The sequence below is a fragment of the Streptomyces natalensis ATCC 27448 genome, from assembly GCF_000935125.1.
GTDB lineage: Bacteria > Actinomycetota > Actinomycetes > Streptomycetales > Streptomycetaceae > Streptomyces > Streptomyces natalensis.
In genome coordinates, this window is the sequence record NZ_JRKI01000063.1 from 225331 (window position 1) to 282567 (window position 57237).

At 72.5% G+C, this 57237-nt stretch carries 47 protein-coding genes and 3 pseudogenes (2 of these 50 cut by a window edge); 27 read left to right on the forward strand and 23 right to left on the reverse strand.

Translation table 11 applies throughout. The features are described from left to right. Positions 1-143 carry the end of a chaperonin GroEL gene (groL, locus tag SNA_RS37595; protein WP_030062855.1) on the forward strand. It extends 1480 nt beyond the left edge of the window, so the window shows 143 of its 1623 coding nt (coding positions 1481-1623); its start codon lies beyond the left edge, outside the window; its stop codon occupies positions 141-143. Positions 144-296: 153 nt separating this feature from the next. Here groL and SNA_RS37600 read toward each other — a convergent pair whose 3' ends face one another. Then, positions 297-989, reverse strand: a complete 693-nt coding sequence (locus SNA_RS37600; protein WP_030062854.1) for an ester cyclase — start codon at positions 987-989, stop codon at positions 297-299. Positions 990-1060: 71 nt separating this feature from the next. Next, the gene (locus SNA_RS37605) at positions 1061-2095 is read right to left on the reverse strand and encodes a hydroxyacid dehydrogenase (protein ID WP_044368816.1); all 1035 of its coding nucleotides are present in this window, start codon (positions 2093-2095) and stop codon (positions 1061-1063) included. 190 nt (positions 2096-2285) lie between these two features. Between SNA_RS37605 and SNA_RS37610 the strand changes: the two genes are divergently transcribed. Beyond that, positions 2286-4178, forward strand: a complete 1893-nt coding sequence (locus tag SNA_RS37610; RefSeq protein ID WP_078970477.1) for a DUF2264 domain-containing protein — start codon at positions 2286-2288, stop codon at positions 4176-4178. A 44-nt stretch (positions 4179-4222) separates the two neighbouring features. Here the strand turns inward: SNA_RS37610 and SNA_RS37615 are convergent, their stop codons facing one another. Together SNA_RS37615 and SNA_RS37620 are read right to left on the reverse strand one after the other, a co-directional pair. Next, positions 4223-4996, reverse strand: a complete 774-nt coding sequence (locus SNA_RS37615; protein ID WP_030062850.1) for an SDR family NAD(P)-dependent oxidoreductase — start codon at positions 4994-4996, stop codon at positions 4223-4225. 211 nt (positions 4997-5207) lie between these two features. Beyond that, positions 5208-5903: an MOSC domain-containing protein gene (locus SNA_RS37620; protein ID WP_044368819.1), complete on the reverse strand. Its 696-nt coding sequence runs from the start codon at positions 5901-5903 to the stop codon at positions 5208-5210. A 463-nt stretch (positions 5904-6366) separates the two neighbouring features. Here SNA_RS37620 and SNA_RS37625 point away from each other — a divergent pair, with 463 nt between their 5' ends. Then, positions 6367-7284, forward strand: a complete 918-nt coding sequence (locus SNA_RS37625; RefSeq protein WP_044368821.1) for a LysR family transcriptional regulator — start codon at positions 6367-6369, stop codon at positions 7282-7284. A gap of 277 nt (positions 7285-7561) precedes the next feature. Here the strand turns inward: SNA_RS37625 and SNA_RS37630 are convergent, their stop codons facing one another. Beyond that, a complete protein-coding gene (locus tag SNA_RS37630; protein ID WP_030062846.1) occupies positions 7562-7903 on the reverse strand; it encodes a WhiB family transcriptional regulator in 342 nt (113 codons plus the stop codon). A 379-nt stretch (positions 7904-8282) separates the two neighbouring features. On the opposite strand from SNA_RS37630, the gene SNA_RS37635 reads away from it, so the two are divergent. From SNA_RS37635 to SNA_RS37650, 4 genes are all read left to right on the forward strand, one after another. Then, positions 8283-8894, forward strand: coding sequence for a response regulator transcription factor (locus tag SNA_RS37635; RefSeq protein WP_003948568.1), 612 nt, complete (start codon positions 8283-8285; stop codon positions 8892-8894). A 449-nt stretch (positions 8895-9343) separates the two neighbouring features. After that, a complete protein-coding gene (locus SNA_RS37640; RefSeq protein ID WP_030062845.1) occupies positions 9344-9919 on the forward strand; it encodes a sigma-70 family RNA polymerase sigma factor in 576 nt (191 codons plus the stop codon). 137 nt (positions 9920-10056) lie between these two features. Further along, positions 10057-11559: an IMP dehydrogenase gene (guaB, locus tag SNA_RS37645; protein WP_030062844.1), complete on the forward strand. Its 1503-nt coding sequence runs from the start codon at positions 10057-10059 to the stop codon at positions 11557-11559. A gap of 93 nt (positions 11560-11652) precedes the next feature. Next, complete coding sequence (locus tag SNA_RS37650; RefSeq protein WP_044368824.1) at positions 11653-12777, forward strand: GuaB3 family IMP dehydrogenase-related protein; 1125 nt, start codon at positions 11653-11655, stop codon at positions 12775-12777. 99 nt (positions 12778-12876) lie between these two features. On the opposite strand, the gene SNA_RS37655 is transcribed toward SNA_RS37650, so the two are convergent. Further along, positions 12877-14124, reverse strand: a complete 1248-nt coding sequence (locus SNA_RS37655) for a nucleotide sugar dehydrogenase (protein ID WP_044368826.1) — start codon at positions 14122-14124, stop codon at positions 12877-12879. Positions 14125-14342: 218 nt separating this feature from the next. Here SNA_RS37655 and SNA_RS37660 point away from each other — a divergent pair, with 218 nt between their 5' ends. Next, positions 14343-16049: a glycerol-3-phosphate dehydrogenase/oxidase gene (locus SNA_RS37660; RefSeq protein WP_030062841.1), complete on the forward strand. Its 1707-nt coding sequence runs from the start codon at positions 14343-14345 to the stop codon at positions 16047-16049. Between the two features lie 35 nt (positions 16050-16084). On the opposite strand, the gene SNA_RS37665 is transcribed toward SNA_RS37660, so the two are convergent. Continuing rightward, entirely contained in the window at positions 16085-17317 is a 1233-nt protein-coding gene (locus tag SNA_RS37665; protein WP_078970478.1) for a serine hydrolase domain-containing protein, read from the reverse strand. 530 nt (positions 17318-17847) lie between these two features. Here SNA_RS37665 and SNA_RS37670 point away from each other — a divergent pair. From SNA_RS37670 to SNA_RS37680, 3 genes are all read left to right on the forward strand, one after another. Then, on the forward strand, positions 17848-20112 hold the full coding sequence (locus tag SNA_RS37670; protein ID WP_044368943.1) for a serine/threonine-protein kinase: 2265 nt from the start codon (positions 17848-17850) through the stop codon (positions 20110-20112). A gap of 177 nt (positions 20113-20289) precedes the next feature. Continuing rightward, on the forward strand, positions 20290-22980 hold the full coding sequence (locus SNA_RS37675) for a protein kinase (RefSeq protein ID WP_044368827.1): 2691 nt from the start codon (positions 20290-20292) through the stop codon (positions 22978-22980). Positions 22981-23059: 79 nt separating this feature from the next. Continuing rightward, a complete protein-coding gene (locus tag SNA_RS37680) occupies positions 23060-23650 on the forward strand; it encodes a MepB family protein (RefSeq protein WP_078970479.1) in 591 nt (196 codons plus the stop codon). A gap of 80 nt (positions 23651-23730) precedes the next feature. Here SNA_RS37680 and SNA_RS37685 read toward each other — a convergent pair whose 3' ends face one another. Both SNA_RS37685 and SNA_RS45405 read right to left on the reverse strand, forming a co-directional pair. Next, positions 23731-24918: a winged helix DNA-binding domain-containing protein gene (locus SNA_RS37685; RefSeq protein WP_044368828.1), complete on the reverse strand. Its 1188-nt coding sequence runs from the start codon at positions 24916-24918 to the stop codon at positions 23731-23733. Further along, positions 24915-25241 carry a hypothetical protein gene (locus SNA_RS45405; protein WP_030069528.1) on the reverse strand — a complete coding sequence of 109 codons (327 nt, stop codon included), beginning with the start codon at positions 25239-25241 and terminating at the stop codon, positions 24915-24917. The genes SNA_RS37685 and SNA_RS45405 overlap by 4 nt, the downstream gene beginning before the upstream one ends. Positions 25242-25717: 476 nt before the next feature. Between SNA_RS45405 and SNA_RS37695 the strand changes: the two genes are divergently transcribed. From SNA_RS37695 to SNA_RS37705, 3 genes are all read left to right on the forward strand, one after another. Next, positions 25718-26875 carry an acyl-CoA dehydrogenase family protein gene (locus tag SNA_RS37695; protein ID WP_044368829.1) on the forward strand — a complete coding sequence of 386 codons (1158 nt, stop codon included), beginning with the start codon at positions 25718-25720 and terminating at the stop codon, positions 26873-26875. A gap of 7 nt (positions 26876-26882) precedes the next feature. After that, on the forward strand, positions 26883-27929 hold the full coding sequence (locus SNA_RS37700; protein WP_030069534.1) for an acyl-CoA dehydrogenase family protein: 1047 nt from the start codon (positions 26883-26885) through the stop codon (positions 27927-27929). 464 nt (positions 27930-28393) lie between these two features. Continuing rightward, positions 28394-28870, forward strand: coding sequence for an ATP-binding protein (locus SNA_RS37705; RefSeq protein ID WP_044368830.1), 477 nt, complete (start codon positions 28394-28396; stop codon positions 28868-28870). 66 nt (positions 28871-28936) lie between these two features. Here SNA_RS37705 and SNA_RS45410 read toward each other — a convergent pair. Then, a pseudogene (locus SNA_RS45410) lies at positions 28937-29068 on the reverse strand (pentapeptide repeat-containing protein); the annotation flags it as partial. Positions 29069-29292: 224 nt separating this feature from the next. Next, positions 29293-30219 (reverse strand): cyclase family protein, encoded by a 927-nt coding sequence (locus SNA_RS37710; protein WP_030069536.1) that lies wholly within the window; start codon positions 30217-30219, stop codon positions 29293-29295. Positions 30220-30344: 125 nt separating this feature from the next. On the opposite strand from SNA_RS37710, the gene SNA_RS37715 reads away from it, so the two are divergent. The 4 genes and pseudogenes from SNA_RS37715 to SNA_RS44585 all read left to right on the forward strand — a co-directional run. Continuing rightward, a complete protein-coding gene (locus SNA_RS37715; protein ID WP_030069538.1) occupies positions 30345-31250 on the forward strand; it encodes an SDR family oxidoreductase in 906 nt (301 codons plus the stop codon). A 28-nt stretch (positions 31251-31278) separates the two neighbouring features. Then, the gene (locus SNA_RS37720) at positions 31279-32502 is read left to right on the forward strand and encodes an acyl-CoA dehydrogenase family protein (RefSeq protein WP_030069540.1); all 1224 of its coding nucleotides are present in this window, start codon (positions 31279-31281) and stop codon (positions 32500-32502) included. Beyond that, complete coding sequence (locus SNA_RS37725) at positions 32502-33572, forward strand: Zn-dependent alcohol dehydrogenase (protein ID WP_030069542.1); 1071 nt, start codon at positions 32502-32504, stop codon at positions 33570-33572. The genes SNA_RS37720 and SNA_RS37725 overlap by 1 nt, the downstream gene beginning before the upstream one ends. 128 nt (positions 33573-33700) lie before the next feature. Next, a pseudogene (locus SNA_RS44585) lies at positions 33701-33817 on the forward strand (RNA-guided endonuclease InsQ/TnpB family protein); the annotation flags it as partial. A 55-nt stretch (positions 33818-33872) separates the two neighbouring features. Here the strand turns inward: SNA_RS44585 and SNA_RS37730 are convergent. Then, on the reverse strand, positions 33873-34517 hold the full coding sequence (locus SNA_RS37730) for a flavin reductase family protein (RefSeq protein WP_030069544.1): 645 nt from the start codon (positions 34515-34517) through the stop codon (positions 33873-33875). Positions 34518-34735: 218 nt separating this feature from the next. Here SNA_RS37730 and SNA_RS37735 point away from each other — a divergent pair, with 218 nt between their 5' ends. After that, positions 34736-35323 carry an RNA polymerase sigma factor gene (locus SNA_RS37735; protein ID WP_078970482.1) on the forward strand — a complete coding sequence of 196 codons (588 nt, stop codon included), beginning with the start codon at positions 34736-34738 and terminating at the stop codon, positions 35321-35323. A gap of 8 nt (positions 35324-35331) precedes the next feature. Further along, positions 35332-36051 (forward strand): hypothetical protein, encoded by a 720-nt coding sequence (locus tag SNA_RS37740; protein WP_044368947.1) that lies wholly within the window; start codon positions 35332-35334, stop codon positions 36049-36051. 138 nt (positions 36052-36189) lie between these two features. Here SNA_RS37740 and SNA_RS37745 read toward each other — a convergent pair whose 3' ends face one another. Together SNA_RS37745 and SNA_RS37750 are read right to left on the reverse strand one after the other, a co-directional pair. Continuing rightward, positions 36190-37107 carry an enoyl-CoA hydratase/isomerase family protein gene (locus tag SNA_RS37745; RefSeq protein WP_078970483.1) on the reverse strand — a complete coding sequence of 306 codons (918 nt, stop codon included), beginning with the start codon at positions 37105-37107 and terminating at the stop codon, positions 36190-36192. A gap of 76 nt (positions 37108-37183) precedes the next feature. Further along, entirely contained in the window at positions 37184-39538 is a 2355-nt protein-coding gene (locus SNA_RS37750) for an acetate--CoA ligase family protein (protein WP_044368836.1), read from the reverse strand. A gap of 337 nt (positions 39539-39875) precedes the next feature. Here SNA_RS37750 and SNA_RS37755 point away from each other — a divergent pair, with 337 nt between their 5' ends. Next, positions 39876-40349 (forward strand): Zn-ribbon domain-containing OB-fold protein, encoded by a 474-nt coding sequence (locus tag SNA_RS37755; protein WP_044368839.1) that lies wholly within the window; start codon positions 39876-39878, stop codon positions 40347-40349. A 4-nt stretch (positions 40350-40353) separates the two neighbouring features. Here SNA_RS37755 and SNA_RS37760 read toward each other — a convergent pair whose 3' ends face one another. Further along, positions 40354-41148 carry a pyridoxine/pyridoxamine 5'-phosphate oxidase gene (locus SNA_RS37760; protein WP_078970484.1) on the reverse strand — a complete coding sequence of 265 codons (795 nt, stop codon included), beginning with the start codon at positions 41146-41148 and terminating at the stop codon, positions 40354-40356. Between the two features lie 115 nt (positions 41149-41263). Next, entirely contained in the window at positions 41264-42493 is a 1230-nt protein-coding gene (locus SNA_RS37765) for a thiolase C-terminal domain-containing protein (RefSeq protein ID WP_078970485.1), read from the reverse strand. A 187-nt stretch (positions 42494-42680) separates the two neighbouring features. Between SNA_RS37765 and SNA_RS37770 the strand changes: the two genes are divergently transcribed. Then, positions 42681-44009 carry an acyl-CoA dehydrogenase family protein gene (locus SNA_RS37770; RefSeq protein ID WP_044368845.1) on the forward strand — a complete coding sequence of 443 codons (1329 nt, stop codon included), beginning with the start codon at positions 42681-42683 and terminating at the stop codon, positions 44007-44009. Next, positions 44009-44479: a nitroreductase/quinone reductase family protein gene (locus SNA_RS37775; RefSeq protein ID WP_030069568.1), complete on the forward strand. Its 471-nt coding sequence runs from the start codon at positions 44009-44011 to the stop codon at positions 44477-44479. The genes SNA_RS37770 and SNA_RS37775 overlap by 1 nt, the downstream gene beginning before the upstream one ends. Positions 44480-44703: 224 nt before the next feature. On the opposite strand, the gene SNA_RS37780 is transcribed toward SNA_RS37775, so the two are convergent. Further along, positions 44704-45351: a TetR family transcriptional regulator gene (locus tag SNA_RS37780; RefSeq protein ID WP_030069569.1), complete on the reverse strand. Its 648-nt coding sequence runs from the start codon at positions 45349-45351 to the stop codon at positions 44704-44706. 340 nt (positions 45352-45691) lie between these two features. Here SNA_RS37780 and SNA_RS37785 point away from each other — a divergent pair, with 340 nt between their 5' ends. Further along, positions 45692-46456: a VOC family protein gene (locus SNA_RS37785; RefSeq protein WP_030069571.1), complete on the forward strand. Its 765-nt coding sequence runs from the start codon at positions 45692-45694 to the stop codon at positions 46454-46456. 693 nt (positions 46457-47149) lie between these two features. Then, positions 47150-49553 (forward strand): annotated as a pseudogene (gene afsK, locus SNA_RS45415) (protein serine/threonine kinase AfsK). A 39-nt stretch (positions 49554-49592) separates the two neighbouring features. Here afsK and SNA_RS37795 read toward each other — a convergent pair. Continuing rightward, on the reverse strand, positions 49593-50465 hold the full coding sequence (locus tag SNA_RS37795; RefSeq protein ID WP_338059857.1) for a hypothetical protein: 873 nt from the start codon (positions 50463-50465) through the stop codon (positions 49593-49595). 214 nt (positions 50466-50679) lie between these two features. Here SNA_RS37795 and SNA_RS37800 point away from each other — a divergent pair, with 214 nt between their 5' ends. Next, positions 50680-51240, forward strand: a complete 561-nt coding sequence (locus SNA_RS37800) for a hypothetical protein (RefSeq protein ID WP_241779998.1) — start codon at positions 50680-50682, stop codon at positions 51238-51240. 14 nt (positions 51241-51254) lie between these two features. Here SNA_RS37800 and SNA_RS37805 read toward each other — a convergent pair whose 3' ends face one another. The 3 genes from SNA_RS37805 to SNA_RS37815 form a co-directional block, all read right to left on the reverse strand. Beyond that, the gene (locus SNA_RS37805; protein WP_044368951.1) at positions 51255-51983 is read right to left on the reverse strand and encodes an enoyl-CoA hydratase/isomerase family protein; all 729 of its coding nucleotides are present in this window, start codon (positions 51981-51983) and stop codon (positions 51255-51257) included. 110 nt (positions 51984-52093) lie between these two features. Next, positions 52094-52576: a Zn-ribbon domain-containing OB-fold protein gene (locus tag SNA_RS37810; protein WP_044368850.1), complete on the reverse strand. Its 483-nt coding sequence runs from the start codon at positions 52574-52576 to the stop codon at positions 52094-52096. A gap of 48 nt (positions 52577-52624) precedes the next feature. After that, positions 52625-53776, reverse strand: a complete 1152-nt coding sequence (locus SNA_RS37815) for a lipid-transfer protein (protein ID WP_030069581.1) — start codon at positions 53774-53776, stop codon at positions 52625-52627. Between the two features lie 108 nt (positions 53777-53884). Here SNA_RS37815 and SNA_RS37820 point away from each other — a divergent pair, with 108 nt between their 5' ends. Beyond that, positions 53885-55531, forward strand: a complete 1647-nt coding sequence (locus tag SNA_RS37820) for a FadD3 family acyl-CoA ligase (RefSeq protein ID WP_030069582.1) — start codon at positions 53885-53887, stop codon at positions 55529-55531. Positions 55532-55582: 51 nt separating this feature from the next. Here the strand turns inward: SNA_RS37820 and SNA_RS37825 are convergent, their stop codons facing one another. Next, a complete protein-coding gene (locus tag SNA_RS37825; protein WP_044368853.1) occupies positions 55583-56188 on the reverse strand; it encodes a TIGR03086 family metal-binding protein in 606 nt (201 codons plus the stop codon). 198 nt (positions 56189-56386) lie between these two features. Continuing rightward, positions 56387-57237: the end of a class I adenylate-forming enzyme family protein gene (locus SNA_RS37830; RefSeq protein WP_078970487.1), read on the reverse strand. Its footprint extends 958 nt past the window's final position; only the last 851 of its 1809 coding nucleotides appear in the window; its start codon lies off the right edge, out of view; the stop codon is at positions 56387-56389.

A 57237-nucleotide genomic window follows, 5' to 3' on the forward strand; every position in this document is an offset into this window, starting at 1 on the left:
TCGACCCGGTCAAGGTCACCCGCTCCGCCCTGGAGAACGCCGCCTCCATCGCCTCCCTGCTCCTGACGACCGAGACCCTGGTCGTCGAGAAGAAGGAAGAGGAAGAGGGCGAGGCCGGTCACGGCCACGGTCACGCGCACTGACGCCTGGCTGTGCTGCCGGCCGACGGCCGGCAGCAGGCCCCTGTCCCCGCTCGTCAGCGGCGGGAACAGGGGCCTTTGCGCGGTCGGCGTGCATGCCCGGGGCAGAGGCTCGCCTGGCGGGCCAGGGTGAGGAGGCTCGCGCGGCGGGCCCGGTCAGATCACGCCCAGCTGCCGCATCAGGCCCATGGTGTCGTAGTGCCACCAGCCTTCCTGGATCTTTCCGTCGTGGAACCGGAAGGTCGTGGTCCCGGTCATGGTGCACTGCTTGCCGGTCGGCTGGACGCCCATGAACGCGCCCTTGTGCAGACCGGTCCAGGTCCACCGGGTGACGACATCGTCGCCCTGGGCGATCTGGTCGTCGAGGGTGAAGGTGAAGTCGAAGGCGGCGCGCCAGCGGGTGACGTCACCACGCATGACCTCGGAGCCGGTCACGGTGTCCTCTTCCTTCATGACGTCGTGGTCCCGGTAGTCGGGCGCGTACACCTGGTCGATGACGTCGAGATCGCCCGCGGCGCAGATCTCGTCGAAGACCCGGCGGGCGGTTGCGGCGTTCAACTGTTCATCCCGGACGACATCGAGATCGGTGAAGGACGGCATCCCGTCGCAGAGCGCCACCATCTCCTGGAAGAGCCGGTCGGTCTCCGGGAGGTGGGAGTTCTTCATCGCCTCCTCGTGCGAGGGGAATTCGACGATCTCGACGTAGTGCGACGCGTCGGTCCGGTCCTGCCCGACGACGCTGTGGGTGGCGGTCCGCTTGCCCTTGGTCTGCTCGACCCACTTGTCCATGAGGGTGTTCATGCCGTCGGGCCGCTCGGTCTTGTAGTCGATTATCTGTACGAATTTCATGGCGCCTCCCGGAGTGGGTGGGACACGTCCATTTTAGTGATGAACAGCCCTTTTCTATCGGTTTTTATTGATCAGGCCGAGCGATCCTGGGCCGTCGGATGCACCGGATCCGCGAACGGCAGACCGGCCGCGAACCGCGCCACCTCGTCCAGTGCCCAGTCGGCCAGGCGGTGAAGTTCGCCGCCCAGGGAGCCGGCGATATGCGGGGTGAGCAGGACGTTCGGGAGGTCGTACAACGGGGAGTCGGCAGGCGGGAGTTCGGGATCCGTGACATCAAGGACCGCGTGGAGACGCCCGGACAGCAGCTCAGGAAGCAGCGCCGTTTCATCGACCAGGGAGCCGCGGGCGGTATTGATCAACGTGGCACCGTCCGGCATCAAGGCCAGCTCACGCGCGCCGACCAGATGGTGGGTGGCGGGCAGCTGCGGAGCGTGCACGGTGACGATGGCGCTGTCGGCACAGAGGGTGTCGAGGGACACCGCCACCGCACCCAGCCGCTCGGCCTCGGCCGCGTCGACGTACGGATCGTGCAGCAGAACCCGCAGGTCGAACGGCCGCAGAAGCTCGATGAGACGCCGGCCGATGCGCGACGCGCCGACCACGCCGACGGTACGGCCGTAATTACCGACGCCGGCCATCTCCCGCTGCCAGTCGTACGGGGCGCGCGACGTGCGATAGCGGTGCGCGGCATACAGCACACGCTTGTTGGCGAACAGAATCGCGGCGAGGGCGTATTCGGCGACCGGCAGCGCATTGGCGGAAGCCGCCGACGCGACGGCGATACCGCGCTGCCAACAGGCGTCGGTGACGTGGTGTCTGACGGAACCGGCGGCGTGGACGACGGCCCGAAGCCGCGGCGCCGCGTCGAGCACGCCCTCGGTCAGGGGCGGCACACCCCAGCAGGTCAAAAGCACCTCGGCGTCGGCGAGCGCGACGGCGACCTCGGGGGTGGGGTGGGCGAGATCGTGCGCGACGAGACGGGGATCGGTACGGACGAGGGCCGTCAGGCGGGTGCGGTGACGGGTGGTCAGCAGCTGGTCGGCGATACCGGGGCCCATCGACAGCAGCAGTGTGGGCCGGGAGGGGATGTCGGTGGTCGGGTCCATGGCGCGAGTGTCGCCGTCGCTCGGGCTCGTGGGGAGGTAGCCCCGCCGACGTCCTTGCGCTGGGGAGCGGCCCGGCTCCCGCGTCGCTCCGAACCGGATGGCGCCTTGGCGGCCTGAACACCGCGGCGTTCGGTAGAAAGGGATGCGAAAGATACGACGGATGCAGCGGGTACACGTATATAGGTGGTAGATGGTGGTGGTGTGTCAGCCGGCCGTGCCGGCCCCCTTCCCCCTCCCGGCCGAGGACCGTCGCCGCAGCCCGTACACCGGCTGGACCCGCGCCCACTGGGAGACCACGGCCGACGCCCTGCTCCGTGCCGCTTTCCCGTACGCCTCCCCGCGGCACGCGCTGATCGTCCTCCCCGGCGCGCGCCCCAGCTGCTCCGGGACCCGCTCGGACGGCCTCGAAGGGTTCGCCCGCACGTTCCTCCTGGCCGCCCTCCGGATCGCCGGCAGCGACGGCCACGACCCGCACGGCTGTCTGCCCCGCTACGCCGAGGGTCTGACCGCGGGACCCCAAAACCCCACCGGTGAAGGGGAGTTGGGAGACAAGCGCCCCGACTCCTGGCCGTCCGTCCCCGCCATCCGCCAGGCCCGCGTGGAAGCCGCCTCGATCGCTCTGGGGCTCCGCCTCACCCGCCCCTGGCTCTGGGACACGCTCGACGAGCGGGCCCGTACCCGCCTGGCCGACTGGCTGCTGCCCGCGCTCACCCCGTCCCCCGTGGACAACAACTGGTGGCTCTTCGGCCTCACCGTCGCCGGCTTCCTCCAGGACGCGGACATCGAGCCGCTACGTGCCCAGGAGGCCATCGACCGCGCGCTGACCCGTATCGAGGACTGGTACCTGGGCGACGGCTGGTACTCCGACGGCGACAACCGCGCCTTCGACCACTACAACGCCTGGGCTCTGCACTTCTACCCCGTACTGCACGCCCACCTCGCCTCGGACGCGGGCCTGCTGGCCACGTACGGCGAGCGGCTGTGCGCCCATCTGGCCGACCACACCCGCCTCTTCGACGCCACCGGCGCGCCGCTGCCCTTCGGACGCTCCCTCACCTACCGTTTCGCCGCCACCGCCGCCCCCTGGCTGGGCGCCCTCACCGGCCACACCCCGCTCGCCCCGGGCGCCACCCGGCGCCTCGCCTCCGGGACGCTGCGCCATTTCCTCGACCGGGGCGCCATCGACGGCAACGGACTGCTGTCCCTGGGCTGGTACGGCCCCTACGCCCCCCTGCTCCAGAGCTACTCGGGCCCGGCGTCCCCCTACTGGGCGGCCAAGGGGTTCCTCGGCCTGCTCCTGCCCCCCGACCACCCGGCCTGGACGGACACCGAAGAACCCCTCCCCGCCGAAACGCAGGACACGGCCGAGCCCCTGGGCCCCACCGGCCTGCTCCTCCACTCCACCGCCTCCGACGGCCTGGTCCGCCTCCACAACCACGGCAGCAACTCGCCCCTCGCCGCCCACGATCCGTACTACTCCCGCTTCGCCTACTCCACCCGCACCGGCCCCACGGCCGATGACGCACCGGCCGACAACCACTTCGCCCTGCTCCTCGACGGCCGCCCCACCACCCGCGGCCCCGCCGCACCCCACGGCTCGGGCCCCGACTGGGCCGTCTCCGCGCAGACCCCCCACCGGGCCGACGGCACCGCGCTCCCCGGCATCCGGGTCCTGTCCGCCACCGCCGTCCACGGCCGCGCCGAAGTCCGCGCCCACCTGGTCACCGGCGCCCCACCCGGCACCCCCGTACGCCAGACCGGCTGGGCCACCACCCCCGACGGCCCCACCGCCCAGCTCCACCCCGCTCACGGCTACCGCGGACCGGCCGCTCAAACCCCCACCGGCAGCACCCCGTTCGGCCCCCGGACCCGAACGGCCGTCCTGGAGGGCTGCACCACACCAGACCCGCAGGGCACCCTCTTCGTCGCCCTGGCTTCCCTCACGGCCGACCCGGACCCCGCCCCCGTAAGCGAACTGGCCACCACGACCATCACGGGCACCACCCTCCACATCACCTGGCAGGACGGCACCAGCACCCACCTGCCCCTGAACCCCCCACCCACGGGAGGCGCCGGGCCGTAGCGGCGAAGCCGTGCGGGCCCGGCGCCGCGGCCCCGCGCGGCGCGCTAGCGCGGCCCGTACTTCCGCCCCGTCCGCGACGACAGCCCGCCCAGCACACCCCGGGGCGCCAGCTTCACCGCGCCCATCAGCGCCTTGTACCGCGGATCCGGAATCGACAGCGACTTCCCCCGCATCAGGTCCTTCATCGCCGCATCCACGAGCTTGTCCGCGTCCAGCCACATCCACCCGGGGATGTTGTCCGTCCCCATCCCGGCCCGCTGGTGGAACTCGGTCCGTACGAATCCCGGGCACAGCGCCATCAGCCGCACCCCGCTGCCCGCCAGATCCCGCGCCGCACCCTGGGTGAACTGCACCACCCACGCCTTGCTCGCCCCGTACGTACCCCGCGGCACGAACGCCGCCACCGACGCCACATTGACCACCGCGCCCCGCCGGCGCTCCCGCATCCCGCGCACCGCCGCCGAGGTCAGCCGCAGTACCGCCTCGCAGTGCACCTTGAGCATCTTCAGCTCGTCGGCCATCGGCACTTCCAGATACTCGCCCTTGTTGCCGAAGCCGGCGTTGTTCACCAGTACGTCCACCGGGTGCTTCGACTCCCCGAGCCGCGCCTCGATCGCGCCGATGCCCTCCTCGGTCGCCAGATCGGCGACCAGCACCTCCGCCTCGATGCCGTGCCGGTCGTGCAGTTCGGTGGCCTGCTCGCGCAGCCGCTTCTCATCGCGCGCCACCAGCACCACGTTGTGGCCGTCGCCCGCCAGCCGCCGGGCGAACGCCGCCCCGATGCCCGCCGTCGCTCCCGTGATCAATGCAGTCGTCATACGGGCACGCTATCGGCCCGGCTCGCCCGACCCCCACCCCGAACGGACCCGCAACTCCCCGCCCACCCCACCGGCTTCACCGATTGCCCCGCCCGGCCCCGCCCCGCCCCCTACGCGCGCTTCTCCACGGGCTTCGCCCCGTCCATCCGCCGCGTCCCGTTCGTCCGTGCCGCCTGCGTGTGCCCCGCCCGTGCCACCCGCGGCTGCGGCCCTATGCCCGCGCCGCCTGTGCCCCCTCCGGCCGCGCCCCCTCCGGCCGCGCCAGCTGCTTCTCCGCCTTGGCGCGCGCCTCCGGGTGCAGTGCCGCCCCCGCCTCCAGCAGCCGCGGCAGCAGCTCCGGCCGGGTCGTCAGGGCCTGGAACATCAGCGCGACGGTCACCCCGTGACCGGGCCGGTGCACCACCTCGACGGCGTCCCCGGTGCGGATCTCGCCCGCCTCCAGGACCCGCAGATACGCGCCGGGCGCCGCGGCCCGGGTGAACCGTTTGATCCAGCCGTGTTCGCCCAGCCACTCCTGGAACAGCCGGCACGGGATACGCGGCGAGGTCACCTCCAGCAGCAGCCGCGGTCCCACCCGCCAGCGCTCGCCGATCAGGGCGCCGCTGATCTCGACGCCCCGGGTGGTGAGGTTCTCGCCGAAGGTCCCGTTGGGCAGCTCGCGGCCCAGTTCCCGTTCCCAGCCGTCCAGATCCTCGCGGGCGTAGGCGTAGACGGCCTGGTCGTTCCCGCCGTGGTGGCGCGTGTCGAGCACCGCATCGCCCGCGAGCCCGCTCGCCCCGATGCCCTTCGGCCCCGGGGCGGTCACCGCCACCGGGCCGTCGGCCGGTCGTTTGTCGATCCCCGTACAGCCGGTTGACGTATGCGCGGCGGGCAAGGGGCGCCCCAGATTCACCGTGAGCAGCTGCATGTCGTGCTCCTTACGCCGCTGCATGCTCATCTTTGCCACGCTAAGCGCTGACGCTTCGGAAGGCTCCCGCGGTGCGCCATCCGAAGCCCCGATGGAAGCGCGAACCGAAGCACGGACCGAAGCGCCGGCGGTGGTGCGCGCCGGGGAGCCGTCGCACGCGCCGTGCCGATCGCCGCCGGAGCCGCCGCCCGATGCGCATGCGCCGCCCCCTTCGCAGCCCGCCTCGCCGGACCAACCACCGTCCGACCGGCCGGCCGTAGCGCCGTCCGAGCCGCCACCCCGTCCCCGCGCACCACCGCCCGCCAGCCGCCATCCCACGGACAGCGCCCCAAGTCCCAGCCGCGCACAGCCCAGACACCCGGAAGCCGCCCCCGTTCCCTTCACCGGGCCTTTCACCGGACTTCTCCTCAAAGACTGCGTCCAATTTCTCATCATCTATCCAAGATTCGCTTATGCTGGTCCCATGATCGAGGCCCGCCATCTCCGCGTCCTGCGCGCCGTGGCCCACACCGGCTCCTTCTCCGCCGCGGCCCGCGAGCTCGGCTGCACCCAGCCCGCCGTCAGCCAGCAGATGAAGGCCCTGGAGCAGGCCGCCGGCACCCCGCTCCTGATCCGTACGGGCCGCGAGACCCGGCTGACGCAGGCGGGCGAGGCCCTCGTACGGCACGCCGCCGGCATCCTGGCGGGGCTGACCGCCGCCGAGGAGGAGGTCGCGGCCATCGCGGGCCTGCGCGCGGGCCGGGTGCGGCTGGTGTCGTTCCCGTCCGGCAGTTCGACGCTGGTGCCGACCGCGCTCGCCAAGATGCGGGCCGCGCACCCCGGCACCAGGGTTTCGCTGGTCGAGGCCGAACCGCCCCGCTCGATCGAGATGCTGCGCAACGGCGACTGCGAGATCGCGCTGGCCTTCCGCTACCCGGAGGTGCGCGGCGCGGATCCGGCGGCCGGGGCGGAGTGGGACGACCTGGTGGTCCGGCCGATCCTCAAGGACCGGCTGACGGGGCTGGTCCCGGACGGCCACCGGCTGGCCGGTGCGGCGTCGGCGTGCTTCGCCGATCTGGCCGGCGAGCCGTGGATCGCGGGCTGTCCGCGCTGCCGCCGGCATCTGGTGGAGGTCTGCGAAAGCGCCGGCTTCACGCCCCGTATCGACTTTGCGACGGACGACTATCCCGCGGTGATCGGCCTGGTCGGCGCGGGCCTGGGCGTTGCGGCGCTGCCCGAGCTGACGCTGGCGTCGGTACGTCCCAAGGGGGCCACCACGCTGCGGATGGAGCCGGCCGTGCACCGGGAGATCGTCGCGCTCACCCTGCCGGATCTGGCACGGGTCCCGGCGGTCGCGGCGATGCTCGACCAGCTGGCGGACGCCGCGGGGCACGGGCGCTGACGGGAGCGGACGGGCGCCGTCGGGCCGGTGGGGGAGCGGCACGGCGGGGCGAGCGGGCGTCGGCAGCCGCGCCGTCCGGGAGCGCGCAGGCGCAAGAAAGAGTCCGGGCCGGGTCTCAGGCCCGGGTATCGGATCCGCCATGGGCTCGGCCGTCGGGTCCGGGCGTCACGCCCGGGACGTCATACCTGTGCGGGAATTCTCTCTGCGGGAGTGTCTCTGTTCTGCGGGAGCGTCTCTGTGCAGGAACGTTTCGTCGTCATGGGTGCGCCGCGGACGGTCAGCCGCCGTTCACGTCGCTCATACCGCCCGGGCCGGTCATGGAGGTCGCGGGGATCAGCCGGTGCCGGGCCCGGCCCATGAGCTCCTCGCGTTCGTCCTCGGTCAGTCCGCCCCAGACCCCGTAGGGCTCGCGGACCGCCAGGGCATGCGCCGCACATTCGGCCCGCACCGGGCAGCGCATGCACACCTCCTTCGCCGATGTCTCACGCGCGCTGCGGGCCGCTCCGCGCTCGCCTTCCGGGTGGAAGAAGAGCGAACTGTCCACGCCGCGGCAGGCGGCGAGGAGCTGCCAGTCCCAGAGGTCTGCGTTCGGGCCCGGGAGGCGGGAGAAATCTGCCATTGCTTGTCCCCTCGAAGCGATGCTGATTCGGGCTCGGTGCTCAGAACGTACATCTACCGTCTAAGTAGATGTAAATATGACTCATTGCGAATCTAGTCGCAGACTCCTCAAAAATGGAAGCAAGAGAGCCAAATAGGGCATAGGGTGCACGCGCGGATGCCGGTCGCCCCTGATGCCGTCTGCGTATCCGGCTCCTTACGGAGCGTGCTGAATACGGTCAGCGAAGCCGTAACTCTTTCGAGTGACCGTCGTTGAGTGTGCGGAGGCGATTGGCAGAGGTAGCCGTCGGGCAGATGTCCGAGGGCCGTCAATCGCACAGGTGACGATACGTACCAGCCTGGAGGCTCAAGGTGACGCGCATCAGCTGCGGAGGGCGGTCATGACATCCGTCCTCGTCTGCGACGACTCCCCGCTTGCCCGAGAGGCGCTCCGACGGGCGGTTGCGACCGTGCCCGGCGTCGAGCGTGTGACGACCGCGGCCAACGGCGAGGAAGTCCTCCGCCGCTGGGGCGCCGATCGCTCGGACCTGATTCTGATGGACGTACGGATGCCCGGACTCGGCGGTGTCGAGACCGTGCGCCGGCTGCTGTCCGCCGACCCCGGCGCCCGGATCATCATGCTCACGGTGGCCGAGGATCTCGACGGTGTCGCGCTCGCGGTCGCCGCCGGTGCCCGCGGCTATCTGCACAAGGACGCCTCGCGCGCCGAGCTGCGGGCGACGGTGACCCAGGCGCTGGCCGACCCCACCTGGCGGCTCGCCCCGCGCCGGCTGCGGTCCGCCGAGATGGGTGCCGCGCCCACGCTGACGGCGCGCGAGATCCAGGTCCTGGAAGGAATGAGCCACGGCCGCTCCAACGCCGAGATCGGCCGCGAGCTGTTCCTCTCGGAGGACACGGTCAAGACCCACGCCCGGCGCCTGTTCAAGAAGCTCGGCGCCTCGGACCGCGCCCATGCGGTGGCGCTGGGATTCCGCTGGGGACTGGTGCGCTGAACCCGCGGTCGCGCCGACACCGCGGCGGTGACGCGGCGGTGACGTAGTGAACGTGACGTACGGCTCTGCCGTACTGATCTGACGTAGTGATCTGCTGTGCAAACGGGGTTACGGCACTCACCCACTGACCGGGTGGCGACCGTCGTAACCCCGCCGCGTCGACGCCCGGCGCCGAAAGCTCACGGGATGCCGCATCCTTGAGGTGTGACTCCTCCCCGGCGGAGGCCGGGGCTTCTCACTCGGCCAGAAGAGACCTCATGACGGACAAGCCTTGCCCGGCGCCGTACGGCACGCAGCCAAGCTACCGGCGGGGGCTCGCGGTCGGTATGGGTACAACCCGAACGGGGGAGGCGTGGAACGTGAGTGCTAGCACGACGGCTCGTAACGGTTCGGGGCACAACGACGGGGGTGCTGCCACTGATCGTCCGGCCCCAAGGCACCATGGACCGATGCGCGATGACGGGAATCAGGGGATCGGCGATCTCGTCGCACGCGCCGTCGAGGGTGACCAGCGGGCCACCCACGACCTTCTCGCCCATGTGCATCCGCTCGCGCTGCGCTACTGCCGTACCCGGCTCTCGCGGCTGCCGGGGGACGCCCGGCACTTCGTCGAGGACCTCGCCCAGGAAGTCTGTGTCGCGGTTCTGTGCGCGCTGCCGCGCTACCGCGACACCGGAAAGCCCTTCGAGGCGTTCGTCTTCGCCATCGCCGCGCACAAGGTCGCCGATCTCCAGCGGGCCGCGATGCGGCATCCCGGCAGTACGGCCGTGCCCTCCGACGAGATGCCCGAGCAGCCCGACGATTCGCTGGGCCCCGAGGAGCGGGCGCTGCTGAGCAGCGATGCCGAGTGGGCCAAGAAACTGCTGGCCAACCTGCCGGAGAACCAGCGCGAGCTGGTCCTGCTGCGGGTCGCCGTCGGGCTCACCGCCGAGGAGACCGGGCAGATGCTGGGGATGTCGCCCGGTGCCGTACGCGTCGCCCAGCACCGCGCCCTGAGCCGGCTGCGGGCGCTGGCCGAGCAGTAACCCGGCCCCGGTCCTCGGCGCGATACCGCCGTAGAAATCCACAAGTGATGAGCCCCTCATCCACCGTGGAATCGGACACTCCTCCAGGCCGTTAGCATGGGAGTCCGCGCTGAGGCAAGAGCATTGGGGAAGGTGTCATGAGTGACAACGTCGAGGGTATGCCCGCCAAATTCGCCATGCTCGGGCTGACATACGACGATGTCCTGCTGCTGCCCGGCGCATCGGAGGTGCTGCCGAACGCGGTCAACACCGCCTCCCGGGTCTCGCGGAACGTCACGGTCAACATCCCGCTGCTGTCGGCGGCCATGGACAAGGTCACCGAGGCGCGGATGGCCATCGCCATGGCGCGGCAGGGCGGCGCGGGCGTCCTGCACCGCAACCTGTCCATCGAGGACCAGGCCAACCAGGTCGACCTGGTCAAGCGCTCCGAGTCCGGCATGGTCACCGACCCGATCACGGTCCGCCCCGACGCCACGCTCGCCGAGGCCGACGCGCTGTGCGCCAAGTTCCGCATCAGCGGCGTCCCGGTGACGGACGCGGCCGGCAAGCTGCTGGGCATCGTCACCAACCGCGATATGGCCTTCGAGATGGACCGCGGCCGTCAGGTCCGCGAGGTCATGACGCCGATGCCGCTGGTCACCGGCAAGGTCGGGATCTCCGGCGACGCCGCCATCGAGCTGCTGCGCCGCCACAAGATCGAGAAGCTGCCGCTGGTCGACGGCAACGGCGTGCTCAAGGGCCTGATCACCGTCAAGGACTTCGTCAAGGCCGAGAAGTACCCCCACGCCGCCAAGGACGCCGAGGGCCGGCTGGTCGTCGGCGCCGCGGTGGGCGTCGGCGATGCGGCGTACGACCGGGCGCAGGCGCTGGTCGAGGCCGGTGCGGACTTCCTCGTCATCGACAGCGCGCACGGCCACAGCCGCGGCATCCTCGACATGATCTCCAAGGTCAAGTCCAACATCACCGTCGATGTCGTCGGCGGCAACGTCGCCACCCGCGACGGCGCGCAGGCGCTGATCGACGCCGGTGTGGACGGCGTCAAGGTCGGCGTGGGCCCCGGCTCGATCTGCACCACCCGCGTGGTCGCCGGCATCGGCGTGCCGCAGGTGACGGCGATCTACGAGGCCGCGCAGGCGTGCGGCGACGCGGGCGTCCCGCTGATCGGCGACGGCGGCCTCCAGTTCTCCGGCGACATCGCCAAGGCCATCGCGGCCGGCGCGGACACCGTCATGCTGGGCTCGCTGCTGGCCGGCTGCGAGGAGTCGCCCGGCGAGATGGTCTTCATCAACGGCAAGCAGTTCAAGTCGTACCGCGGTATGGGCTCGCTGGGCGCGATGCAGTCCCGCGGCCAGGCGCGTTCCTTCTCCAAGGACCGCTACTTCCAGGACAACGTGCTGTCCGAGGACAAGCTCGTCCCCGAGGGCATCGAGGGCCAGGTGCCCTACCGCGGCCCGCTGGCCTCGGTCGCCCATCAGCTCGTCGGCGGCCTGCGCGCCTCCATGGGGTACGTCGGCTCGGCCGACATCCCGGAGCTGAAGGAGAAGGGCCGCTTCGTCCGCATCACCAGCGCGGGCCTCAAGGAGAGCCACCCGCACGACGTCCAGATGATCACCGAGGCGCCGAACTACGCCCGGGGCTGACACCGGGATTTTCCAGGACCCGCGACCGGACGGTCGCGGGTCCTGCCGCGTCAGGGATACTGGGGGCGTATTCCGTAGGAAGGGCCAAACACAGTGACTGAGATCGAGATCGGACGCGGCAAGCGCGGCCGCCGGGCATACGGCTTCGACGACATCGCCGTCGTACCGTCTCGCCGCACCCGCGACCCGAAGGAGGTCTCGATCGCCTGGCAGATCGATGCCTACCGCTTCGAGCTGCCGTTCCTGGCGGCTCCCATGGACTCGGTGGTCTCCCCGCAGACCGCCATCCGCATCGGTGAACTGGGCGGCCTGGGCGTCCTCAACCTTGAGGGCCTGTGGACCCGCTATGAGGACCCCGAGCCGCTGCTCGCGGAGATCGCGGAGCTGGACGGCGCGGCGGCCACCAAGCGGCTCCAGGAGATCTACGCCGCGCCGATCAAGGAAGAGCTGATCGGGCAGCGGATCAAGGAGGTGCGCGACTCCGGCGTCGTCACCGCCGCCGCGCTCTCCCCGCAGCGCACCGCCCAGTTCTCCAAGGCGGTCGTGGACGCGGGCGTCGACATCTTCGTGATCCGGGGTACGACGGTCTCCGCGGAGCACGTCTCCTCCGCCGCCGAGCCGCTGAACCTCAAGCAGTTCATCTACGAGCTGGACGTCCCGGTCATCGTCGGCGGCTGTGCCACCTACACCGCGGCCCTGCACCTGATGCGTACCGGCGCGGCCGGTGTGCTGGTCGGCTTCGGCGGCGGTGCCGCGCACACCACCCGTAACGTCCTGGGCATCCAGGTCCCGATGGCGACCGCCGTGGCCGATGTCGCGGCCGCGCGCCGCGACTACATGGACGAGTCCGGCGGCCGCTACGTCCACGTCATCGCCGACGGCGGCGTGGGCTGGTCCGGCGACCTGCCCAAGGCCATCGCGTGCGGCGCCGACGCGGTGATGATGGGCTCCCCGCTGGCCCGTGCGACGGACGCGCCGGGCCGCGGCCACCACTGGGGCATGGAGGCCGTCCACGAGGACGTCCCGCGTGGCAAGCGCATGGACCTCGGCGCGGTCGGCACCACCGAGGAGATCCTCTGCGGTCCCTCGACCACGCCCGACGGCTCGATGAACTTCTTCGGCGCCCTGCGCCGGGCGATGGCCACCACCGGCTACTCCGAACTGAAGGAGTTCCAGCGGGTGGAGGTCACGGTGGCGCCTTCGCAGCACAAGCGCTGAGGGCGGCTCCCGTAGGGGGCCGTTCGACGGGGAGAGCCCGGACCGCTCAGGCGGTCCGGGCTCTCGCCTTTGCCCGGCGGTCGGCCGAGGGCATCCGCGTCACAGCCGGTGCGCCGCCCCCGTAGGCGTGGCCCCCCGCGTGTCCAGCAGCAGTTGGGCCTTCACGGCCAGGCCCTGGAGGTCGTAGGTGCGGTGGGGCTGGAGGAGGACCGTCAGGTCGGCGGCGGCTGCGGCCTCGTAGAGGGAGTCGGCTCGGGGGACGGGGCGGTCGAGGAGCCGCCACTGGGGGACGTAGGGGTCGTGGTACGTGAGGTGGGCGCCCAGTTCTCGTAGGCGGGAGCCGATCTCGCGGGCCGGGGAGGCCGCCTGGTCGCCGATGTCGGGCTTGTAGGTGACGCCGAGGAGCAGGATGCGGGCGCCGCGGGCGGATTTGCCGTGTTCGTTCAGGAGGGTGGCGCAGCGTTGGATGACATAGCCCGGCATCCGGCCGTTGACCTCCTGGGCGAGTTCGACCATGCGCAGCGGATGGCCCGGTGAACGCCCCTTGTGGGAAAGGTGGTGGGGGTCGATCGGGGTGGCGTGCCCGCCGACGCCCGGTCCGGGGCGGAAGGTCTGGAAGCCGAACGGTTTGGTCTCGGCGCAGCGGATGACGTCCCACAGGTCGACGCCGATGTCATGGCAGAAGACCGCCATCTCGTTCATCAGGGCGATGTTGACGTGCCGGTAGTTGGTCTCCAGCAGTTTGGACGTCTCGGCCTCGCGGGGGCCGCGGGCCCGTACGACCTTGTCGGTGATCCGGCCGTAGAAGGCCGCGGCGGCCTCGGTGCAGGCGGGGGTGAGGCCGCCGATGACCTTGGGGGTGTTGCGGTAGCGGTGGATGCGGTTGCCGGGGTCGTGGCGGCTGGGGGAGCAGGCGAGGTGGAAGTCGCGGCCGGCGGTCAGGCCGGAGCCCTCTTCGAGGAGGGGGCGCAGGAAATCCTCGGTGGTGCCCGGGTAGGCGGCCGATTCCAGGATGACGGTGGTGTGCGGGCGCAGCCGCGCGGCGAGGGTGCGGGCCGCGTCCGCGATGCCCGTCAGGTCCAGCGCGCGGTCCGCGCCGAGCGGGGTGGCCGCGCAGATCACGGCCGTACGGACCTTGCCGAGGGCGGCGGGGTCGGCGGTGGTGCAAAAGCCGGCCGCGAGGAGCCGGCGGATCTCGGTGGCGGACAGGGGTCCGTCGGCGCCCGAGGGAGTGGCGGCGTGCGGATCGGGGTCGTAGCCGAGGGTGCTGATGCCGGCGGCGGTGGCGGCTTGGGCGAGGGGGAGGCCGAGGTGGCCGAGTCCGATGACGGCGAGGTCCGCGGGCATGTCTGCTGCCGTCCTTCCCGAGCGACTGCGAATAACGCATAAGTAGACTAAGCCGACATTTGACCCAGAATAGGGATTGGTGGATCAAGGGGGCGGGGTGTTGCCGTAACGGGCGGAGCGGGGATACCGGCAGGGAGCACCTGTCCACGCATCGCCGCCACGGCGAACGGCGGGCAGGGCACCGATCACGCAGGCACCGATCACAGCGGGAGGCACTGGTGAAGACAGCGACACTGGGACCGGCGCAGCGTGCCGAGGCGCTCGCTCGAATGGCGGAGCGGGAGCTGGACATCCTGGTCGTCGGCGCGGGGGTCGTCGGCGCGGGGACGGCACTGGACGCGGCGACCCGCGGCCTGGCCACCGGACTGGTCGAGGCGCGCGACTGGGCCTCGGGCACCTCCAGCCGCTCCAGCAAGCTCATCCACGGCGGCCTGCGCTATCTGGAGATGCTGGACTTCGCCCTCGTACGGGAGGCGCTCAAGGAACGGGGGCTGCTGCTCCAGCGGCTGGCGCCCCATCTGGTCAAGCCCGTGCCGTTTCTCTACCCGTTGCAGCACCGCGGCTGGGAGCGCTGGTACGCGGGCTCCGGCGTCGCCCTCTATGACGCCATGTCGGTCTCCTCCGGCCACGGCCGCGGGCTGCCCGTCCACCGTCATCTGTCCCACAAACGGGCCCTGCGCGTGGCGCCCTGCCTCAAGAGCGATGCGCTGGTGGGCGCGCTCCAGTACTACGACGCCCAGATGGACGACGCCCGCTATGTGGCGACGCTCGTGCGCACCGCCTCCGCGTACGGCGCGCACTGCGCCAACCGGGCGCGGGTGGTGGGCTTTCTGCGCGAGGGCGAACGGGTGGTCGGCGCGCGGGTGGAGGACGTCGAGACGGGCCGCACCTACGCCGTCCGGGCGCGGCAGATCGTCAACGCCACCGGGGTGTGGACCGATGACACCCAGGCGCTGATCGGTGAGCGCGGACAGTTCCACGTCCGCGCCTCGAAGGGAATTCACCTGGTCGTCCCCAAGGACCGGATCCACTCCACCACCGGACTGATCCTCCGTACGGAAAAGAGCGTCCTGTTCGTCATCCCCTGGGGACGGCACTGGATCATCGGGACGACGGACACCGACTGGGACCTCGACAAGGCGCATCCCGCGGCCTCCAGCGCCGATATCGACTATCTGCTGGAACACGTCAACTCCGTGCTGGCCATACCGCTGACCAGGGACGATGTGGAAGGCGTCTACGCCGGGCTGCGGCCGCTGCTGGCCGGGGAGTCGGACGCCACCAGCAAGCTGTCGCGCGAGCACACCGTGGCGCACCCGGTGCCGGGGCTGGTCGTGGTGGCGGGCGGCAAGTACACGACGTACCGGGTGATGGCCAAGGACGCCGTCGACGAGGCGGTGCACGGCCTCGACCAGCGGGTGGCGGAGTGCGTCACGGAGGACGTCCCGCTGGCGGGCGCGGAGGGCTACCGGGCGCTGTGGAACGCCCGCGCCCGGATCGCGGCCCGCACCGGCCTCCATGTCGCCCGGATCGAGCACCTCTTGAACCGCTACGGCGCGCTCGCCGAGGAGGTACTGGAACTGGTGGTGGCCGACCCCTCGCTGGGCGAACCGCTGGCCGCCGCGGACGACTACCTGCGCGCCGAGGCCGTCTACGCCTGCACCCATGAGGGCGCCCGGCATCTGGACGACGTCCTCACCCGCCGCACCCGCATCTCCATCGAGACCTTCGACCGCGGCACCCGCAGCGCCCGCGAGGTCGCCGAGCTGATGGCTCCCGCGCTGGGCTGGGACGGCGCCCAGATCGAGAAGGAGATCGCGCACTACGAGAAGCGGGTCGAGGCGGAGCGCGAATCGCAGCGGCAGCCGGACGATCTGACGGCGGATGCGGCGCGGCTGGGGGCGCCGGACATCGTGCCGTTGTGAGGGCGGGGCGCGGCGCGGTGCGACCCCGAAGCCCCCTAAGCGTCCGCCCGGCAGAACTCCGCCTCCAGCAGGGCCGTCCCGTGCGCCGGGCGGGCCAGGGAGTCGGTGTTGACGCGGTAGCTGACCAGATGGCGTCCGTCGGCGGTGCCCGCGGTTTCGGCGAAGGAGCCGTTGATGTCGCCGTTGTGGCCCCAGACGGTGACGCCGCAGGGGAGCCTGGTCGCGTACAGCCCGAGGCCGTAGGTGCCGCCGGTGCCCTGCTCGTCGCGCATCTCGGCCATCTGGCGCGGCGCCAGGAACTTGCCGCTGAGCAGGGCGGCGAAGAAGCGGTTCAGATCGTCGAGGGTGGTGACCATCTCGCCCGCCGCACCCGCCAGGCTCGGGTCGAGGAAGGTGCTGTCCACCTCCCGGCCGCCGATCCGCGAGTAGGCCCGGCCGTGCGGCCGCGGCAGCGCCGGGTCGTGGCCGGGGAAGGAGGTGCCGCTGAGCCCGGCGGGCAGGAGGATGCGCCGGCGGATTTCCGTGGCGTACGAGTGGCCGGTGACGCCCCGGATGATCAGCCCGAGCACCAGGTAGTTGGTGTTGGCGTACGAGTACCGGGCACCCGGTGCCGCCACCGGACGGTGCCGTAGTGCGAGGCGCAGCAGCTGGACGGGGGTGTGGGTGTCGTAGCGGTGGACGCCGAAGCCCGTGCCGCGCATCTGCCGGGCGAACCGCGGGTCTTGGGTGTAGTTGAACAAACCACTCGTATGGTCGAGCAGCTGGCGGATGGTCACCTTCCGCAGATCGCTGTGCCCGCCCGGTGCGCGGTGCGGGGTCCCGGGCGGCAGGTGGGCGCTCGCGGGGTCGTCCAGGGACAGTTTCCGCTCGGCGACGAGTTGCAGGACCACCGTCGCGACCAGAGTCTTGGTGAGACTGCCGGCCCGGAAGTGGTCGAAGCGGTCCATCGGGCGGCCGCTGCGCAGATCGGCGACGCCGGAGGTGGAGAACCGCGAGGCCCAGAACCGGCCGTCGCGGGTGATGAGGGAGGCGGCGCCCGGCGCCCCGTCGTGCACCAGGCCGCGCAGCGCAGGCACCGTCGTGGCGGGCGGCTGACGCACCGTCGCGGGCGGGGCGGAGCGGGCGTGCATCCGTCCGGCACACCCCGTCAGGAACGGCACCAGGACGGCCAGTGCGGCGATCCAGGCGAGCGCGGCGTACACGGGGGACGTGGTGGTCAGGGCGGTCGGTGCGGTCGGTGCGGCTCGGTGGGGCGAGCGCCTCGTCATGCGGGACTCCCGTTCGTCGGAGCCATCATGGCGCGTGCGCGTCGCCCCCCGGAAAAGGAACGGAACCCGAACCGTGAGCGATCGGTGAGCGATATGTGAGTGCTCCAAAGGCGCTGCGGAACGATCCGGATGCGCCATGGAATCGATCCGAAAACGCCTCGCGAGCAGGGCGAACACCGGACCGGGTGCCGGTTCCGGCGCCGGTCCGGACGGCGCTCACGACGCGCGCCCGGGAAACGGCCGGGGAACGGCCTGGGGGAGGCCGCGGGCAACGGGCCGGGCAATGCGTCGGTCAAGGTGTCGGGGACCAGCCGGGGGAACCGGCCGCGAAACCGGCCGGGGAACACGGCCGGGCACCCACCCGGGCCTTCCCCATGGCCGCGGATGAGGGAGAATGAAGGCTCCGCCAGGGTGGGTTGTCCGAGTTGGGGCAGTTTGACGATCGACGGAGGCCGGCGTGGCGCCGGATCCGGGTCGCGGTGTCAACTCGGCCGGATTGCAGAGGGGTTTCCGTGGGCGACGAGGTCGAGATGGACGGCAAGGAGGGCAGGCTGCTCGCCGGCCGGTACCGGCTCGCCGATGTTCTCGGCCGGGGCGGCATGGGCACCGTCTGGCGGGCCCGCGACGAGGTCCTCGGCCGTACGGTGGCGGTCAAGGAACTGCGCTTCCCCGGCGGGGTCGAGGAGGACGAGAAGCGCCGCCTGATCACCCGTACGCTGCGCGAGGCCAAGGCGATCGCCCGGATCCGCAACAACGGCGCGGTGACGGTCTATGACGTCGTCGACGAGGACGACCGGCCGTGGATCGTGATGGAGCTGGTCGAGGGCCGCTCCCTGGCCGAGCTCGTCCGCGACGACGGCCCGCTCGCCCCGCGCCGCGCCGCCGAGGTGGGCCTGGCGATCCTCGACGTGCTGCGCGCCGCGCACAGCGAGGGCATCCTGCACCGCGATGTGAAGCCGTCCAACGTCCTGATGTCCGACGACGGCCGCGTCGTCCTCACCGACTTCGGCATCGCCCAGGTCGAGGGCGACCCCTCCGTGACCTCCACCGGCATGCTCGTCGGCGCGCCCTCGTACATCTCCCCGGAGCGGGCCCGCGGCCACAAGCCCGGCCCGCCCGCCGACATGTGGTCGCTGGGCGGCCTGCTGTACGCCTGCGTCGAGGGCCATCCGCCGTACGACAAGGGCTCGGCGATCGCCACGCTGACGGCGGTGATGACCGAGCCGGTCGAGCCGCCCAAGAGCGCCGGTGCGCTGGAGGACGTCATCTACGGCCTGCTGGTCAAGGACCCGGCGGGACGGCTCGACGACGCGGCCGCGCGGGCGCTGCTGCTGGAGGTCGTGCACGGCCCCACGGAGACCGAGCCGCCGGCGGATGCGACGCGGGCGATGGCGCTGCCGACGGTCCCGGGGGAGCGGACGGCCAAGCCCAGGGCGACGAAGCCGAAGGCACCGGCCAAGCAGAGCGCCAAGACCGCGGCGAAGGCCGCGCCGAAGGCCAAGGAGACGCGCAAGCCGAAGGAGAAGCCCGGGGGAGGGGCTGGGGCTGCGGCCGGAACCGGGGTCGCCGGGAAGTCGGGTGCCGCCGCCAAGAAGGCTGCCGCGGGATCGGGCTCGGCTGCGGGGTCGCCTTCGACCTCCTCCCCGTCCTCTTCCCCGTCCTCTTCCCCGTCCTCTTCCTCGGCATCCGGTTCCGGCTCGGCCGCCTCGTCGGAGAAGTCCGCGGCCCGCCCCGGTAACAAGCCCGCGGACCGGACCGTCCCCCATGGCCACAAGGGCATGGGAGGTACTCCCACGCCCGCCGGACCCGGCAGTACGGACGCATCCGACACCGCGTCCGCCTCCGGCACCCGTACCGCGGCCGCCGACCGTAACGCGGCCCGCTCCGGTTTCGACGCCGATGCCGCCAAGGAGCGGGTGCGCGGCGCGCTCCGGTCCGTCCGCAACGCCGCCGCCGCGGCCCGCAGCGAGTCCAGACCCGGTGACGGGGGCCGACCCGTTCCGCGTGCCTCGGTGACCGACGTCGTACCGCGGCGCACGCTGATCATCGCGGCCGTGGTCGTCGCCCTGCTGATCCTCGGCACGATCCTGGCCCTCGCGCTCAGCGGAAGCGATACGGCCAACGGCGCCGACGCCACCAAGAACGGCAAGGCACGCCACACCGCCCGCCTGAAGGACGCCAAGGGCACGCCGGATGCCTCCACGGGCGATCCGGGGGACGAACAGTCCGGCCAGTCGGGAGGACAGTCGCCGGGCACCGGCGCGGGCGACGGCAAGGGCGGCGACCAGGGCGGTGCCGACGACGGCGGCAAGGACGGTGGCAAGAGCGGCAAGGCCCTGCCGGCCGGCTTCGCGCCCGTCTCCAACGGCCGTTTCCACTTCACCGCCGCGATGCCGAAGGGCTTCACACAGACCGGCACCGCGGGCGAGGGCTCCGGCGCCATATACAGCTCCGGCGGCGGATTCCCGCGCATCCAGATCGACTACAACGCCAAGCCGGGCGCTGATGCGGCGGCCTCATGGCGCGATCTGGAGCGGGCCGTGAGCCGCTCCACCCCCGGCTACCACCTCCTCGGCATCAAGACCGTCGAGTGGCGGGGCTATCCGACCGTCGCGGACTGGTCGTTCACCTACGAGAAGGACGGCCAGAAGCTGCGCGTGCTCGACCGCGGCTTCCGGGCGGACGACCAGCACGGCTACGCGATCATGATCACGTGCAGGGCCGACGCCTGGTCGGACAAGGAGTGCCGACAGCTGCGCGACACGGCGTTCCGGACCTTCGCGGTGAAGGACTGACGCACGCGGCGCGGGAGGCCGGGTGGTGTCCGTCGGCGCCGACCCGGTCAGGTGCCGATGTGTCATGTGCCGACACGGTGCGGGGCCGGTGTCAGTCCCGCCCCGTATCGTGAGACACACCAGAACGGTCCGTACGCATGAACGCCGTACGCCTGAGCGCGCTGTTGGGGAGGCGTCGTGGACGAGTACGCGGGAAGAGTGCTCGCCGAGCGCTACCGCCTGCCGCTGCGGCCCCCGGGTGAGGACGACGTCGCCGAGACCCGCGCCTTCGACACCTACAGCGGGCAGGAGGTGCTGCTGCGTCAGGTGCCGCTGCCGGAGGTCGTGGAGGCGGAGTTCCTCGGCGGCCCCGAGGCGTCCACCGGTGCCGGTGCGCCCAGGGGGACGGGCGGGGGCACGGGGACGGCCGACCGCAGCCCCCGCGATCCCGTCGTACGCCGCGCCCTCGACGCCGCGACCGCGGCCGCGCGGCTGCCCGACCACCCCCTCCTCGACCAGGTCTTCGACGTCTTCGCGCAGGACGGCGGCCTGTGGATCGTCGGCGAACTCATCCGCGCCCGCCCGCTGTCCGCGCTGCTCGCCGACCGACCGCTGAGCCCGCATCGCGCCGCGGAGATCGCCGCCGACGTCCTCACCGCCCTGCGCGCCCTGCACGCCCACGGCTGGCTGCACCGCAACATCACCGCCCGTACGGTCCTGGTCTGCGACGACGGGCGGGCCGTCCTGACGGGCCTGGCGGTGGGCGCGGCCCAGGAGGCGCTGTGCGGGTACGAGGTCATCCCGGGCGACGGTGCGCCTGACAGTGACACCCCCGAGGGCCCCGCCGCGGCGCGCCCCGAACCGGCCGATCTGCCCGCGCCGCGCCGGGCGCCGCACGCGGAGGGCGGCGTTGGTGCCGAGCCGGGGGGCGAGCCCGGGGACGGGCCCGTTGCCGAGGCCGGGGACGAGCGCGGTGGCGAGCCCGGCGTGCGGCTCACCAAGGCCGCGCCGACGGGGCTGGCCGCCGAGCGCGCGGGGCAGACGCGGCTCCAGATCGTCGGCCCGGTCACGGAACGGTGGGCACCGGAGCAGACGGGGTGGATCGACGGGCGGGCGGAACGGGTTGACGGGCGGGAGGAATGGGCCGGGGACGCGCATGACAGGGGTGGCTGGTCTGCGGGCGACTGGTCTGCGGGCGACTGGCGCGAGGGCGACTGGCGCGAGGCGGAGGAACCCGAGGCCGAGGAACCCGAGGCGGAGGAACCCGAGGCCGAGGAGCGGCTGACGGACGTCCCTCAGCCTCGCCTCCCGGGCTCCCACCTCCCGGGCGCCCGCCTTCCTGAATCCCATCTTCCTGACTCCCACTTCCCTGACTCCCGCCTCCCGGATCAGCAATCCCCGGACGCCTCCCCCTCGGGTCCCTACCCCTCGGGCCCTCAACTTGCCCACAAGCATGACCAGTTGGGGAGCATCGGCACCACCCCCGGCCCCGCCACCGACCTCTGGGCGGTCGGCGCCCTCCTCTTCCGCTCCGTGCAGGGCCGCGCCCCCTTCCCCGAGGAGAGTGCCGCCGAGCTGGCCCGGCTGGTCCGTTCGCGGCCCCCTGCCCCGGCCCCCGCCGACGTCTGCGGTGAGGACCTGCCGCTGCTGATCGCCGAGCTCCTCCGCCGGGACCCCGCCCGGCGCCCCGGTATCGAGGAGCTGCGCGACCGGCTGCGCGCGCTGATCCGTACGGCACCGGAGCCGGAGATCGGCCGCCGCCTGGTCACCGTTCCGGCTCTGGAGCGGGGCGGCGACCCGCGGCGGCTGCCGATCGTGCGGCGCCGCGGCGAGCTGGTCCGCCGGGGCCGGCGCAAGAAGGACCGTCCCCGCCAGGAGCAGCAGCAGCCGTGGCGTCCGCAGACGGGCCGGCCCGCCGCGCCGCCGCAGGCCGCCCCCGTACCCCGCCCGCGCCCGCCCCGTCCCCCGAAGCAGGAAAAGCCGTCGAAGCCGCCGCGCCGGCCGGCCATGGCCAAGCCGCCGCGATCTGCCCGGAGTTCGGGTCCGCCGTCGTTGCGGGGCGATCTTTACGAGGACCAGCAGTTGCTCGTCCAGGTGGGCATGGAGACGTCCGCCCGGCAGTCGCGTTCGGCCTGGGACGAGGACGACGCCCGGCCCCCGGGTGGCCGCGGTCCGCGCCATCTCGGCCGCCTGCTGCTCGCCCTGGTCCTGTTTCTGCTGGTGGGCGCCTTCGCCTATGCCATGGTCTTCCTCCCCAAGGCGGGCGAGGAGGCCAGGGGCGGGCCGGGCGGTTCGCAGAGTACGGGTGTCTCGGGCGCGGCATCCGGCGGCACCCGGGCCCCCACCGACGGTCAGGGCACCAGCCAGGGGCAGGACCAGGGCCAGGACGGCGGTCCGGGCGGCACCCAGGCCCCCCAGCCCACCCCGCCCCCGCCCGCCGCCCCGGGCTACACGCTCCGCAACGACCCCGAGGGCTTCCAGGTGGCGGTCCGCCAGGGCGCGCAGCGCCGTGCCAAGAACGCCCAGGGCCAGGTCCGTTACCTGGACGGCGACTACGAGCTGCTGATCGTGCCGGGCCGCGACACCACCGCCCACTTCGGCGCGGATCCCATGGCCTACCAGCTCGACAAGGAGGGCGAGCTGACCCCGTCCCGTGCCTCGGGCTGGTCCTCGTCCTCCGGTCTGCGCCGTGTCGACGTCGGCAAGACGGCCATGGCCGAGGGCACCTTCACCTGGAGCGACTCCAGCGGCCGCAAGGTCTACGTCCGCAACCTCGCCATGATCCACAACGGCCGCTACCACCTGGTCCTGGTCATCGGCCCCGACACCGACCGCCGCGAGGTGGACCGCCGCTACGAACAGGCGACGAGCACCTACGACCCGCGGTGATGTGCGCACCACGGATGGGCCCTCGCACCCCAGGTGTCCCGCCCGCCCCGAGCGACCCGTGGGGTGACACGATGCCCGTATGACGAGAGAAGCCGGGAACACCGCGCAGGACCGGGCCCAGGACCGGACCCGGACGGCCGCCGACTTCACCACCTGGCCGTCCGCGGCCCCGGTGCACGACGAACTGCTGGCGGCGAAGACCTCGGTGTACGACCCGGCCGGGTTGCGCTGTTCGCAGCCGGTGCCCGAGGCGGAGAGCGCCGAGTACGCGGCGCACTCCTTCACCGTGGACGGGCGGGAGGTCCGGTTCCGGGCGGCGAAGACCACGCCGACGAAGACCGGCCAGTTCGTCACGGTGTGGAAGCGCCGCGACGGCGGGCCGATCGAGCCGTACGGCATCGAGGACCCCGTCGACCTGTTCGTCATCAGCACGCGCGAGGGGGAGCACGTCGGGCAGTTCGTCTTCCCGTGCGAGGTGCTGGCGGCCCGGGACATCGTCTCGCGCAACGGTTCCGGCGGAAAGCGGGGCATTCGCGTCTACCCGCCGTGGGCGATGACCACCAGCCGCCAGGCCCGCGCCACGCAGAAGTGGCAGGTCGAGCACTTCCTGCCGGTCCCCGCCCCCGCCCCCGCCGACCCAGCCCACACGCGACGGCTCTACCGCGCCTAGGGGGCGCCGGGCCACGCCCAGCCCGAGAGACGCCCGGCCTGCGCCATCCCGTACCGCGCCCCCACGCCCCCACGGCAGGGCTACCGGCTCAACTCCCGCTCCAACGGCGTCCGGAAGCGGGGCGTGACCCGTACGTCCCGTACCCACCCCGCCAGCCGCGCCGCCTCGGTCTCCACCGCCGCCGCGGCTTCCCGTCCGCCCTCGTCCGACAGCAGCCGCCAGGCGATCTCGCCGTCCGGGCGCTGGGCCCAGCCGCCGATGATCCGGCCGTTCCACCACACCGTCGGGCCGATGTTGCCGCTGCGGTCGAAGAGGCGGGGCACATGACCGGGGTCGAGGTACCAGTCGCGGGACTTCCAGCCCATGGCCGTCGGGTCGAGTGCGGGCAGCAGGGCGGCCCAGGGGTCGGGCGCGGCGACGGGGGCGAGGTCGTCGGGGAGGGCCAGCCCGGGGCGGCCGTCCTCCAAGGTCACCTCGACGGCATCGGTGGCGGCCACCGCCCGCCGGGTGTCGGTCAGCGTCCAGCCCGTCCACCACTTGAGGTCCTCGACGGTCGCCGGCCCGTACGCGGCGAGCCAGCGGCGGGCGAGTGCGGCGCGGGCCTCGGCGGGGGGCGGGGCGGGCAGTTCGGCGAACGGAGTGCCGGGGATCCAGCGGAAGGAACTGCTGGTCCAGCCCCCGCGCGGCCGCCCCCGCCGGATCTTCCCCTCGGCCGCCAGCACCCGCAGGATCCGGCTGGAGACGGCGACCGTGGCCTCGTACGGCTTGCCGGGGGACTGCACGATGGTGTCGCGCAGATCGGGCACGTCGACGGCGAGATCCGCCGCGGCCGCCTGCCCCCGGGCGGCCAGGGCGGTAAGCGTCTTCGCCTCCACCTCCGCCAGCCGCCGCTCGTCCCAGCCGGGCAGGCCACCGATGACCCACCGCGTCATATCGCGCCGCTCCTTGGCGGCGATGGCCCCCGCCGTGGACGAGGCCACCACCGGCGCGAACGCGGCACCGACCGCGAAGAGCGTACGGCGCATGCACAGCAGACGCACCAGCGAGTGGTCGTCGTAGAGCGCCCGCTCGACCTCCGCGGGATCCGGCACGACCAGCCGCGCACAGGCCGCCAGATGCACGGTTGCCGCATCGGTCGCATGCAGCCCGACGACCGCCTCGGCAACGTCTTCGGCCCGGGCCGCTCGGCACCCGGGCGCCAACAAATGCCGCCGCCCTAGGCGCGCTCGGCGGCCGGCGGTGTCGATCTGGGGGCGGGAGGGGCTCATGGGACGACCGTACGGGGACGGTAGGACGGGCGCCGTCCTACACGCTGAGGCTGTCCGCACCGCCCCCGCACCGCTCCCGAACCGCCCCCGAACCGCCCCCGCAGCTCCCCCATCAGCACCTTGCCCGGCGTCGCCCCGCGCGGCAGCGCCTCCACCGCCTCCGGCCGTTCGGGCAGCTTGTGTGGCGCCGGCCCCTGGCCGCGCAGATACGCGGCGGCCTCGGGGAGGTTCAACTCCCGTGCTCCCGGCGGCTGTTCGGCGACCGCGCGGACCAGCTCGCCCCGCTCCCGGTGCGGCAGGCCGATGACGGCCGTGTCGGTCACGTCCGGGTGGCTGTGAAGGAGGGACTCCAGCGTCCCGCTCCGCCCTCCGCCGCAGCGCCCCGAAGGTGATCCGCCGCTCGTCCCGCGCGGACTCGGCGCCCTGGATGAGCGCGGGGGCGTCGGGAGTACGGGCGGCGCGCCGGGCGACCAGGTCCCGGAGGGTGGTGGTGTCGGGCATGGGGGGCCGGACCTCCTCGGCCGATGCAGGTGGAAGGGGCGCGAGGGGCGCGAGGGGCGCGAGGGGCGTAAGGGGCGGGCCGTGGCGTGAGTTGTCGGCCGCGGTAGCGGTCGGGGCGTCCGCCGGCTGGCCGACGGAGCCCGCTACCTGACGTGACGTCAGGTCTGAACGGGAGGTCAGAGGCCGCCGCCTTGCCGGTCCAGAGGGCCGAGGGCTAGCCTATTTCTGACGACCCATCAGATCCAGATGGTGTGGCTCCGTTCCCGCCGACACGGGGCACCAGGAGGGCGGTGCGGGTATGGACCTCACGTACACCGAGGAAGAGGAAGCCTTCCGGGCGCGGCTGCGCGCATGGCTCGCCAAGGTGCTGCCCACGCTCCCCGCCCGGCCCGCCGCGGCCGACTGGCCCGGTCGGCGGGCGTATGACGCGGCCTGGCAGCGGATGCTGTACGACGCCGGGTACGCGGGGCTGCACTGGCCCCGGGACGCCGGGGGGCAGGGTGCCACGCCCACCCAGCACCTGATCTTCCTGGAGGAGACGGAGCTGGCCGGCGCGCCCTACGTAGGGGCGAATTTTGTGGGGCTGCTGCACGCCGGCCCCACCATCGCCGTCGAGGGCAGCCCCGAGCAACGCGCCCGCTGGCTGCCGCCGATCCTGCGCGGCGACGAGATCTGGTGCCAGGGCTTCAGCGAACCGGACGCCGGGTCCGACCTGGCGGCGCTGCGGACGAGGGCGGTACGGGACGGGGATGCGTACGTCGTCACCGGTTCGAAGATCTGGACCTCGCACGCCGAGGTCGCCGACTGGTGCGAGCTGCTGGTCCGCACCGATCCGGGGGCGCCGCGGCACCGCGGGATCAGCTGGCTGGCGATGCCGATGGACGCGCCGGGGGTCACCGTGCGGCCGCTGCGCACCCTGGCCGGTTCGACGGAGTTCGCCGAGCTGTTCCTCGACGAGGTGCGGGTGCCGGTGGGCAACCGGGTCGGGGCGGAGAACGACGGCTGGCGGGTGACGATGGTGACCCTGTCCTTCGAGCGCGGCACCGCCTTCGTCGGCGAGGTGGTGGCCTGCCGCCGGGTGCTCGGCGCGCTGGCCCGTACGGCGCGGGCCAACGGCCGCTGGGACGATGCGGTGCTACGGCGCGGACTCGGGCGGCTGAGCGCGGAGTTCACGGCGCTGTGGCGGCTGACCCAGTGGAACGTGAGCGAGGCGCAGCAGTGCGGCGGCGGCGTGCCGGGGGCCGGCGGTTCGGTCTTCAAGCTGCGCTATTCGCACGCCCGGCAGGAGCTGTACGACGCGGCCGCGGAGGTGCTGGGCGCCGGAGCGCTGGACGCGGACCGGGAGTGGGTCGCCGGCCGGCTGTCGTCGCTCTCGTACACCATCGCCGCGGGCACCTCCCAGATCCAGCAGAACATCGTCGCCGAGCGCATCCTCGGCCTGCCGAAGGGGCGGTGAGCGACCGGTGGACTTCCAACTCGGCCCGGATCAGCGGGCGTTGCGCGACGGGATGCGGGAGCTGCTGGCCGGGCGGTTCGAGCGGGAGCGGCTGCGGGCGGCGGTCGAGGCGCCCGCGCTGGACCGGGTGCTGTGGCGCGAGCTGGCCGAGGCGGGGTTCTTCGCGCTGCGGCTGCCGGAGGCGGACGGCGGGGTGGGGCTGGGTCTGCCGGAGGCCGTCCTGCTCATGGAGGAGACCGGCCGGGCTCTGCTGCCGGGCCCCCTGGTCGCCTGCCAGCTCCTGGCCGGAGCGGTGGACGGGGTCGCGACGGGGGAGCGGATCGTGGCGCTGGCGGAGACGGCGGGCGGTCCGGAACCGGGGGCTGCGCCGGGCCCGCCGCCGGGCGCGGCGACCGGCCCGGAGCCCGGTCCGGACCCAGGCGCCCCCCTGTGGGAACACCCGGCCGACTGCGACGCGTTGATCATGCTGGGGGGTGCCAAGGGGGCGGATCCGGTGGACCAGGGGCGCGCGTCCGGGGCGTATCGAAGTGCGGCCGCCGATGTGCTCTGCGCTCCATTTGCTTCAGTTGACCCGCTGACCCCGCTCGCTCGCATAACGAACATAGCGCGCAAAACCCCACTGGCTCTCGATGTACCCCGACTGCACCGCGAGGCGGCTCTGCTCACCGCCGCACAGCAACTGGGCAGCGCGGCCCGTACGGTCGAGATGGCGGTCACGTATGCCCGCGAACGCGAGCAATTCGGCGCACCCATCGGCTCCTTCCAAGCGGTCAAGCATCTGTGCGCACAGATGCTCGTACGAGCCGAAATCGCCCGAAGTGCGGTGTATGCGGCATCGGTCACGGAGGGTGTTCTCGACGCGACGGCCGCCAAACTGCTCGCCGACGAGGCTGCGGTGCGTAACGCCCGGGAGTGCCTGCAGGTTCATGGCGGGATGGGGTTCACATGGGAGTCCGATGTGCATCTGCACCTCAAACGCGCCTGGCTGCGCGCCGCGCGCTGGGGTGGCGCCGCGGCGGCGGAGGAAGCGCTGGCGGCGGGCCTGATCGCCTGACGGGCGACGGGTCGGCGGGGTGTCCCGTGGGCGGCGATGCCGGAATCCGGCGCCCCCTGTGCGAAATGTCGGATACCGCACGCACTAGCGGTCACGGAGGGTCGATATCGGGTTGTGTCCTAGGCGTGACTCGTCACAGGCGGGAGTCGGCGTTCCGCTCGGGTACGCTCCGTTGGGTGCGAGTGGTTTGGTGGCGCAACGTTCGCGGAGCCGTCGGAATGACGGATCCGGGGTACGGACTGCGCGCCGCTCGCCTCGGGCGGGGGCCCGAGAAACCCCCTTGTTCGACTCCCCGCAAAGTGCGTCGCACAGTATGCAGCATGCATACTCCCTTGCGCTGGAATATGCCCGAAGCGCTTGTTGGGGTGACTGAACGTCAACCATGCTGTGCCTCACCGGGGTCACGCACCGTGATCCTGTGGAGGCGCGAGGCGATGTTTCCGCCGGTTCGGATGGTGTGAGCGGTGCAGGTGCTTCAGGTGCAGTTGGAGGTACGGCCCGACCCCGCAGAGGTGGGGCGAGCCAGGCGATGGGCCCGGTCGCGGCTGCTGGGGTCCGGCATAGGGGCCGACGAGCCGCTCGCGGAGACGCTGATCCTGCTGATCTCCGAACTCGTCACCAATGCCGTGGTGCACACCGGCACGGCCGCCAAGCTGCGGATGTGCTTCACGAGCTCGGGCGCGGTGGTGGGGACCGTGCGGGTCGAAGTGGTGGATGCCAGCGCCCGCCCGCCGCGCCAGCGGCACGCGGACGGCGACGACACCAACGGCCGCGGCCTGGAGCTGGTCGACGGCCTGGCGGACCGCTGGGGCTGGCAGCAGGAAGGCGCCGGCAAGCGGATCTGGTGCGAGGTGGACCGCGGTCAGTCGCTGCTGATGGCGACGGGGGGCGAGCTGGGGGCCTCGTACGAAACCCACTGCGCCCTGCCGCACAGAGCGTAGCCGTCGCCGGTCGGCGCACGCGGCACGGTGAGCCGTGCCCACGCGAATCGCGCCCCGAATGAACCGTGCCCCAGTGAGTCGTGCCCGAATGAACCGCGTCCACGTAAATCGCGCCCCAGTGAACCGCGCCCCCGCGAACCGAACCTCAGTAAACCGCGCATCAGTAAATCGGATCCGAGTAAATCGGGTGCAACACAATTAGTCCAGACCAGGTGTTGACGTGGCGTGCCGGGTTGATCACCCTTGGGTGGAGCGATTCGCCGCGAGGGGACGCCGAGGTCTTGGGGGGAGCCGGGCAGCCGGTCCGGGGTCTTGGCGAGTGCGGGTCGCGACTCGGAGTCGGGTGGCGGTCCGCGGTGCCGCGCTCGGGGCGCGCAGGGGCGCACCGCCACCTGGCCGGAGCCGTCGGGCCCGGTACGGCCTCAGAGGATCGCCACGGGTGCCACGGGAGCCCCGGAGGCGCCGACGAACGGCTCGGCCATCGCCGACAGCAGGAAGGTGAAGCGGTCCGCCGCGGCGCAGGATTCGCTCAGCTCCTCCAGATTCCAGTTCTGGCCTTGGAGCATGCCCATCTCCACCAGATCGAGGGCGTGCACGGGCAGCCAGAGGTTCTCGATCTCCGGCGGGAAGATCTCAAACGTGAGGGTGTCATTGGCGACGGCGGCCACATCGCGGGCATGGAACCACTCCGGGGTGCGGATCGACAGCCCGGGGGAGGGGAAGGCGTACGCCTCCCGGTCGCCCGCGAGGTAGTGCCGGATCTGGCCCGTACGGATCAGCACGATGTCGCCGGAGCGGACCGTGGTACGGGCCAACTCCTCGGCGGCGTCGAGGTCTTCGGGAGTGACGGCGTGCCCGCCCGGTAGCCGGTCGGTGCCATGGACGCGGGCGATGTCCAGGAGGACGCCGCGGGAGACGATCGGCGGGGCCTTTTCGAGGCCGAGCAGGGTGGCGCCGGCGTGCGCGGTGATGCTGTCGGCGGGACGGTCGTTGTAGAGCCGCCCGGAGTGCGAGACATGGGTCAGGCCGTCCCAGTGGGTGGCGGCCTGGAGGCCCATGGTGACCGCGTCGTCGGAGGTGGCGACCGTATGGGGGCCGAAGAGCTCCTGGTTGATCGCGGTCATGGTGTGCAGCGGGTTGACCCGGCCGGGGATCATGCCGGTCTGGACGCCGTCGTGCCGGAGGGGGAGGGCGAGGGGTATGCGGCGGCCGGTACGGATGCCGGCGGCGGCCGCCCGTACCACCTCGTCGGTGATCAGGTTGAGGGTGCCGATCTCGTCGTCGGCGCCCCAGCGGCCCCAGTTGTTGACGCGCCGGGCGAGGTCGTGGAACTCCTGCGGCAGGGGCATGACGGACTCCTCAAGGCGGCCGGTCCGGTGCGGGCCGGGACCGGCGTTCGTACGCGGGGTCTTGTGTTCGTACCGCGTCTGCTCAAAAATCTAACGGTCCGTCAGAAACTCGGAAGGGGCGCGGCATGGGGAACTTCTTGGCCGGCAAGGTGGTCGCCGTCACGGGCGCCGGGCGCGGTATCGGGCGGGCGGTGGCGCTGGCCTGCGCGGCGGAGGGCGCGAAGGTCGTCGTCAACGACTACGGGGTCGCCATCGACGGCGCCGCGCCGAGCAGCGAGGTCGCCGAGGCGGTGGTGAAGGAGATCGAGGCGGCGGGCGGGGTGGCCACGGCGGTCGCCGACGATGTCTCCACCATGGCCGGCGGGCAGCGGATCGTGGACACCGCGCTGGCGCAGTACGGGCGGATCGACGGCGTCGTCTGCGTGGCCGGAATTCTGCGCGAGCGGATGCTCTTCAATATGTCCGAAGAGGAATGGGACCCGGTTGTCGCGACCCATCTCAAGGGCACGTTCACCGTTTTCCGGGCGGCGGCCGCCGTGATGCGCCGCCAGGGGACGGGCACGCTGGTGGGGTTCACCAGCGGAAATCACCAGGGGTCGGTGGCGCAGGCGAATTATGCATCGGCGAAGGGCGGCATCATTTCGCTGGTCCGCAGTGCGGCGCTGGGGCTGCACAAATACGGGGTGACCGCCAATGCCGTGGCGCCGGTGGCGCGGACGCGGATGTCGGCGAATGTGCCGATGGAACTCAAGGAGATCGGCGAACCGGAGGATGTGGCGGCCTTCGTGGTGTATCTGCTGAGCGAACGGGCCCGGGACATCACCGGGCAGGTCTATACGGTCGCCGGGCCGAAGATCGCCGTATGGGCGCAGCCGCGGGAACTGCGGTCGGCCTATTTCGAGGGCGGCTGGACGCCGGAAAAGGCGGCGGAGGTGGTGTCGGGGACGGTGGGGAGCGATCCCATGCCCCTGCTGGCGCAGCTGTCGGCCATGGCCGAAGCGGCGCGGGACGGCGCGCGGCCCAATCGGTAGAAGCCCCGGGCGTGCCGAGGAGGTTGGCGTGGAGAGCGCAGCGGGCGAGGGAGACGCCGCATTCCGCGGCGGGGGAGACGACGCCGCATTCCGCGGTGAGGTGGGGGAGTGGCTGGCGCGTCATCTTGTGGGTGCGTATGCCGCATACGGCGGGACCGGCGGCCCCGGTAGCGAGCACGAAGGGGTTGCCGTCCGGCGGGCCTGGGAGCGGGAGCTCGGCGCCGGCGGATGGATCGGGATCGCATGGGACCGGACGCACGGCGGGTACGGAAACCGGGCCGCGACGCTGACCCAACAGGTGGTGTGGGCCGAGGAATACGCGCGGGCGCGGGCGCCGGGACGGATGGGCCACATCGGGGAGAATTTGCTGGCGCCCACGCTGATCGCCCACGGCGACGATGCGCAGCGGCGCCGGTTTCTGCCGCCCATTGCGCGCGGCGAGGAATTGTGGTGCCAGGGATACAGCGAGCCGGAAGCGGGATCGGATCTCGCCGGACTGCGTACGGTGGCCGTAAAGGGCCGGGACGGCTATCGCATCAGCGGGCAGAAGATCTGGACCTCGCTGGCCACAGAGGCCGATTGGTGCTTTGTGCTGGCGCGCACCGATATGCGGGAGACGCGGCACCGGGGGCTGTCCTTTCTTCTCGTCCCGATGGACCAGCCGGGGCGGATAGAGGTCCGGCCGATCCGGCAGATGTCGGGGACCGCGGAATTCAACGAGGTGTTCTTCGACGGGGCGCTGGCGCGGACCGGCCACGTGGTGGGCGGGGCGGGCAACGGCTGGCGGGTCGCCATGGGCCTGCTGGCCCGGGAACGCGGCGTCTCGACACTGGTCCAGCAGATCGGCTTCGCCGCGGAACTGACGGCGATGGTCGCCGACGCGGTGGCCTCCGGCGCCGTCCGCGACCCCGTCCTGCGGGATCAACTCGTACGGCAGTGGGCCGAGTTGAAGGTCATGCGGTGGAATGCGCTGCGAACCCTGGGGGCGGCCGGGGACGCGGGCGCCCCCAGCGTGGCCAAACTGCTGTGGGGCGGCTGGCATCAGCGGCTGGGAGAGCTGGCGATACGGGTACGGGGCGCCGCGGCGGCCGTGGGGCCCGCGGCGTGGTCGGCGGAGGCGCCGTATGCACTCGATGCGCTCCAGCGGTTGTTTCTGTTCACCCGGGCCGACACCATTTACGGCGGTTCGGATGAGATCCAGCGCAACATCATCGCCGAGCGCGTGCTCGGCCTGCCCAGAGCGGAGCGGTGATGAGAGGCGTCATTTTCGACGGCGAGCAGACCCGGGTCGTGGACGATCTGGAGGTCCGGGATCCGGGGCCCGGTGAGGTGCTGGTGGGGATCCGGGCCGCGGGGCTGTGCCACAGCGATCTGTCGGTGGTCGACGGGACCATTCCGTTTCCGGTGCCGGTGGTGCTGGGGCACGAAGGGGCGGGAGTGGTCGAGGCCGTAGGGGCCGGAGTGCAGCATGTGGCGCCCGGTGATCATGTGGCGCTGTCGACGCTGGCCAACTGTGGGGCCTGCGCGGAGTGCGACCGGGGACGGCCGACGATGTGCCGCAAGGCGATCGGCATGCCGGGCAGACCGTTCCGGCGCGGGGCCACGGAGCTTTTCAACTTCGCCTCGAACTCGGCGTTTGCGGAGCGTACGGTCGTCAAGGCGGTGCAGGCCGTGAAGATCCCCGAGGACATTCCGCTGACGTCTGCCGCACTGCTCGGATGCGGGGTGCTGACCGGTGTCGGGGCCGTGCTCAACCGGGCCAAGGTGGACCGCGGCGAGGCGGTCGTGGTGATCGGGGCCGGCGGGATCGGGCTCAATGTGCTGCAAGGGGCGCGGATCGCCGGGGCGTCGGTGATCGTCGCGGTGGACGCCAATCCGGCGAAGGAGGCGATGGCGCGGCAGTTCGGGGCCACGCACTTCATCGATGCGTCGGCGGTGGCGGACGGCGTCAAGGCCGTCAAGGAAATCCTGCCGACCGGGGCCGATCACGCCTTCGAGTGCGTGGGCAGTACGCGGCTGATCCGGCAGGCGATCGATCTGCTGGACCGGCACGGCCAGGCGGTGCTGCTCGGCGTGCCGCCGGCCGGTGCGGAGGCGTCGTTCCAGGTCTCGTCGCTGTATCTCGACAAGTCGATTCTCGGGTGCCGTTACGGGTCGTCGCGCCCGCAGCGGGATATCGCGCTCTACGCCCGGATGTACCGGGAGGGGCGGCTGCTGCTGGACGAGCTGGTGAGCGAGACCTATCCGGTCGAGGACTTCGCCAAGGCGGCGGACGATGCGCATCATGGGCGGGTGGCGCGGGGGGTGTTGACCTTCACCTAGGCACCGGAGCGGTGGCCCGATCCTGGTGAAGGCTGGCCCTTCGGCCACTCGTTCCGCCCTCAATGGCCCGTGGTAGGCCACAAGTTGATGCATGGGCATGTGAGCTATGGCCACTCACGTGTAGCGGGGACATCGTGTGGTCCCGGCGGCTGCCCGAAGGTGCGGAGCCGTCCACAGTGACGGTGTCCCAGGACGCGGCCGGCCGGTGGTTCGTGTCCCTCCTGTGCGAGGACCCCACCGTGAAATGATGGCGCTGGTCATCCGGCGACGGGGCGGGGGAGTCGCCCTGGAGGGAGCCGCCTAAAGGGAGGGACCGAGGCGCCCGAAGGTGCCCCGGTGGAAGAGCAGAGGGCCGGTTGCGGCGGCGGACGGGTCGGCGGCGAGGGCCTCCACCCGGCCGACCACGATCAGATGGTCGCCGCCGGTGTGCACGGCCTGGATCGTGCAGTCGATCCAGGCCGGGACGTCCGTCAGCCGCGGCGAACCGGTTGCCGGAGCCGCCGTGTACGCCACCCCCGCGAACTTGTCGGCGCCGCTGACCGCGAACCCGCGGCACAGCTCGCCCTGCCCGGCGCCCAGGATGTTGACGCAGAAGACCCCGGCGCGGGAGATCCGCGGCCAGGTGGTCGACGTACGCGCCACCATGAACGTGACCAGCGGCGGATCGAGCGAGAGCGAAGCGAACGACTGGCAGGCGAAACCGGCCGGGCCGTCGTCCCCCGGGGCCGTGATGATCGTGACCCCGCTGGCGAAGTGGCCCAGGACGGAGCGGAATTCGGCCGGGTCGAGCGGCGCCCGTTCGTCGTCGCGGACCGCGCGCAGCGCGGGGCGGGGTGCCGGGCGGTGGGCGGGGCGCGGTGACGGGACGCTTGTGGCGGTGGCGGTGGCGGTGGCGGTGGTCGGAGCGCCCACCGAGCGCAGATACCGCACCGCCGTGGCCGCCATTCCCGCATGTCCCATCATGCGTTCATTGAATCTGATGCAGCGTCAGAAAGGAAGCCTCCGGAGGGGCATCCACACCCAAGGGTGGTTTGCGGCAACGCACGGGTGACGTGGCGGGTATTCGGCCGAGTTCGTGTGGTGCGGCCTGATTGGCTACGGCCTGCACGGGTAGCTTCCACCACGGTCGCCGCCCGGAGCCCAGCACGGGGGAGTACCACCACATGGCCGATGCGACGCCGTCCTCACCCTCGTCCACCACATCACCCACCTTCGACGAGGTCTTCTGCGGGCTGTTGCCGCGGCTCTACCGTCGTGCGGTGATGCTGGCCGGATCGAGACATTCCGCGGAGGACGTGGTGCATGAGGCGTACCTCAAACTGGCCGCCCGCCCGCAGCGTTTCCTCGCGCATCCGGAGCCGTACGCCTATGCCTTCACCACGGTGCTCAACATCGCCCGCGACGCACACCGCAGGGACCGGCGTCAGGTGCCGGTCGATGCCATGGAGGGCGTCGAGGCGGCCGGGGCAGGCGGCGCCACGGCGGGCCTCGGCGGGGCGGCCGGGGCCGGGGCCTGGGACGGCGGGATGGAGCAACGGCATGCCGAACTCGAAGCGGTGCGCCTGCTGGGGCGGTTGTCGCACCGCCAGGCCGGGATCGTCATCCTCGTCGACCTCGACGGCTACACCATCGACCAGGCAGCACAGATCATGAAGGTGCACCGCGGTACGGCCGCCCGGCACCGCGCCCGTGCACTGGACCGACTGCGCGCCCACCTTGTGGACACGCGGCACGGACGGGGCGGGAGGTGAGCGGCACGATGAGCGACGGGGACGACGTCGAGGCGCTGCTGCGCGAGCGGCTGCACCGCGCGGACCAGCAGATCGAGGTACCGGCCGGGCTGTGGGCCCGCATCAAGGAGTCGGGCACGGTCCCGGCGCCGGCGGCTCCCGTGACGTCGACGAGTCGGGCGCCTCGCGTAACTCCCACGGCGTCCGTTACTCCCACGACTTCCGTAACACCCGCAACTCCCATGACAGCCGGGGCTCCTGTCCCAGCCGGTGGATCCGTTGCGCTCGGGTCGTCGCGTCGTCGGGCTTACGCCGTCGTGCTCAGCGTCGCGGCCACCGTGGCCGCGGTGGTGCTGGGCGCGTGGTGGCTGCTGCGGACGGCCGGCACCGGACCGCCTCCGGCCGCCGCCGTCCGCTCCGTACCGATAGCCGTCTACAACAGCGAGTCCGCCTGCCGCCACCTCCGCTCCCTGGAGTGCGCCCTGCGCCTGGCCAAGGACCCGTACGTCCCCTACTCCGAGCCGGGAAACTTCGTGGGCCGGGTCTGGCACGGCGATGTCCTGTCCGCGCACTGCGTGGTCACCGATGGCCGTCTGATCCGGGACGAGGCCGGGGTGACGTCGACCCGCTGGTATCTGGTGACGGCCAGGAAGGGCATGACGGGGTGGCTGCCGGGGGTGCGGACCCGCAATACCCAGGAGATTCCGGTGTGTTCGCCGGGAGAGAGGCGGCCGTCGGGTGGGACGTGATCCCGTGGGGCGTCATCGGCTGGGACGTGATCGGCCGGGACGTCATCCACCGGACCTCACCCACTGGGACCTCATCCACCGGGACGTCATCCACTGGGACCTCATCCGCAGCGCGTCATGTTGGCGCGGCTGTCTCCCCTACCTCCCCCGATACCTGGGGGTGCGACGTTCCACGAAGGACGCGACCCCTTCCCGGGCGTCGGCCGTCGTCATGTTGATTTCCTGGGCGGCGGCCTCGGCGGCGAAGGCCGCGGTCCGGTCGGCGTCGAGCGAGGCGTTGACCAGCTGTTTGGTCAGGGTCAGCGCGCGGGTCGGGCCGGCGGCCAGCCGTTCGGCCCACTCCCGCGCCGTCTTCGTCAACTCACCGTCCGTCACCACCCGGTTGACCAGCCCCAGCCGCTCGGCCTCCGCGGCCGGCACGGCGTCGCCGAAGAACATCAGCTCCTTGGCGCGCTGCGGACCGATCAGCCGCGGCAGCAGATAGGCGCCGCCGCCGTCCGGGACCAGTCCCCGCCGTACGAACACCTCCAGGAACCGGGCCGATTCGGCGGCCAGCACCAGGTCGCAGGCGAACGCGAGATGCGCCCCGATTCCTGCCGCGGTGCCGTTGACGGCGGCGATCACCGGCTTCTCGCAGTCCAGGACCGCGCCGATGAACCGCTGTGCCCCGCACCGGATCATCCGCGCGACATCACCCGCGACCCGCTCGCCCTCCGCCGACGGTGACCCTCGCAAATCTGCCCCGGCGCAGAATCCCTTGCCGGTCGCGGTGATCACCACCGCCCGTACCTCCGGGTCCGCCGATGCGTCCGCGAGCAGTTCCATGAGGTGTTCGCGCTGGTCCCAGGTGAGGGCGTTCATGGCCGCGGGCCGGTTGAGGGTGATCCATGAGACGCCGTTGTCAGTGGCGTGGAGTATCAAGGAATCACGCGGGTCGGAATCGCGCGGGCCGGAATCACGCGAGACGGGATCAGAGGCGTCAGAGGCGTCAGAGGCGTCAGAGGCGTCAGAGGAATCAGAGGAATCAGAGGCGAGGGAATCCGGGGAGGTTGCCATGGGGACGGCTCCAGGTGGGGGCTGCGGGTGTGGGTGTGGGTGTGGGTGTGGGTCCGGGGCCGGGTGTGGGGCTGGCTTACGATCCTCGGGCCGGGCTCTCGCCGTCGGTCCCGTGGCACACCGCGAGCGCATCCAGGGCCACGGCGCCCTGCCCCCGCGGGAGGACGACCAGTGGGTTGATGTCCAACTCGGCGAGTTCCGAGCCCAGTTCGAGCGCCATCCGCTGCGCCCGCAGGACGACCTCCACCAGTGCATCGATATCCGCGGGCGGCGCGCCCCGTACGCCGTCCAGCAGGGCATGGCCGCGCAGCTCGCCGAGCATGGCGCGCGCCCGGTCCTCCCCGAACGGCGGCACGCCCACCGCGACGTCCCGCAGCACCTCCACCAGCACTCCGCCCAGCCCCACCGTCACCGTGGGCCCGAAGAGGCTGTCATGGGTGACCCCGACGACCATCTCCACGCCCCGCTCGATCATCTGGCAGACCAGCATGCCGTCCAGCGGCACGTCCTCGTAACGGGCGATGTCCGTGAGCTCGCGATACGCGTCCCGCACCTGGCTGGCCGAGGTCAACCCGACCTTGACCAGACCGAGTTCGGTCTTGTGGGCCAGCTGCGGCCCGGACGCCTTCATGACGACGGGATAGCCGACCTGGCTCGCCGCCCGCACGGCCGCCGCCGCGCTGGTCACCAGCTGTTCGCGCGGTACGCGGATGCCGTAGGCGCGCAGCAGCTGCTTGGCCGCGTGCTCGCTGAGCTGCCGGCCCGGCCGCAGCAGGGCCTGAGCCTTGCGGGCGGAGGGGGAGAGCACCCGCGGGGCGTCGTCGAACGGCGAGCGGTAGCCCTCGACGAAGCGGTGGTGGTCGAGGTAGGCGCGTACGGCGGTGATGCAGTTGGCGAAGGTGCGGAAGGTCGCCACGCGCGAGGAGCCGAGGAGGGTGCGGCGGTAGGCGTCCTCGGTGCCGACCGGGGAGCCCCACACCACGCACACCAGCTTGTCCGTCCGCTCCGCCGCGTCCACCAGGTCCTGCGCGAGCGTGTCGCTCATCGGCGGGAACGGCCCGGTGATCGGGCAGATGAGCACGCCGATCGACGGGTCGGCGAGGATCGCGTCGATGATCTTGCGGCCGCGCCAGTCGCCGACCGGATGCCCGCCGTTGTCGATGGGATTGGCGACGCTCAGATAGTCCGGTATCCACCGGTGCAGCTCGTCCTGCTTGGCCCGGGGCAGGGCGGGCAGGTGGAGTCCCGCCGCGGTCGCCAGATCGGAGAAGTGGGCGCCGGTGCCGCCGGAGATCGAATAGACCGCCACTCCCTCGGCGAGGGGTTTCCTGGCGCGGGCCAGCAGCGCAGCGGTGTCCTGGAGCTCGTCGAGCCCGTCCACCCGGATCACGCCGAACTGCCGCATCGCGGCGTCCACGACCTCGTCCGCGCCGGTGAGCTTGCCGGTGTGCGAGGCGGCCATCCGGGCCCCGGTCTCGGTGCGGCCGACCTTCACGGCGACGACCGGCACCTTGTGACGGGCCGCGCGGTCGGCGGCGAGCAGAAAGCTGCGGCCGTCCTTGAGCCCCTCCACATACGCGGCGATGGCGCCGACCTCGGGACGGGAGGCGAAGTACGAGAGGAAGTCGGCGACCTCCAGATCGGCCTCGTTGCCGGTGGGGGCCCAGTGCGAGAGGCGGATGCCCAGCTCCTGGAGGGTGAAGACGGGGCGGCCCTGGTGACCGGACTGGGTGATGAGCGCGATGGCCGGGCCGTCGAGGTCCTCGCGGAAGGTCTCGAACGCGTTGAGGTTGGTGTTCGGGCCCAGCAGCCGCAGTCCGGCGCGGTCGACGGCCTCGGCGAGCCGGTCCTGCGCCGCCGCACCATCCGCGCCGGTCTCGGCGAAGCCGGAGGCGAAGGCCACCGCGAACGTCACCTTGGCGTCGCCCAGCTGCTCGATGACCGGGACGGGGTCGGCGACCAGGAGGACGGCGAGATCGATGGGTTCGGAGTGCCCAGTGGAGCCAGTGGAGCCAGTGGAGCCAGTGGAGCCAGTGCGGTCGGTGAGGTCGGCCAGGTCGGCCACGGAGGCATGGCAGGGCCGTCCGAAGACCTTCTCACGCCCCGGGTTGACGAGATGGAGCCGGGCGCCGACCCGTTCCGCCCAGGCGATCAGCTGCCGGGTGATACCGGTGTTCGGCCGTCCCTCGCCGTCCGAGGCGCCGATGACGGCCACGGCCCGGGGCCGGAAGAAACGGCCCAGGTCGGGCACCTCGGCGTACAGCGGCCGCCCGCTGACGTCCCGGTCGACCGCCGCGCCGTCCCGCTCCCCGCCGTCGCCCCCGCGCGGCTCGGGCACGCCGTGGACAGTGGGTGGTGGTTGCTCCCCACAGGCCACGACGCGGGCCGGCCGGGAGTGCGTGGTGAGGGTGCCGTGAGTCGATCCAAGCATCGCAGACGCCCGCTCCTGTGTGACGGCTCTCATGGCGCCGGGCAGGAGTGCATCCATTCCATACCTGACGCCTAGTCAGTTATGAGATTACCGAACTGACGGCCTGTCAGGAATGGGGCTGCACGGGGCTGCGCAGGGAAGCATGGGTGAGCGTGGGAAGTGTGGGGAAGCGCGGGGAAGTGCGGGGAAGTGCGAGGAAGGCTCTTGGGAGGGGTGGCCGAGGGGTGTGACCCCGGGGGTCTTGCGCGCGATCCCGTCATCCGTTGAACTGACGTAGCGTCAGCCAACTGTCGTGCGATCGTGGGGATGGTGCAGCGATGTCAGGGATGTTGCGGTGATGGCGGGGGCGCGGGCCGGAGCGGTGTCGCGCGGGGACGTGCCGGAGGTGGATGCCTTCACCCGGCCGTACTGGGACGCCGCCGCCGAGGGGCGGCTGCTGCTGCGCCGCTGCCGTACGGAAGGGGGCGGATGCGGGGTCGTGCACCACTATCCGCGCCAGTTCTGCCCGTACTGCTGGGGCGAGGACGTCGAGTGGATACCGGCCAGTGGCCGCGCCACCCTGTACACCTGGTCCGTGGTGCACCGCAATGACCTGCCGCCGTTCGGTGGCCGGGTGCCGTATGTCGCGGCCGTGGTCGAGCTTGCGGAGGGGCCCCGGATGATGACCGAGGTCGTGGGGTGCGGGGAGGGGGAGGATGCGTTGCGGATCGGGATGCCGCTGATGGTGGCATTCCGGCAGATGGCAACCCAGGGGAACGGGACCGGCGACGGCGGGTGTGCCGTCGCGGTCCCCGTCTTCCGGCCCGCGTGACTCGCTACGGCCAGAGCAGCTCTTTCTCCCAATGCCCGCCCTCATACCGGTAGTTGAGCCGTACGTGACGGCGTCGCGCATCCCCCTGGAAGAACTCGATCTCCTCGGCCCGCAGGACGTAGAGGGTCCAACTGGGGACGGGGGCGTCCGGTTCGCGTCGGGCGCGCTCCCAGGCGGCGTCCGAGGCGTGGGCCAGCTCCTCCAGGGAGCCGAGGACCTCGCTCTGGTGGCCGACCAGCGCCGCGGCCAGCGCGCCCGGTGAACGGCGGTGCAGATCGGCCGCGCTCTCCGCGGGGTCCGCCGCGGTCACCGTTCCCCGGATACGGATCTGGCGCCCGACCGCCGCCCAGTAGAAGCCCAGCGCGGCCCGCGGCCGGGCGGCCAGCTCGCGGCCCTTACGGCTGCCGCGGTGGGTGCCGAAATGCCAGCCGCGCTCGTCCGCGTCGTGCAGCATCAGGGTCCGTACGGACGGGGCGCCGGCCGCATCCGCCGTGGCCAGCGTCATGGTGTGCGGCTCGGGCACACCGGCCTCGGCGGCCTCCCGCAGCCACTGCCGGAAGAGGGGCAGCGGCTCGGCCGGGGCCTGTGCGGGGTCGAACGACGGGAGTTCGGTGTCCCAGACCCGCAGCCCACGCAGCAGTTCGCGGAACGCGAGGGAGGCGGCGGCGGGAGACGCGTCGTCGTCCAGGGAATCCGGGGAGTCCAGGGAATCCGAGGCGTCCGGGGACTCCGAGGCATCCGGGGAATCCGGGGAATCCGAGGCGGGCGGGGCGTCCTGGCGGGCGGTGGGATCGGCCATGCCAGGCAGCGTACGGGGTGGCGGGCAGGGACGAGCTGGTGGAGCGCGCCGTTGCTGCCGACGGTACGGCCGACCCGCTGAGGGGCACCCCCCGGCTGCCGTCCGCGCGCCCCCGCTACCCCCTACCCAGCACCACCGTCCCCGACGAGCAGAACCATCCCCCCGTGCCGGAGGCGACCGCGAGCTGGGGCGGGCGGCCGTCGGGCTTGCGGACCTGGCGGTCGGGGGCGTACTCGCCGCGGAGCTGGCGTACGGCCTCGACCAGCAGGAACAGGCCGCGCATGCCCGGGTGGCAGGCGGCCAGGCCGCCGCCGTCGGTGTTGACCGGCAGCGCGCCGTCCCGCAGCAGACGCCCCTTCCCGACGAACGCGCCGCCCTCGCCCTTGGCGCAGAAGCCCAGGTCCTCCAGCGTCACCAGGGTCATGTAGGTGAAGGCGTCGTAGATCTCGGCGAGGTCGATCTCGTCCGGGCGGACTCCGGCGCGCTCGAAGGCGAGGCGGCCGGAGACCGCGGCCGGGGAGACGGTGAAGTCGTCCCACTCCGACATGGTGGTGTGCGAGACCGCGGTCCCGCAGCCGAGCACCCAGACCGGGGGTGCGGCCAGGTCGGGGACGTGGTCCTCGGCGACGAGAAGGACCGCGCAGCCGCCGTCGGAGCGGATGCAGCAGTGCAGTTTGGTGAACGGGTCGGCGATCATCGGGCCGCCGAGGACGTCGTCGACGGTGATCGGCTCGCGGTACATCGCCTCCGGGTTGGCCGCGGCGTTGGCCCGGGCCTGGACGGCGATCTCGGCCAGCTGCTCCAGGGTGGTGCCGTACTGGTGCATATGGCGGCGGGCGGCCATGGCGTACTTGGCGATCAGCGTGTGCCCGTAGGGGACCTCGAACTGGAGCGGGCCGCGGGCGCCGAACGAGAGGTTCGCGGTGCGCCGGCCGGCCTTGAGGTCGGCGCGGGCGGTGGATCCGTAGACCAGGAGTACGGCGTCGGCGTGGCCGGCGGCGATCGCGTCGGCGGCGTGGGCGGCCATGACCTCCCAGGTGGCGCCGCCGACCGAGGTCGAGTCGACCCAGGTGGGGCGCAGGCCCAGGTACTCGGCGACCTCCACGGGCGCGAGGGTGCCCAGTCCGGCCGAGGCGAAGCCGTCGATCACCGACCGGTCCAGGCCGCTGTCGGCGAGCGCCCGGCGGGCGGCCTGGGCGTGCAGGGCGTAGGGGGTGGCCTCGTCCACGCGCCCGCAGTCGGACAGGGCCACTCCGGCGATGGCCACCTTGCGGTTTCCGGCGGCCGCCTTGCGGTTTCCGCTGGGGCGGTTGCTTCCTGAGGCGCGTGCGGGCCCTGAAGTCATGAATCTGACGGTACATCAGATTCATGGCCTCGGGCAGGGTGAGTGCGGGGGGCCTCCCCGGTAACCCCGCCGCCGCCCGTCTAGGAAATCGCACCCCCCGTCCCTACTATGACGCTCCGTCAGATTCCATGACCGGGGCCCGCCCCGACCGGGCGGGTGTCGTCGTACGGCCGGGAGGAGCCCGCCGATGGATGCCGCGTTCACCGAGGAGCAGGACGAGATCCGCCGCACTCTGCGCGGGCTGCTGCACAAGCGCTGCGGGCCGGACGAGGTCAAGGCGGCGGTGCGGACCCCGCGCGGGTACGACGAGGCGCTGTGGCGGCAGTTGGCGCAGCAGCTGGGGCTGCCGGGGCTGGCGCTGCCCGCGGCGTACGGCGGGGTGGGCTGCGGGCCCACCGAACTCGCCCTGGCCTGCGAGGAGACTGGCCGCGCCCTGCTGCCCTCGCCGCTGATCGCCACCGCCGTGCTCGCCGCGCCGCTGATCCTGGCCCTGGGCAGCGAGCCGCAGCGCGCCGGGCTGCTGCCGGCGCTGGCCACCGGGGAGCTGACCGCGACCCTCGCCGTACCGGGCGGACGACTGGCCACCGCACTGGCGCTGACCGGCCCGAACGGCGGGGACTGGGCGGGCGGCGGCCGCGCGGGCGGCATCCAGGCGCGCGCTCAGGACGGCGCCTGGCGGCTGTACGGGGAGGCCGGGCAGGTCCTCGACGGTCACAGCGCCGACGTCCTCCTGGTGGCCGCGCACGCCGGAGGTTTTGCGCACAGCCGCACCCTGGTCTTTCTCGTACGGGCCGACGCCCCCGGACTCGTACGGACCCGGCAGACCGCGATGGACGAGACCCGGCCGCAGGCGCGCATCGAACTGCGGGACGTGGCAGCCGAGTTGCTGGGCGACGGTGGCGGCGACGAGGGCGGGGACGCGGTGGCGGGTGCGCTTGCCGCCACCGGGGTGGGGGCGGCCGCCGCGTTCGCCGCCGAGGCGGTCGGCGCGGCCGATGCCGCGCTCGTCCGTACCGTCGAGTACGTCCGGGCGCGCGAGCAGTTCGGCCGGCCGATCGGGTCCTTCCAGGCGGTGCAGCACCGGCTCGCCGATCTGTACGTGGCGGCGCAGGCGGCGCGCTCGGCGGCCTCGTACGCGGCCTGGGTGGCGGGCGGCCCCGGGGGGCGCCGTACGGCCGAGCCGGGGGCGGCCGGGCTGGCGCTGGCGCAGGCGCTGGAGGCGCTGCGCAGGGTGGCCGGCGAGGCGGTCCAGCTGCACGGCGGCATCGGCTTCACCTGGGAGCACGAGGCGCATCTCTACTTCAAGCGCGCGGCCTGCGACGAGCTGCTGCTGGGGCCGGTGCACCGGCTGCGCGCACAGGCGGCCGAGGAGGCCGGGCTGTTTGCGGCGGCGGCCGACGGGCCATCGGAGGCGCCCGGCGGGGGAGGGGCGGCCGGGGAGCGGCGTACGGATGGTGGGCGAGTGGCGGTCGGCGAGCCCGACGCACCCGGTGCGCGAGAGGCGGTCGACGCCTGATGCCCCCGGGGGAGCGGCTGGTGCAGAAGATCTCCTCGACCCGTGCGTTCGCCCGGTGCGCACCGCATGTCATCCCCGCGCTGGACCGCGCCGTCCACCGGCTGACCCGCGGAAAGGTGCTGCTCAGCGCGCAGATGCTGCCCGGCGTGATCCTCAGCGCGACCGGCGCCAGAAGCGGGCTGGTGCGGCGTACCCCACTGGCGTGCATGCCGGAGGAGGGCGGGACCTGGGTGCTGGTCGGCAGCAACTTCGGGCGGCCCGGCCACCCCGCCTGGACCGGGAATCTGCTCAAGTGCCCGGATGCGGAGGTGAGTTGGCGGGGCCGGGACATTCCCGTACGGGCCCGGCTGCTGACGGGGGCGGAGCGGGAGCGGGCCTGGCGGGCGGCGCTCGCCTTCTGGCCGCCGTATGCCGCCTATCAGGCGCGCGTGGAGCGGGAGATCCGGCTCTTCCGCCTCGAACGGCGCTGAACGGGCGGCGGGCGGGTCTTGGCGCCGGGGCGGCGCTATGGCGCAGCGGGTGCCGCCCGGCCCTCTCAAGGGCCGCACGGCACCCGCTGCGGCGGTGCAGCTATGGCAGGACGGCTACAGGACGGATGGCGGCTGCTCGTGACGGCTCCTCGGTCGGCGTCGATGGCGTGCGAAACCGGCGTTCGCCCGGTGAGGCGCGTAGGCGGCGTCGGTTGTTGCGCCGCCTATTTCGTCGGCTTCTTGCCCGTGACGCCGAGGTGGACCAGCAGTGCCAGATTGGGCTTGAGCTCGGCCTGTTTGACGCCCCAGCTCTGGAAGCCCTTCTGGTGGCCGGCGACCGCCGCCAGCATCGCGACGATCGAGCCGGCCATGGCCGCCGCGCTCACGTCCTTGTCGACCTTGTTCTTGCTCTGGAGCTCCTCGATGGACTCCGTAAGGGAGTTGGTGACGGCATTGAGGATCTTCATGCGGATCTTGTAGAACCGCTTGTCGCCCTCGGCCGCGCCCAGATCCACGACGCGCAGAATCGCATCGTTCTTGCGCCAGAAGGAGAGAAAGCCGTCGACGAGCTCCTCCGCCGTCTGCCAGCCGGACTTGCCCACCCAGGGGCGTCCGGCGACAAGACCGGTCAGACTTGCGCCTTCTTTGGCCATCTCCTCGGCGATTTCGAGGACGGCGCCCTCCACGTCCGGGAAGTACTGATAGAACGTTGCGGGTGAAGTCCCCGCTTTTCGGGCCACATCGATGACTTTGACGTCCCGGTAGGGGGACGAACTGAGCATTTCACTGAGGCAGTCGAGCAGCTTCTGCCGCGTCGCCTGACCACGGCGGCCGGCAACTCTGCCGTCGACGGTTCGCACTTGTCCTGTCATGCCGTCAGCTTACCGAGGGGTGATCGGAGCGCGATTTGGCTGCCTGCAAATGGGGACGCGGGAGTTAACGGTGCCCGACCCCTCCTGCCGCCCCGGTTGCGGCCTCCTGCCCGGCCGCGAATCCGCAGGGCGGCGCTTGATCCGAACCGGTGAATGGTCTTATCAACAGGCTGTGGACAACTTTGGTGGACAAGCGCAAGGGGTGTCGGTGGCAAGTGCGCGCAGCGTATGGCCCGTTGTGTGTCCGTACGCCGATGACCTGCGTCAACCCGTCAATGAATCGTCCACACGTTCGAGTGCTCGTCGGGCGGGGCGCCCGTACCGCCGTTAGCGTGGACTTATGACTGCACTCGCGGACGGCGCTCCCTGCTGGGCGGACGTCATGCTGCCCGATCTCGAACGGGGCAAGCGCTTCTACGGCGGCCTCCTGGGCTGGACGTTCTCCGAGAGTGCCCCCGCGTCCGGCGGCTACACCCAGGCCCTGCGCAACGGCAAGAGGGCCGCCGGGCTGATGCCCCGGCAGGGTGACCGCGCCCCCACGGCCTGGGGGCTCTACTTCGCGACCGGCGACATCGAGCGCACCGCAGCCCTGATCCGGGGCGCGGGCGGGCGGATCCTCACCGCGCCCATGGAGGTCGGCGCGCTCGGCACGATGCTGATAGCGGCCGATCCCTCCGGTGCGGTGTTCGGCGCCTGGCAGGCCGGCGCGCACCGCGGCTTCGAGACCGGCCGGGAGCCCGGCGCGTACCTCTGGATGGGGCTGCACACCCGGGATGCCGCGGCGGCCGACGCCTTCTACGGCACGGTCTTCGGCTTCGAGGGCGTCACCGACAGCCCGATGGCGCGCCCCGGCTTCCTGCCGTGGCGGCTGCCCGGCCAGGCCCGCGAGATCGGCTGCCGGGTCGAGATGGACGCGACCTACCCGCAGGAGGCGCCGGCGCATGTCCTCGTCTGCTTCCTCGTCGACGCGATGGACGCCGCGGTGCGCACCGCGACCGGCCTCGGCGGCAGCGTGGTCATCCGGCCGCAGCCGACGCCGGGCGGCCCGTTCGCCGTGTTCTGCGACAACCAAGGCGCCGGGTTCGGCGTCATAGGTCTGAGGTGAAGTGGCCCTCGGGGCAGCAGAATTGGGCCGGTGGATGCGGGTTGACGGACGAGGGCCGGTGGACGGGGTCTGTGGACGGGGCCGGTGCGGACCGGCGGGCACGGAGGTGGAAAAGGGTGGGAGCGCGGGGGAATACGCAGGGTGCGCGCGGTGCTGCACCCAGAAGCGTCGTGCCGTACGGGCGCACGGCGTACGGGAGGGCGGCAGCCGGCGACAGCGGCGGTGGTCGGGACGGGGGCGGTATGACCGGCAGGGGGCGGGCGTGCAGGAGCGCGGGGGCCGGGCTGGGGGTGCCGCCCGGCGGTAGCTGGGGGAGGGCGGGCATCGCGTCGGGGCCGCTGCGGCGCGGAATACGGGGCGGAGTGCGGGACGGCGCGATACCGGCAACGGCAGGCAGGTGACCGGCGGGTAACCCTCCCGGTGGCCCGTCGTCATCGGACGTATCGGCGCACGTCACATGGGTGGCGATAACGCCGGGTAACGGTCGCGGCGGATGTGACGGGGCGTGATCCGTGACACGACGCCCAGCCCCGGGTTCGCACCGATCGGCCCGGCCAGGAAGAATCACCACGCGTACGGCCGTTTCGGCCATGCGGTGAGACGCTGCACGGGGCAGTGGCTCTCGGCGGCTCGTGGCTCTGGAGAGTCTCTTTTTACGCCCCACGGGGAGGTGGCAGGCAAGTGGTGGAGCAGCTGAAGCAGCTGACGCAGCACGATCCCCGGCGGATCGGGCCGTTCGAGGTGCTCGGCCGTCTCGGGGCCGGCGGCATGGGGCTGGTCTATCTGGCGCGCTCGGCGTCCGGCCGGCGCGTCGCGATCAAGACGGTGCGTACCGAGCTCGCCGAGGACCAGCTGTTCCGGGTCCGCTTCACACGCGAGGTCGAGGCGGCCCGCGCGGTCAGCGGTTTCTACACCGCGGCGGTGGTGGACGCCGATCCGCGGGCGGCGGTGCCGTGGCTGGCGACGGCGTACGTCCCCGCGCCCTCCCTGGAGGAAATAGTCAATGAGTGCGGTCCGCTGCCGGCCCAGGCGGTGCGCTGGCTGGCGGCCGGTATCGCCGAGGCGCTCCAGTCGATCCACGGCGCGGGCCTGGTGCACCGCGACCTGAAGCCGTCGAACGTCCTGGTGGTCGAGGACGGCCCCCGGGTCATCGACTTCGGTATCGCCTCCGGGGTGTCCAACACCCGGCTGACCATGACCAACGTGGCCGTCGGCACCCCGGCGTACATGTCGCCCGAGCAGGCCCGCGACTCACGCAGCGTGACGGGTGCCAGCGATGTCTTCTCCCTGGGCTCGACGCTGGTCTTCGCCGCCACCGGGCATGCGCCCTTCCACGGCGCCAACCCCGTCGAGACGGTCTTCATGCTGCTGCGCGAGGGCCCGGACCTGACGGGGCTGCCGGCGGAGCTGCGGCCCCTGATGGAGTCCTGTATGCAGATGGAGGCGGCCCACCGGCCGTCCCCCGCCGATCTCCAGTCCCAGCTCGCGCCCCACCTCTTCAGCTCCGGCAGCGACGACAGCGGTACGGCCTCGGCCTGGCTGCCGCCGGGCGCGGTGGCCCTCATCGAGCAGCGCCGCGGCGGCCGCTCCGCCCTCGGGCCGGCTCGGCGCGGGCCCCGGCGCGCACCGCGGCGACCCCCGCTCCGGCGGCCCCGGCCCGATGCCGCCGTCCGCCCCGCTGGGCCGGGACGCCTCGACCGCCCGGGTGACCCCGGTCTCCGCGGCCCCGCCGCCCGCCGCGTCCCCGGAGGGCGGCCCGGTCCGTCTCGCGGGCTCGCCCGCCCCGATAGGGCCCGGCCCGCGCGCCGCCGAGGCACGCGAACCGCAGCCGCACGCCCAGGCCGGTGCCGCCACGAACTGGGTGCGGCCGCCCGGCGGTGCACCGTCCGCCGCCCTGCCCCACCAGGGCAACGGCGCCGAGGCCGCGCCGCCCCCGCCGCCCGAGCAGCCGACCGCCGAGCCGGGCCGCTGGCGCCCCTGGCGCTTCCGGATGTCCAACGACGTCTGGGGCACCCCGGAGGTCTCCGGAGATCTGCTCTACGTCACCTCCTTCGAGGTGCACGCCCTCGATGTGGCCAGCGGGCGGCGGAAGTTCAAGACCCGCGACGTGGCCTGGGCGATGGCCGTCGCCGACGGACGCATCCATGCCTCCGACGGCCCGAGCCTGTATGCGCTGGACGCCGACGACGGCTCCGAGCGCTGGCGGATCGCCACCGACGGCTGGGTCTACGCCCTCCAGGTCGAGCGCGGCACGGTCGTCACCAGCACCCGCGGCGGCGGCGTACAGGCGTGGGAGGCGGGCACCGGCGAGAGGTTGTGGGAGACCGCCGGCGCCCAGACCGACTTCGAGACCGCCGAGGCCGGGCCCGTACTGCACGACGGCACGGTGTACGTCTGGGCCGACGCCCGGCTCAAGGCGCTGGAGGCGCGTACGGGCGCCGAGCGCTGGTCGTACCCGGTGGGCGACGCCGCGTCCTGCGGCGGGGTGCCGATGCGGCTGCTGCCCGCGCCCGACGGCGTGGTCTATGTGGTCGCCGGGACGCGGGTGCTGGCGCTGGACAGCGCCCGCGGCGAGGTGCGCTGGCACTTCGAGGCGCCCGCGGTGTTCCTCAGCCCGCCCGCCTTCGCCCCCGGTCCCGCCGTCACCGGCGGCGGGATCTACCTGGCGGACTACCTCGGCACGGTCTACGCCCTGGATCCGTCCGACGGCCGCGACCGCTGGCGGATCGCCACCGAGGCGCGCCAGTCCACCGAGCCGGTGCTGGTGGCCCACGGTGCCGTCCACCTGGGCAGCGGCAAGGCGCTCTACACCCTGGATGCGGTGACCGGCACCCCGCGCTGGCGGTTCCAGGCCGGTGCGGAGGTCGTCGGCGCACCGGTCGTCGCCGAGGGCCGGGTGCACTTCGGCTCCGCCGACCACTGCCTGTACACGCTGGATGCGATGGGCGGCCAGCTGCGCTGGAAGCTGGCGACCGGAGGTGAGATCACCGGCTCGCCGGTGGCGGTCGGCGGCGTGGTCTACGCGTGCAGCAAGGACCGCTGTGTGTACGCGCTGGACGCGGCGAAGGGGACGGGGCAGGCGCGCCGCCCCGCGTAACGCCCCTCGGGGCGCGTGGATCCGCCGGGGTGCGCGGGGCTACTGCCCTTCCTCCGGCGGCCGTTGGGCGTCGGGCCGCCGCTGTTCCCTGCCCCACTCCACCGGCGGCGTGGGCGGCCGGCGCTGCGTCGTCCGGGTCGGGGGCGGCGGAGGCGGGGGAGGAGTCGGGCGGGGCCACGGTTCGGTGGACGGCTCATGGGGCGGGCGCCCGCCGCCGTAACCGGGCCGGGGCAGCGGCCGGGTGTCCGGCCCCTCGTCCGGCGGCTCGCTCTCGTAGCCGTACTGGTCGTGCGCATACCGGTCCTGGGTGTACCGGTCGCCGCCGTACTGGTCATCGGCGTGCTGCTCCGGGGTCCATTCCTGGTGCGCCGGGTCATGCGTCACCGGGCGCCCCGGGTCCCAGGGTTCGGCCGCCGTGGGGGGAGGAGGCGGGGGAGCCGCCCGCTCGTCGTCGCGGCCGTACCCGTCGTCGTACCCCTGGCCGTAGCGCGGCCCGGCCCCGCGGCCGGCGACCCGGCTGCCGCGGCCGCTCATCACCAGGGCGCCGAGCAGCATCAGCGCACCGCCGCCGAGGGCGTTGGGCACGCCCACGCCCAGGCCGCGGGCGCCCGCGGTCAGTTCGCCCGCCGCCTGCCCCTGGCGGACCATCCACACGACGGTGAAGCCCAGCACGACGATCCCCGCGAGCGCGACCAGCAGCCGTGAGCGCAGCGCCACGCCGGCCAGGGTCATCAGGCCCGCGAAGGCCAGCGGCAGAAAGAGGGAGCCGTACAGGGAGGCACGGTTGTCGCTGATGCCGTTGAAGAGGTCCTCGATACGGAAGCTGCTTCCGTGACGGCCGTCGTACCAGGGACGGAAGGGGCTCCAGACGGCGGCCGTCGCTCCGATGAGGGCGATCAGGGATCCGCTCACGTTGCGCACCACTGGCGTCGCCTCGCTTCGCATCGTCCTGAGGTCCTCGGGACCGACGCTACGCCTGACCGTCCGTGCTCGCTATCTCGCCGGCCCCTTTCGGGCCTCCGTCGGACTGTCACCGGCCCTTGCTAGGGTGCCGTGCACGCGTCAGGCAACGCATGGCGCCGTCATCACGTCTTCAGGGGGATGGGCAAAAGGCATGAAGCTGCGCATGCGCACACGAGGTACCCAGGGCATAGCGAGCGGGCGGCGTACGGGCACCCGGATGTTCGCCGCCGCGGGAATGGCACTGGCCACCGTCACGACGGTCGGCGGCTGCGCCCTGCCCGGAGCGGACATCAAGGTGCCGGCGCCCACCCTCAGCCCCTTGGACAGCTACAACCCGAACGACCCGACCCCCTCGGAGACCCCCACGGACGAGGACACCTACTCGCCCGAGCCCGAGAACACCGAGGAGACCTTCGACCCGGACGGCCGCGACGATGTCACCGGCAGGAACTGTGACTTCTCCCGGTCGCTGGGCCAGTTCACGTACACGGTCTCGATCACCAACCCGTCCAGCGAGAACACCTACTCCTACGACATGGTGGTCAACTGGATGAAGGAGAAGCCGGCCGACGGCAAGGCGTGGGGCGTCCACCAGCGCAGCATCACCGTCGGCCCCGGCGACACCGAGACCTACACCGCCAAGTACTCCGTCAACTGGGGCAACAACTACGGGCCGTTCTCGTACAGCTGCCAGATCACGCGGGCGGAGAAGACCAAGCTCTGATACGGCCTTGGGGGTCAGCGCACCCTGTGGTCCCGGGTACGGGCCGTGAACAGCCGGGCCTGGAGTTCCGGCGCCGCATTGCCGAGCGCGATCAGTTGCGGCGCCGCCGCCAGCGCCTGCGCACGGGCGGCCTCGCGCGCCGACCACACCGCCCGTACGGTCCCCTGGACGGCCGCCGTCGGGTAGCCGGCGATGACCGCGGCCGCCCGCAGTGCGGCCGCCACCGCCGCACCGTCCGGGACGACCTCCGAGACCAGCCCGGTCTCGTGCGCCCGCGCCGCCGAGAGCCGCTCCGCCGTCCCCATCAGCGCCATCCGCGCCACCTCGCCGAACGGCATCCGCTGCGCCATGCCGATCGCCTCGTAGGCGCTGACCATGCCGTAGGTCGTATGGGGATCGAAGAAGGTGGCCGACTCGGCGGCGATGAGGAATTCGCACTCGCCCAGCAGATAGAACGCGCCGCCGCAGGCCATACCGCCGACGGCCGCGATGACCGGCTTCCACAGGTCGTTCGCCTTCGGGCCGATCGTCAGCAGCGGATCGTCGATCGCGTACGGGGAAGCGGGCTGGGGCACGCTGACGGACCGGTCGATGCCGGTGCAGAAGGCGCGTCGGCCCGCTCCGGTCAGGACCACCGCACGGATCGTGTCGTCGCGGCGGATCGCGCGCCAGGTGGCGGCGAGGGCGGCGGCGGTTTCCAGGTCGATCGCGTTGTGCCGTTCGGGCCGGTCGATCGTCACCAGCGCGACGCCGTCGTCGCCGGGGGTCTCGACGCGGACGGTGGGGGCGGCGGGGGGAGTGGAGGCGGTGCGGCCGGTGAGGTCGGCGCCGTTGGTCGTGCCGTCGGGGCCGGTCACGGTCGCTCCAGGAGCCAGCGGGGTACGGTCACGCCGCCGGGCAGGGTGTGGAAGGCGGCCTTCACCGGGGCGCCGATGCGCAGCCGGGCCGGATCGACGGAGTTGAGGGGCGCGTCGGCGGCGGCGACGAGGTTGCCGACGAGACGGATACGGGGGGCCTCGGCCAGTTCCACCACGACCGCGTTGTAGCCGGGCCGGGCCGCGTAGGCGGGCAGCAGCGGGGGGTGCGGCAGCACATACGACCAGATGCGGCCGCGGCCGCTCATCTTCTGCCAGCGGGCGGCGAAGGACTGGCAGTGCGGGCAGCAGGGGCGCGGCGGGAAGCGCAACTCGTCGCAGTCGGCGCAGGACTGGACGCGCAGTTCGCCGCGGGCGGCGTAGTCCCAGAAGGGTGCGCCGTCGTCGTCGGGAACGGGAAGCAGCAGGTCAGCGGCGGGGTCGGGGCGATTGTCAGTGGGGGGTGTCACGCTGGGTGACATGACTTCACGAACGGATGCACGCAGCGACTCTCCAGAGCTCATCGGCCGTCAACTCCTCAGCAGCAGGGCGGAGGTCGGGACTCCCTCGCCCGCGGTGACCAGGCAGGTGGCGGCGTCCGGGACCTGCGCGGTGCTGGTGCCGCGCAGCTGCTTGACGCCTTCGGTGATCAGGTTGAAACCGTGCACATACGCCTCGGACAGGCCCCCGCCGCCGGTGTTGAGGGGGAGCCGGCCGCCGATCTCCAGCGCACCGCCTTCCGTGAACGCCGCGCCCTCGCCGCGGCCGCAGAAGCCGTAGCCCTCCAGGGAGAGCGGGATGAGGGGGGTGAACGCGTCATAGATCTGTGCCACGTCGACGTCCTGCGGCCCGAGGTCGGCGCCCTTCCACAGCTGGCGGGCGGCGGTCCAGGCGGGGCCGGTGAGCGGGTCGTCGTTCCAGTAGTTGACCATGCCGTGGTGCTGGGCGGGCAGGCCCTGGGCGGCGGAGTGGACGTAGACGGGCCGGTGGCGGCAGTCGCGGGCGCGCTCGGCGGCTACCACGACGCAGGCCAGCGCCCCGTCCGTCTCCAGGCAGTTGTCGAAGAGGCAGAGCGGCTCGCTGATCCAGCGCGCGGTCATATACATCTCGCGGGTCAGCGGGCGGTCGTACATCATCGCGGCCGGGTTCTGGTTGGCCCGGTTGCGGCAGGCGAGCGCGACGTTGAAGAGATGGTCGCGGGTGGCGCCGTATTCGTGCATATAGCGGCGGGCCAGCAGGCCGATCTCGTCGGCCGGGCGCAGCAGTCCGAAGGGGCGGGTCCACTGCGCCGGGGTCGGCAGCTGGACCTGGGTGTTCTTCCAGGGCCGCGGCCCGGAGCCGCGTTTGCGCGAGCGCCAGGCGACGCCGACGCTCGCCTGCCCGGTGGCGATGGCCGCGGCCAGATGCGCCACGGTCGCGCACGAACCGCCCCCGCCGTAACCGACCTTGGAGAAGTGGGTGACGTCCCCGGCGCCGATGGCCTTGGCGATCTCGACCTCGTCCGTCTCCTCCATGGTGTACGAGGCGAACGCGTCCACCTCCGACGGGGCGATCCCGGCGTCGTCCAGCGCCGCCACGATCGCCCGGCACGCCAAGGTCTTTTCGGATCCCGGGAGTTGTTTGGCAAAAGGAGTCTGTCCGATGCCGGCTATCGCCGTAGCGTCCTTGAGGGTCGCCCCCATCGCCACCTCCGTGGTCGGCGGTCAGTGCTGACAGCCGAGGAGGCTACCGCTAATCTGACGGACAGTCAGCTATCGGGTGCAGGGGAACGATGCGGAGGAGGCAGTGCGATGCGCGAGGACCCGGATCCGCGGGCGGACCTGGAATACGGCTCCATCCCCCATCTGGTGCGCGCGGCCGCGCAGCGCCACGGCCCCCGGGAGGCGGTGGTCGAGGGCCGCACCCGCCTCTCGTACGGCGAGCTGGGCGCGCGGGTGGAACGGGCCGCCGCTGCCTGCATCGCCTCCGGCGTCGCCCCCGGCGACCGCGTCGCCGTCTGGGCGCCCAACACCCTGGACTGGATCGTCTCCGCACTCGGCGCCGTCATGGCCGGTGCCGTGCTCGTCCCCGTCAACACCCGCTTCAAGGGCGCCGAAACCGCCTATGTCCTGCGGCGCACCCGCGCCAAGCTCCTCTTCGTCACCGGCACCTTCCTCGGCACGTCCTACGTCGCCTCGCTGCGCCGCGCCGCCCGGGACGGCACCGGCGGCGGCCCGCTGCCCGGACTGCCGCATCTGGAGCGGGTGGTGGTCCTCGCCGACGACGCCCCCGCCGACTTCACCACCTGGAAGGACTTCCTCGCCGCCGGCGCCGCCGTGCCCGCCGCGACGGTCGCCACCCGCGCGGACGGCATCCGCCCGGATGCCCCCTCCGACATCGTCTTCACCTCCGGCACCACCGGCCACCCCAAGGGCGCGGTGATCACCCATGCCCAGACCCTGCGCGCCTACGCCGTCTGGAGCGACCTCGCCGGCCTCCGGGAGGGTGACCGCTATCTGATCGTCAACCCCTTCTTCCACACCTTCGGCTACAAGGCCGGCATCATCGCCTGCCTGCTGCGCGGCGCGACGATGGTCCCCCAGCCGGTCTTCAGCGTGGAGACCGCGCTCGCCAAGATCGCCGCCGAGCACATCTCCGTCCTCCCCGGCCCGCCCACCCTCCATCAGCAGATCCTCGACCACCCCGCCCGCGCCCTGCACGACCTGTCCGCGCTCCGCCTCGTCGTCACCGGCGCCGCGGTGGTCCCGCTGGAGCTGGTCGAGCGGCTGCGCAGCGAGCTGAAGATCTCCACCGTGCTGACGGCCTACGGCCTTTCGGAGAGCTCCGGCCTGGTCACCATGTGCCGCCGCGGCGATCCGCCCGACGTCATCGCCGCGACCTCCGGCCGCGCCATACCCGGCACCGAGGTCCGCGTCGTGGACGCCGCGGGCCGCCCGGCCGCGCCCGGCGACCCCGGCGAGGTCCTGGTCCGCGGCTACACCGTCATGTCCGGCTACTTCGAGGACCCCGCCGGTACGGCCCGCGCCCTGACCCCCGACGGCTGGCTGCGCACCGGCGATGTCGGCATCCTCGACGCCGACGGCAACCTCCGTATCACCGACCGCATCAAGGACATGTTCATCGTCGGCGGCTTCAACGCCTATCCCGCCGAGATCGAGCAACTCCTGGGCCGCCACCCGGACATCGCCGAGATCGCCGTCATCGGCATACCCGATCCCCGCCTGGGCGAGGTCGGCAAGGCGTACGCCGTCCGCCGCCCCGGCTCGTCGCTCACCGCCGACGACCTGATCGCCTGGTCGCGCCGCGAGATGGCCAACTACAAGGTGCCCAGGGACGTCGAGTTCGTCACGGAACTGCCGCGCAACGCGAGCGGGAAGGTGGTCAAGCGGCGGCTGCGGGAAGGGGGCGGGGCGGCGGCCGTTACGGAGGCCGGGTGAGGGGCGCGGGCGGCGCGGCCGGGACCAGGTGGCGGGGCCAGGGTCCGGTGATCACCCGTCCTGCGGCGTCCAGTTGGGGCGGCGGCCGCTGAGGGCCACCACCCGGTCGAGCTGCGACGCGTCGTCCGCGACGGGGACGGGCGGGGCGAAGATGGAGCCCGGGGTGCCTCCCGACTCCTCGACCCAGGAGGAGAGCAGGTCGTACACAACGCCCAGCGTCTCCGGGGCGGGCGCATAGTCCTGGCCCGTGGCGCGCGCCAGGTCCCAGCCGTGCAGGACCAGCTCATTGAGCGCGATCCGCCCGGCGATGGCCCCGGGCAGGGTGACCCCGCCCGCCTGGGTCTCGCCCGTCCAGGCCGCCGGTTCGCGCCAGGCGGCCGCCATCTCGTCCAGATTCCGGGACAGGTCCTCGCGCCAGCCGGCCGTCACCTCCGGCAGCGTCTCCGTCGGCGGCGTGCTGGTCGTCGGCCCGAGGTGCTTGCGTGCCGCGTCCCGGAAGGCGCCGGTCAGCCCGACGAGATGGCCCAGCAGATGCCGTACGGCGTACTCCCCGCACGGTGTGGGGGCGTCCAGCTGCTCCTCCCCGGTGTGTTGCGCCAGCCGCCGCACCAGCTGGGCCTGCGCCGCGAAGTCGATCGGGTCGATCGGGTCGGTCATGGTCCGGTCCGTCCTTCCGTACTGCCGATGTGTCGGGAGAGCCGCCGAGAGGAGAGCCCGTCCAGAAGGCTCCCCGCGGGGCCCCTACCCAGTGAAGACTTGTCCGGCCCCCGGAAGTCATCGCCACACCGGACGGAACAGAACACCGGTCGGAACACCGGTGGGAACGGAACACCGGACCTAACACCGGATGGAATCTCAGGACGCCGCCGGGCCCGCGTCCCGCTCGGCCGCCGGGGCCGCCTTCCCACCGGCCGCCGGGCCCGCCTCCGGCCCCCGCCCCGCGTAGCGCGCCCGTAGGACCGTCTTGAGCACCTTGTTCAGCGGCCCGCCGCGCGGCAGCTCATCGGTGATCTCCAGCTGCTCCGGCAGCTTCTGCGTCATCAGCCCGGCGGCCCGCAGATGAGCGGTCAGTGCGTCCAGCGTCAGCGGCCCACCGCCCGCGCCACCGTCCGCACCGTCGCCCGCACCACTGTCCGCACCGTCGCTCGTACCGCCGCCCGCACCGCCATCCGCCCCCGCGGGCGTCACCACCGCACACACCCGCTCCCCCCGCTCGCGGTCCGGCAGTCCGATGACCGCGACCTCGCCCACCGCCGGATGTGTGCGCAGCAGGTCCTCGATCTCCTGGGCGGAGATGTTCTCGCCCTTGCGGATGATGATGTCCTTCAGCCGCCCGGTGAGCACCAGATGCCCGTCGGGCCGCAGATACCCCAGGTCACCGGTGTGGAAGTAGCCGTCCTCGTCGAACGCCCGGGCGGTCAGCGCCGGATCCGTGTACCGGCGGAAGAGCATCGTCCCCTTGAGCGTCACCTCGCCCGGCTCCCCGGTCGCCGCCGCGCTCCCGTCCGCCCGGACGATCCGCACCTCGGCCCCGGCCACGGGACGCCCCACCGTCCGCCCCAGCTGTTCGTCGCTGTCGTACGGCGTCCCCATCGCGATCATCGGGCACTCCGTCATCCCGTACCCGTGCACGATCGCGCAGTCCAGCTCCCGCGCGGCCTCCGCGTACAGCTCCGGCGGCAGGGGCGCCCCGCCGCCCGACAGCA

Bases quoted from the DNA above. Each gene is read 5' to 3' on its own strand.
- SNA_RS37600 (WP_030062854.1), bottom strand. From the start codon at position 989: ATGAAATTCGTACAGATAATCGACTACAAGACCGAGCGGCCCGACGGC.
- SNA_RS37605 (WP_044368816.1), bottom strand. From the start codon at position 2,095: ATGGACCCGACCACCGACATCCCCTCCCGGCCCACACTGCTGCTGTCG.
- SNA_RS37610 (WP_078970477.1), top strand. From the start codon at position 2,286: ATGGTGGTGGTGTGTCAGCCGGCCGTGCCGGCCCCCTTCCCCCTCCCG.
- SNA_RS37615 (WP_030062850.1), bottom strand. From the start codon at position 4,996: ATGACGACTGCATTGATCACGGGAGCGACGGCGGGCATCGGGGCGGCG.
- SNA_RS37620 (WP_044368819.1), bottom strand. From the start codon at position 5,903: ATGCAGCTGCTCACGGTGAATCTGGGGCGCCCCTTGCCCGCCGCGCAT.
- SNA_RS37625 (WP_044368821.1), top strand. From the start codon at position 6,367: ATGATCGAGGCCCGCCATCTCCGCGTCCTGCGCGCCGTGGCCCACACC.
- SNA_RS37630 (WP_030062846.1), bottom strand. From the start codon at position 7,903: ATGGCAGATTTCTCCCGCCTCCCGGGCCCGAACGCAGACCTCTGGGAC.
- SNA_RS37635 (WP_003948568.1), top strand. From the start codon at position 8,283: ATGACATCCGTCCTCGTCTGCGACGACTCCCCGCTTGCCCGAGAGGCG.
- SNA_RS37640 (WP_030062845.1), top strand. From the start codon at position 9,344: ATGCGCGATGACGGGAATCAGGGGATCGGCGATCTCGTCGCACGCGCC.
- guaB (WP_030062844.1), top strand. From the start codon at position 10,057: ATGAGTGACAACGTCGAGGGTATGCCCGCCAAATTCGCCATGCTCGGG.
- SNA_RS37655 (WP_044368826.1), bottom strand. From the start codon at position 14,124: ATGCCCGCGGACCTCGCCGTCATCGGACTCGGCCACCTCGGCCTCCCC.
- SNA_RS37665 (WP_078970478.1), bottom strand. From the start codon at position 17,317: ATGACGAGGCGCTCGCCCCACCGAGCCGCACCGACCGCACCGACCGCC.
- SNA_RS37670 (WP_044368943.1), top strand. From the start codon at position 17,848: ATGGACGGCAAGGAGGGCAGGCTGCTCGCCGGCCGGTACCGGCTCGCC.
- SNA_RS37680 (WP_078970479.1), top strand. From the start codon at position 23,060: ATGACGAGAGAAGCCGGGAACACCGCGCAGGACCGGGCCCAGGACCGG.
- SNA_RS37685 (WP_044368828.1), bottom strand. From the start codon at position 24,918: ATGAGCCCCTCCCGCCCCCAGATCGACACCGCCGGCCGCCGAGCGCGC.
- SNA_RS37695 (WP_044368829.1), top strand. From the start codon at position 25,718: ATGGACCTCACGTACACCGAGGAAGAGGAAGCCTTCCGGGCGCGGCTG.
- SNA_RS37710 (WP_030069536.1), bottom strand. From the start codon at position 30,219: ATGCCCCTGCCGCAGGAGTTCCACGACCTCGCCCGGCGCGTCAACAAC.
- SNA_RS37715 (WP_030069538.1), top strand. From the start codon at position 30,345: ATGGGGAACTTCTTGGCCGGCAAGGTGGTCGCCGTCACGGGCGCCGGG.
- SNA_RS37725 (WP_030069542.1), top strand. From the start codon at position 32,502: ATGAGAGGCGTCATTTTCGACGGCGAGCAGACCCGGGTCGTGGACGAT.
- SNA_RS37730 (WP_030069544.1), bottom strand. From the start codon at position 34,517: ATGGCGGCCACGGCGGTGCGGTATCTGCGCTCGGTGGGCGCTCCGACC.
- SNA_RS37735 (WP_078970482.1), top strand. From the start codon at position 34,736: ATGGCCGATGCGACGCCGTCCTCACCCTCGTCCACCACATCACCCACC.
- SNA_RS37740 (WP_044368947.1), top strand. From the start codon at position 35,332: ATGAGCGACGGGGACGACGTCGAGGCGCTGCTGCGCGAGCGGCTGCAC.
- SNA_RS37745 (WP_078970483.1), bottom strand. From the start codon at position 37,107: ATGGCAACCTCCCCGGATTCCCTCGCCTCTGATTCCTCTGATTCCTCT.
- SNA_RS37750 (WP_044368836.1), bottom strand. From the start codon at position 39,538: ATGCTTGGATCGACTCACGGCACCCTCACCACGCACTCCCGGCCGGCC.
- SNA_RS37755 (WP_044368839.1), top strand. From the start codon at position 39,876: ATGGCGGGGGCGCGGGCCGGAGCGGTGTCGCGCGGGGACGTGCCGGAG.
- SNA_RS37760 (WP_078970484.1), bottom strand. From the start codon at position 41,148: ATGGCCGATCCCACCGCCCGCCAGGACGCCCCGCCCGCCTCGGATTCC.
- SNA_RS37765 (WP_078970485.1), bottom strand. From the start codon at position 42,493: ATGACTTCAGGGCCCGCACGCGCCTCAGGAAGCAACCGCCCCAGCGGA.
- SNA_RS37770 (WP_044368845.1), top strand. From the start codon at position 42,681: ATGGATGCCGCGTTCACCGAGGAGCAGGACGAGATCCGCCGCACTCTG.
- SNA_RS37775 (WP_030069568.1), top strand. From the start codon at position 44,009: ATGCCCCCGGGGGAGCGGCTGGTGCAGAAGATCTCCTCGACCCGTGCG.
- SNA_RS37780 (WP_030069569.1), bottom strand. From the start codon at position 45,351: ATGACAGGACAAGTGCGAACCGTCGACGGCAGAGTTGCCGGCCGCCGT.
- SNA_RS37785 (WP_030069571.1), top strand. From the start codon at position 45,692: ATGACTGCACTCGCGGACGGCGCTCCCTGCTGGGCGGACGTCATGCTG.
- SNA_RS37800 (WP_241779998.1), top strand. From the start codon at position 50,680: ATGCGCACACGAGGTACCCAGGGCATAGCGAGCGGGCGGCGTACGGGC.
- SNA_RS37810 (WP_044368850.1), bottom strand. From the start codon at position 52,576: ATGTCACCCAGCGTGACACCCCCCACTGACAATCGCCCCGACCCCGCC.
- SNA_RS37815 (WP_030069581.1), bottom strand. From the start codon at position 53,776: ATGGGGGCGACCCTCAAGGACGCTACGGCGATAGCCGGCATCGGACAG.
- SNA_RS37820 (WP_030069582.1), top strand. From the start codon at position 53,885: ATGCGCGAGGACCCGGATCCGCGGGCGGACCTGGAATACGGCTCCATC.
- SNA_RS37825 (WP_044368853.1), bottom strand. From the start codon at position 56,188: ATGACCGACCCGATCGACCCGATCGACTTCGCGGCGCAGGCCCAGCTG.